Annotated in this window: 43 protein-coding genes and 1 pseudogene; 33 read left to right on the top strand and 11 right to left on the bottom strand. The window is 50.3% G+C overall.

Features of this window, described 5'->3' with window-relative positions:
- Positions 1-330: 330 nt before the first annotated feature.
- From AXA67_05700 to pmbA, 22 genes are all read left to right on the top strand, one after another.
- Entirely contained in the window at positions 331-1,353 is a 1,023-nt protein-coding gene (locus AXA67_05700) for an AAA family ATPase (protein ID KXJ41485.1), read from the top strand.
- A 10-nt stretch (positions 1,354-1,363) separates the two neighbouring features.
- Positions 1,364-2,200 carry a hypothetical protein gene (locus AXA67_05695; GenBank protein ID KXJ41484.1) on the top strand — a complete coding sequence of 279 codons (837 nt, stop codon included), beginning with the start codon at positions 1,364-1,366 and terminating at the stop codon, positions 2,198-2,200.
- Entirely contained in the window at positions 2,191-3,087 is an 897-nt protein-coding gene (locus AXA67_05690) for a hypothetical protein (GenBank protein KXJ41483.1), read from the top strand. The genes AXA67_05695 and AXA67_05690 overlap by 10 nt, the downstream gene beginning before the upstream one ends.
- The gene (locus AXA67_05685) at positions 3,075-4,061 is read left to right on the top strand and encodes an MxaC protein (protein ID KXJ41482.1); all 987 of its coding nucleotides are present in this window, start codon (positions 3,075-3,077) and stop codon (positions 4,059-4,061) included. Before AXA67_05690 ends, AXA67_05685 begins: the two co-directional genes overlap by 13 nt.
- Entirely contained in the window at positions 4,052-4,612 is a 561-nt protein-coding gene (locus AXA67_05680) for a hypothetical protein (GenBank protein KXJ41481.1), read from the top strand. The genes AXA67_05685 and AXA67_05680 overlap by 10 nt, the downstream gene beginning before the upstream one ends.
- Positions 4,609-5,484 (top strand): hypothetical protein, encoded by an 876-nt coding sequence (locus AXA67_05675; protein KXJ41480.1) that lies wholly within the window; start codon positions 4,609-4,611, stop codon positions 5,482-5,484. The genes AXA67_05680 and AXA67_05675 overlap by 4 nt, the downstream gene beginning before the upstream one ends.
- A gap of 65 nt (positions 5,485-5,549) precedes the next feature.
- Complete coding sequence (locus AXA67_05670) at positions 5,550-5,888, top strand: hypothetical protein (protein ID KXJ41479.1); 339 nt, start codon at positions 5,550-5,552, stop codon at positions 5,886-5,888.
- A gap of 77 nt (positions 5,889-5,965) precedes the next feature.
- Positions 5,966-6,433: a 23S rRNA (pseudouridine(1915)-N(3))-methyltransferase RlmH gene (locus AXA67_05665; GenBank protein KXJ41478.1), complete on the top strand. Its 468-nt coding sequence runs from the start codon at positions 5,966-5,968 to the stop codon at positions 6,431-6,433.
- A gap of 5 nt (positions 6,434-6,438) precedes the next feature.
- The gene (locus AXA67_05660) at positions 6,439-7,017 is read left to right on the top strand and encodes a septum formation protein Maf (protein ID KXJ41477.1); all 579 of its coding nucleotides are present in this window, start codon (positions 6,439-6,441) and stop codon (positions 7,015-7,017) included.
- Positions 7,014-8,468: a ribonuclease G gene (locus tag AXA67_05655; protein KXJ41476.1), complete on the top strand. Its 1,455-nt coding sequence runs from the start codon at positions 7,014-7,016 to the stop codon at positions 8,466-8,468. Before AXA67_05660 ends, AXA67_05655 begins: the two co-directional genes overlap by 4 nt.
- A 9-nt stretch (positions 8,469-8,477) precedes the next feature.
- Positions 8,478-12,323, top strand: coding sequence for a hypothetical protein (locus AXA67_05650; GenBank protein KXJ41475.1), 3,846 nt, complete (start codon positions 8,478-8,480; stop codon positions 12,321-12,323).
- Positions 12,320-13,135 carry an acyltransferase gene (locus tag AXA67_05645; GenBank protein ID KXJ41474.1) on the top strand — a complete coding sequence of 272 codons (816 nt, stop codon included), beginning with the start codon at positions 12,320-12,322 and terminating at the stop codon, positions 13,133-13,135. Before AXA67_05650 ends, AXA67_05645 begins: the two co-directional genes overlap by 4 nt.
- A gap of 292 nt (positions 13,136-13,427) precedes the next feature.
- On the top strand, positions 13,428-14,744 hold the full coding sequence (locus AXA67_05640) for a GDP-mannose dehydrogenase (protein ID KXJ41473.1): 1,317 nt from the start codon (positions 13,428-13,430) through the stop codon (positions 14,742-14,744).
- A 184-nt stretch (positions 14,745-14,928) separates the two neighbouring features.
- Positions 14,929-15,843 (top strand): hypothetical protein, encoded by a 915-nt coding sequence (locus AXA67_05635; GenBank protein KXJ41487.1) that lies wholly within the window; start codon positions 14,929-14,931, stop codon positions 15,841-15,843.
- Positions 15,844-15,887: 44 nt separating this feature from the next.
- Complete coding sequence (locus tag AXA67_05630) at positions 15,888-17,426, top strand: hypothetical protein (protein ID KXJ41472.1); 1,539 nt, start codon at positions 15,888-15,890, stop codon at positions 17,424-17,426.
- A 2-nt stretch (positions 17,427-17,428) separates the two neighbouring features.
- The gene (locus tag AXA67_05625; GenBank protein ID KXJ41471.1) at positions 17,429-18,619 is read left to right on the top strand and encodes a hypothetical protein; all 1,191 of its coding nucleotides are present in this window, start codon (positions 17,429-17,431) and stop codon (positions 18,617-18,619) included.
- Between the two features lie 9 nt (positions 18,620-18,628).
- Complete coding sequence (locus tag AXA67_05620) at positions 18,629-20,170, top strand: hypothetical protein (protein KXJ41470.1); 1,542 nt, start codon at positions 18,629-18,631, stop codon at positions 20,168-20,170.
- Positions 20,164-21,066, top strand: a complete 903-nt coding sequence (locus AXA67_05615; protein ID KXJ41469.1) for a hypothetical protein — start codon at positions 20,164-20,166, stop codon at positions 21,064-21,066. Before AXA67_05620 ends, AXA67_05615 begins: the two co-directional genes overlap by 7 nt.
- 2 nt (positions 21,067-21,068) lie before the next feature.
- On the top strand, positions 21,069-22,436 hold the full coding sequence (locus AXA67_05610) for a hypothetical protein (protein ID KXJ41468.1): 1,368 nt from the start codon (positions 21,069-21,071) through the stop codon (positions 22,434-22,436).
- Positions 22,437-22,446: 10 nt separating this feature from the next.
- On the top strand, positions 22,447-24,015 hold the full coding sequence (locus AXA67_05605; GenBank protein KXJ41467.1) for a hypothetical protein: 1,569 nt from the start codon (positions 22,447-22,449) through the stop codon (positions 24,013-24,015).
- 79 nt (positions 24,016-24,094) lie between these two features.
- A complete protein-coding gene (gene tldD / locus AXA67_05600; protein KXJ41466.1) occupies positions 24,095-25,546 on the top strand; it encodes a metalloprotease TldD in 1,452 nt (483 codons plus the stop codon).
- Positions 25,539-26,873 carry a metalloprotease PmbA gene (gene pmbA / locus AXA67_05595; GenBank protein KXJ41465.1) on the top strand — a complete coding sequence of 445 codons (1,335 nt, stop codon included), beginning with the start codon at positions 25,539-25,541 and terminating at the stop codon, positions 26,871-26,873. Before tldD ends, pmbA begins: the two co-directional genes overlap by 8 nt.
- Before the next feature lie 29 nt (positions 26,874-26,902).
- On the opposite strand, the gene AXA67_05590 is transcribed toward pmbA, so the two are convergent.
- Positions 26,903-27,403, bottom strand: coding sequence for a hypothetical protein (locus AXA67_05590; GenBank protein ID KXJ41464.1), 501 nt, complete (start codon positions 27,401-27,403; stop codon positions 26,903-26,905).
- Between the two features lie 196 nt (positions 27,404-27,599).
- Here AXA67_05590 and AXA67_05585 point away from each other — a divergent pair, with 196 nt between their 5' ends.
- Positions 27,600-28,490 (top strand): hypothetical protein, encoded by an 891-nt coding sequence (locus AXA67_05585; GenBank protein ID KXJ41463.1) that lies wholly within the window; start codon positions 27,600-27,602, stop codon positions 28,488-28,490.
- 42 nt (positions 28,491-28,532) lie between these two features.
- Positions 28,533-28,913: a hypothetical protein gene (locus AXA67_05580; GenBank protein KXJ41462.1), complete on the top strand. Its 381-nt coding sequence runs from the start codon at positions 28,533-28,535 to the stop codon at positions 28,911-28,913.
- Between the two features lie 8 nt (positions 28,914-28,921).
- Here the strand turns inward: AXA67_05580 and AXA67_05575 are convergent, their stop codons facing one another.
- The 10 genes from AXA67_05575 to AXA67_05530 form a co-directional block, all read right to left on the bottom strand.
- A complete protein-coding gene (locus tag AXA67_05575) occupies positions 28,922-29,839 on the bottom strand; it encodes a UDP-N-acetyl-D-glucosamine dehydrogenase (protein ID KXJ41461.1) in 918 nt (305 codons plus the stop codon).
- Positions 29,832-30,599 carry an acyl-[acyl-carrier-protein]--UDP-N-acetylglucosamine O-acyltransferase gene (locus AXA67_05570; GenBank protein KXJ41460.1) on the bottom strand — a complete coding sequence of 256 codons (768 nt, stop codon included), beginning with the start codon at positions 30,597-30,599 and terminating at the stop codon, positions 29,832-29,834. The genes AXA67_05575 and AXA67_05570 overlap by 8 nt, the downstream gene beginning before the upstream one ends.
- Positions 30,600-30,685: 86 nt before the next feature.
- Positions 30,686-31,573 carry a recombinase XerD gene (locus AXA67_05565; protein KXJ41459.1) on the bottom strand — a complete coding sequence of 296 codons (888 nt, stop codon included), beginning with the start codon at positions 31,571-31,573 and terminating at the stop codon, positions 30,686-30,688.
- Complete coding sequence (locus AXA67_05560) at positions 31,567-32,091, bottom strand: hypothetical protein (GenBank protein ID KXJ41458.1); 525 nt, start codon at positions 32,089-32,091, stop codon at positions 31,567-31,569. The genes AXA67_05565 and AXA67_05560 overlap by 7 nt, the downstream gene beginning before the upstream one ends.
- A gap of 29 nt (positions 32,092-32,120) precedes the next feature.
- Positions 32,121-32,471, bottom strand: a complete 351-nt coding sequence (locus AXA67_05555) for a 50S ribosomal protein L19 (protein KXJ41457.1) — start codon at positions 32,469-32,471, stop codon at positions 32,121-32,123.
- Complete coding sequence (locus AXA67_05550) at positions 32,468-33,223, bottom strand: tRNA (guanine-N1)-methyltransferase (GenBank protein KXJ41456.1); 756 nt, start codon at positions 33,221-33,223, stop codon at positions 32,468-32,470. The genes AXA67_05555 and AXA67_05550 overlap by 4 nt, the downstream gene beginning before the upstream one ends.
- A 27-nt stretch (positions 33,224-33,250) precedes the next feature.
- Positions 33,251-33,760 (bottom strand): ribosome maturation factor RimM, encoded by a 510-nt coding sequence (locus tag AXA67_05545; GenBank protein ID KXJ41455.1) that lies wholly within the window; start codon positions 33,758-33,760, stop codon positions 33,251-33,253.
- A gap of 4 nt (positions 33,761-33,764) precedes the next feature.
- Complete coding sequence (rpsP, locus tag AXA67_05540; GenBank protein ID KXJ41454.1) at positions 33,765-34,049, bottom strand: 30S ribosomal protein S16; 285 nt, start codon at positions 34,047-34,049, stop codon at positions 33,765-33,767.
- A 330-nt stretch (positions 34,050-34,379) separates the two neighbouring features.
- A complete protein-coding gene (locus AXA67_05535; protein ID KXJ41453.1) occupies positions 34,380-34,586 on the bottom strand; it encodes a hypothetical protein in 207 nt (68 codons plus the stop codon).
- 30 nt (positions 34,587-34,616) lie between these two features.
- The gene (locus AXA67_05530; protein ID KXJ41452.1) at positions 34,617-38,315 is read right to left on the bottom strand and encodes a pyridine nucleotide-disulfide oxidoreductase; all 3,699 of its coding nucleotides are present in this window, start codon (positions 38,313-38,315) and stop codon (positions 34,617-34,619) included.
- A gap of 248 nt (positions 38,316-38,563) precedes the next feature.
- Between AXA67_05530 and AXA67_05525 the strand changes: the two genes are divergently transcribed.
- The 9 genes and pseudogenes from AXA67_05525 (at position 38,564) to AXA67_05485 (ending at position 46,061) form a co-directional block, all read left to right on the top strand.
- Complete coding sequence (locus AXA67_05525; GenBank protein ID KXJ41451.1) at positions 38,564-38,803, top strand: antitoxin; 240 nt, start codon at positions 38,564-38,566, stop codon at positions 38,801-38,803.
- Positions 38,804-38,806: 3 nt separating this feature from the next.
- Complete coding sequence (locus tag AXA67_05520) at positions 38,807-39,100, top strand: plasmid stabilization protein ParE (GenBank protein KXJ41450.1); 294 nt, start codon at positions 38,807-38,809, stop codon at positions 39,098-39,100.
- Between the two features lie 364 nt (positions 39,101-39,464).
- Positions 39,465-39,899: a pilus assembly protein PilE gene (locus tag AXA67_05515; GenBank protein ID KXJ41486.1), complete on the top strand. Its 435-nt coding sequence runs from the start codon at positions 39,465-39,467 to the stop codon at positions 39,897-39,899.
- Between the two features lie 112 nt (positions 39,900-40,011).
- The gene (locus AXA67_05510) at positions 40,012-41,982 is read left to right on the top strand and encodes a hypothetical protein (protein ID KXJ41449.1); all 1,971 of its coding nucleotides are present in this window, start codon (positions 40,012-40,014) and stop codon (positions 41,980-41,982) included.
- The gene (locus AXA67_05505) at positions 41,972-43,858 is read left to right on the top strand and encodes a hypothetical protein (GenBank protein ID KXJ41448.1); all 1,887 of its coding nucleotides are present in this window, start codon (positions 41,972-41,974) and stop codon (positions 43,856-43,858) included. The genes AXA67_05510 and AXA67_05505 overlap by 11 nt, the downstream gene beginning before the upstream one ends.
- Before the next feature lie 28 nt (positions 43,859-43,886).
- On the top strand, positions 43,887-44,162 hold the full coding sequence (locus AXA67_05500) for a hypothetical protein (protein ID KXJ41447.1): 276 nt from the start codon (positions 43,887-43,889) through the stop codon (positions 44,160-44,162).
- 39 nt (positions 44,163-44,201) lie between these two features.
- On the top strand, positions 44,202-44,405 hold the full coding sequence (locus AXA67_05495) for a hypothetical protein (protein KXJ41446.1): 204 nt from the start codon (positions 44,202-44,204) through the stop codon (positions 44,403-44,405).
- Between the two features lie 163 nt (positions 44,406-44,568).
- Positions 44,569-44,835, top strand: a complete 267-nt coding sequence (locus AXA67_05490) for a hypothetical protein (protein ID KXJ41445.1) — start codon at positions 44,569-44,571, stop codon at positions 44,833-44,835.
- Positions 44,836-44,998: 163 nt separating this feature from the next.
- Positions 44,999-46,061, top strand: a pseudogene (locus tag AXA67_05485) (transposase).
- Positions 46,062-46,140 lie beyond the last annotated feature (79 nt).

Below are 46,140 nucleotides of genomic sequence, written 5' to 3'. Positions count from 1 at the left end.
CAAGAACCCACACGGATGATTCGATTTAACTTGTTAAAGAACTAAATCTCACTGCGTGAGTGAGAAGGGGAATTATAACCCACCATCTCCCTGTGTCAACACCCCCATGAAAAATTTCCAATCCCGGAAATCACAACCCCCTCCCTGAGGCGCAAAATCTAGGACAACTCACCACCCCCAAAAAGTTCCTATCACCTAGGAAAAAATTTTAACGAATGAGAGTGAGGCAAAGATGATATCAATCACTAGGATATGTGTCAAAATATAATGCTTAAAATTTAAGTTTCTATCAAATGCTACTTTATTGAATTTTTAGACTTTTATTTGAACATGCATTCACCTCACAACCTTTTATCCGACTGGCGGCAGCATGCCTTGGATCTTCAAAGCCAGATTAAATCCGCGGTCATCGGCTTGGATGAGGCCATCGAAAAAATTACTATCGCGCTTTTTGCACGGGGCCATGTCATGCTTGAAGGTGACGTGGGGGTCGGGAAGACCACATTGTTGCGTGCCGTGGCTAAATCCATTGGTGGCGCCTATGAGCGTATCGAAGGCACGATTGATTTAATGCCGAACGATTTGATTTATCACACCTATATTGATGAAAGCGGGAAACCCAAGGTGGATCCGGGCCCGCTTTTACGCCACGAGCAAAATCTTTCCGTCTTTTTCTTTAACGAGGTCAATCGAGCCAGGCCCCAAGTACACTCTTTGCTATTGCGTGTTATGGCGGAAAGAAGCGTTTCTGCATTCAATAAAGAGTACACGTTCCCTTATTTGCAGGTTTTCGCCGACCGTAACCGTGTTGAAAAAGAAGAAACGTTTGAAATTCCCTCCGCCGCAAGAGACCGTTTTTTGATGGAGCTTCATATTGAAGCACCGCAAGACAACACCCTGCGCAAACAATTGATGTTCGATCCCCAATTCCATGATGTGGATGGATTAATTGAGCGGCTGGAACCCGAGATCGTTCCCTTTCAAGAAATTGAACCCATCGCCAAGATCATTCAACAGCATATCCGCGCCAGTGAGACACTACAAAAATATGGTTTAAACCTGTGGCATGCCACCCAAACGCCACAAGACTATGGCGTGAAAATTGACGGCGCAGATATGGAGCAGCTGGTACTGGCTGGCGCAAGCCCCCGGGGCATGAGCATGCTGTTAAGAGCCGCTAAGGTAAAAGCTTGGCTTGAGAATCGCGACGCCCTTTATCCAGAAGATATCCGGCATGTATTTCATGATGTGATTGGGCATCGAATCTTCTTCACGCCGGTCCATGAAATGCGGCGCGAGTCCCTCGCGAAAGCCTTGACGCAAGGTATATTGGAACAGGTAGCCACGCCGTAAATACCGACTGATGGTAGAGGAATTTCACTACCGGGTCCCTTGGCGCGCAACTAGCGCTTATCCAGGGCATCATCACAGTACGGCGACAGGGGGCGGCCAGGAGTTCCATGGTCATGCCTCATTGATCAACCGCCCTGACCCCAGAAATCTGGATGTTCACGCAACCCTGCACGATCCTTTCGGGGAATATAAAGTGCGGGTATTTCGGCAAAACAGCATCATCCCGGTGTATGTTATTGCCGATCTTTCCGCTTCCATGGGTTTTGGATGCAAGCGCAAAATGCTGGCCCGGTGCGTGGCCGCTATCGCCTATTCTTGTTTCCGCACCGGCGACCCTTTTGGATTTTTCGCCATGACGGATAAAATCGAATGGCAACTTCATTGGCCATTGAGGCACTATAAAAGTTTGGCGTTTTCTCTGCCCAGGCAGTTGCATAATTTTCCGCCCCACGGCGCATTTCCGCCCGCCTGGGAAGATGTGGCTGCCAATCTCGGCAGAAAAAAAGCTTTGGTTTTTCTTTTATCGGATTTTCACTTTCCTGTGGAAAAATTAACCGAGGGGCTGGAAAGGTTGCAACCCCACGATGTAGTGCCGGTCATACTCTGGGAAAAGCGGGAATGGCAATTGCCAAAACGCGGAATAATCCGCTTACGCGATCCAGAGACAGGGTATGAACGCTTGTTATGGTTACGCCCCAAGCTGCAACAAAAAATTGCCCAACACTTTCAAAACAGGCGCAGGCAACTGACCCAACTCTGCCGCCGCTATGGACGCCCCCCTCTGTGGGTGATCGATCACTTTTCCCCGCAAGATTTCACCCGTTACTTTGTCGAAACATGCGCCTGAAATTAACTTTTTTGATACTTATGGCTTTAGCCATGCCAATCCAGGCAAAGGGGACCCAACCTTTTAAGTTCGAGCAAATCACGCCCTCGCCTTTGGGTTACCAGGTAGGCTCGATCATCTCCCACAAACTGTTAATTGCAACGCAACCTGGCTGGCGCTTGGTCACAGAACGCTTGCCTGGCCCGGGCGCAGTCAGTCAATGGCTGGAAATACGGCAAATAGACTGGCATCAAAAACAAACCCGCCAAGGGAAGCAATACCAGGTCAAAATTGACTATCAAATCTTCCCCTCTTTAAAGCAGCCTACCGATTTAACCCTACCAGACTTGCAACTTTTTTTTGAAGGCCCCCAAGGGGAAACCGTGAAGCACAGCGCGCCTCCCTGGCAATTTACCGTCTCCCCTATGATTCCTCCCCATTGGCGAGACGATCAGGTACCACTGCGCCCCCTTTGGCAACCTTCCCAACAGCCAGTCACCCCTTATCTTCGCCATTTGTCTTGGTTAGTCACGGGTATTTTTTTGTTGCTTATTTTTTATTGGTGGCAACGGCGGGGGTTTTCATTATTCACAACGCCCAATCCTTTCAGGAAGGCTTTACCGACCATCAGAAAAGCAGGCAAAAAAGGTCAAACAGAAATTGCGTTTAAAGCCTTTCACCATGCTTTGAACCAGGCCGCCAAACAGGCACTCCATCCGGATCAAATTCCTGATTTCATTCAAACCCATCCGGCATTTTCGGGTCTTGAGGCTCAGCTCCAGCGTTTTTTTCAATATTCAAGACGGTTTTTTTTCGAAGGATCATCCCAGGCAACATACTACTCCGTTTCCGAATTGGAGGAATTGTGCCGTCAATGCGCAGAAGCTGAAAAACAATGCCCTCGATAGACTTTCTCGCCCCTGCTTGGTTTGCCTTACTGCCATTCACCCTGCTTCCCTTTTGGCGCCGTGGGCAAAAGCGGTTTGCCTATCCTGCCACCGCTTGCTTGCCTGAAGATCGCAGGTCAAAGTCTCTCGACCTTTTTCGGCGTTTCTCCACTTTCATTTTATTGACCGCAATAGTCGTTGGCCTCGCCGGTCCCTTCATTACCGAACAAAAGATACAACGCACCGGCACAGGCGCTCATATCGTTTTAACCATCGACCGCAGCAGCAGCATGAATGAAAATTTTTCCGGCCGTTACATGGGAGGGGCGGCCAAGGAAACCAAGAGCGCCGCCGCCCGGCAATTGTTATTGGATTTTGTATCCAACCGACAAGAAGATTTGTTCGCCATGGTCTCCTTCAGTACCGCCCCCGCTCATGTTTTGTCCCTTACCCAAGACCGGGAAGCGATTAAAGCCGCCATTCGGGCCATTGGCCTGCGCGGCAGCGGCAATACCAATATTGCTCCGGGACTGGCCATGGCGCTCGAGCAGTTCCGCAATCAACCACTCACTGGCGCCCGGGTCATTCTGTTGGTTTCTGACGGCGCCGCCCGGATTGATGTCGATACCCAAGACCGCCTGCGCCAGGATTTTCAGGACCTGGATGTGCGCCTGTATTGGATTTATCTCCGCAACCCCAATGGCATCAGCCTTCTGAAACCGCCAAAGCGAAATGTGTCGGAGACAACAACACCAGAGTATTTTCTTCATCAATATTTCCAAACCCTGGGTGTTCCCTATCGCGCTTTTGAGGCAGAAAATCCTGAAAGCCTGGCCCAGGCAATAGCGGAAATTGACCGGCTGGAAAATCAACCCTTACAGTATGAAGAACTTCTGCCACGCCGTGATCTGTCCAATTTTGGCTATGGGCTTGCGTTATTGCTAGGCATTCCATTGCTGGCGTTAAAAGCCATGGAGATCTCATCATGGCCTTAATCAAGCTCTTGTTTTCCGTTTCCACCCTCACCCTGGCTGTCATCCTGGGACTGCTGGCTTACACGACTTGGGAAGGGTTCAAACTATGGGAAACAGCGCAATTCAACCAGGCTTTGGCACAAATTGATTCAATCACGGTTAAAGACCTGGCCGATCCAATCCTCATTGCCGCGAAGGCCAATTGGCACGACCGCCGAGGTAATACTATGGAAGCCTTGAGACTCTATAATCAAATCCTGCCCAGAACCCAGGGAAAACTCAGGGCAAATTTGGCTTATAACCTTGGCTCCCTGTATCTGCGCGAAGCGGCCAACTATTGGAACCAATCCGGGGTTTGGGCTTATTCCCGGGTTCAAACTTTACTGGGACTGGCCCGGCAGTATTTGCGGGAAGCCGTTCGCCTTGATCCCAGCAACCGGGATGCCTGTTACCATCTGGAATATGCCTTGCGTATCACCCTGCCACCCCGGGAGCGGGAAGCCTCCAAATGGCAAGGCACCAAAGCCAGTGTTTTTGCCACTATGCCCGGGATTCCCAAGGGGGGGCCATGATCCAAAGCTTAAATTGGCGCTTTTGGTTTTGGGCGCTGGCCGTATTACTGCTGGCAACAACCCTATTCCACCCGATTTGGGAAAGGGAACAGAAAATTAACCGGTTTGTATTTGTCTTCGACATCACCCAAAGCATGAATACCCGGGACTATCATGTGGAAGGATTACCCTCTGACCGGCTATCCTATGCCAAGACAGCCCTTAAACAAGCGATTCTGGCGCTGCCCTGCGGCTCTCAAGTGGGCCTGGGGATATTCACCCATAAAAATACCCAACTACTGCTACACCCCATCGAGGTGTGTCAACATATGCCCGCCATCGTTAATGCACTCTCCCAAATCGACTGGCGCAGTGCCTGGGCGGCGGACAGTTACATTGCTTACGGTTTGTTTAGCGGGCTGCGTCAGCTCAAAAAACTGGATGCCCAACTGGTTTTCTTTACCGATGGGCAGCAAGTGCCAGAGACTGCTCTAGAACCGCATTACCGGAGTTCCACCGGAAAAACATCAGGATTAATTGTCGGTGTTGGGAAGCTTCACCCCTCCCCCATTCCCAAACTGGATCTAAACAATCAAATGCTTGGGTTTTGGCAACAAAGCGATCTCCCTGAGACCGCGATTTCGGCCCGTTACCACCCCCATATCAAGCAATTGCAATCCAATCAATGGCTCACCTCTTCTTTAGAAGAAACCCACCTCAAATCTCTGGCGGTGATGACCGGCATGGACTATCACAGACTCCAAGCGCCAAAACAACTGGCTGAAAATCTCTTGCAATTGGAGCCTTCTGTTACCTCCATGATTAAGAAAGATCTGCGCCCCTACGCCGCGCTGGTGGCATTCCTGTTGCTGATTGCGGCATTTGTGGTTTGACGGTTTTTCATAACCCGGCCATACTCAATAGAGGGTTGTCCTATCCACCAAACTCATTCAAGACTATGAAAATACGAACATTCACCCATATTTTGATTCCATTGCTGGTCTGCTCCTGGGCTAATGCTCAGGCAGGAATTACCGATGCGCTATTCGGACCCGATAATTATTGGGAGTGTTTACTGGACTCCATGCCCGGCACCATGACCTATGGTGGCTCCATGGAAAATATCGCCCGATGCGAAAAAAAATTTCCTGACAAATCCGCCTACAAAACCAAGAATGCCGTTTTCGGGCCGAAAAACTATGGGCAATGCCTGCAGAAATACGCCAGCCAAACCCAGGAACCGTTGGCCCGGCAATCTATTCTGAATGCCTGTTACCGGCTTTACCCACCGCAATGATAGGTTTGGATAAGCGGCAAATACTTTGCCTTGCTTCAAAAGCAAATGACAAACACCTGCCGGCGTGAACTGATCTCGTGCGCATTCACCTTATCGCCATGGGTAACCGCATGCCGGAGTGGATTCAGGCAGGTTTTTTCGAATACGCCAAGCGAATGCCCAAAGAATGCCGCCTGGCGCTGAAGGAAATTCCGTTAAAAAAAAGGGACAAACATACCGATACTCAGCGCCTGATTGAACAGGAAGGCAAGCAAATGCTGGCAGCCATACCTCCCCGTAGCCGAATCATTGCCCTGGATAAAGACGGTCACCAATGGACAACAGAGCAATTATCCCAACAGCTTTCCTGCTGGCTGCAAAGCGGCCTTGACCTGGCTTTACTGATTGGCGGGCCGGAGGGGTTGGCACCCGCTTGCCTGCAACATGCCCAAGATAAGTGGAGCCTGTCCAAAATGACATTCCCCCACCCCCTGGTTCGCATCATTGTCGCGGAACAGCTTTACCGCGCCTGGAGTTTGCTGCAAGGTCATCCCTATCACCGTTAACCCTTATGACCAAGCCCAGTATCTTATTAGCCTCTGCCTCCCCCAGGCGCCGAGAACTCTTGGCCCAAATTGGCGTCTCTTTTAAAACTGTGGTAACGGATATCGACGAAACCCCATTGCCAAACGAAGACCCCCTGGATTTTGTGATTCGTTTGGCAAGAGAAAAAGCCAAAGCGGGGCAAGCGCACAATCCCGATCAAATCCCCGTGCTTGGAGCGGATACGATTGTGGTGGTGGACAACGAGATTCTTGGTAAACCCCGGGACCGGAAACACGCGATCACCATGCTGCAAAGGTTGTCCGGGAGAACCCATCGGGTATTGAGCGCCGTATGCCTGGATACCGATAAAAAACAACGCTGCCAATTGAGTGAAAGCCAAGTACACTTCCGGCCTATGTCAGAAGATGAAATAATAGCCTACTGGCAAACCGGAGAACCTGCCGATAAGGCAGGCGCGTATGCTATCCAGGGAAAGGGCGCGATATTTGTCAAACGCATCGAAGGCAGCTACTCAGGCGTGATGGGGCTGCCGCTTTTTGAAACCGCAAATTTACTACAACAAGCCGGCATCCAACTTTTATGAGCGATGAAATCCTGATTAATGTAACACCGCCCGAAACCCGGGTCGCGTTGGTGGAAAACGGGATACTTCAGGAAATTTTCATCGAAAGAACTTGCAAACGGGGGCTGGTGGGAAATATTTATAAGGGCCAGGTATGCCGGGTGCTACCGGGCATGCAGGCAGCCTTTGTGGATATCGGACTGGACCGCGCCGCTTTTCTCCATTATTCCGACCTGACCCAAAATCTCCAAAAAAACGAACAAAACGGGAACATTGAAGCGCTGCTCCACGAAGGCCAGGAAATCATGGTGCAGGTAAGCAAAGATCCTCTCGGGAGCAAGGGAGCGCGCTTGACCATGGAAGTCTCCGTTCCTTCCCGCTACCAGGTATATATGCCTTTTTCCCCGATTTCCGGCATTTCTCAACGCATCGAATGCGAGAACGAAAGGGAACGCCTCAAAGCCTGCATCGACGCATTCCGGGAAGAACACGAATGCGGCGGCTACATTGCCCGCACCGCCGCCGAAGGCGCCGATGAGTTCGTCCTGCGGGCGGACATGCTGTTTCTGCTCAAACTTTGGAATGCCATTCAGGAACGTTACACCGAAGCCCCCATCCGCAGCCTGGTGCATGAAGACCTGCCCCTGGCAATCCGCGCGCTACGGGATCTGTACCGGGGCAAGGTAGAAAAAATCCGTATCGACTCCCGCGAAGCCTATCATCACCTGGTGCGTTTCGCCGAAGAGTTCATCCCGGAAGTTGCTCCCTTGATTGAACTGTATACAGGCGAGCGGCCCTTGTTCGACATTTACAGTATCGAAGATGAAATCCAAAAAGCCCTCCAGCGCAAAGTTCAATTGAAGTCCGGCGGTCATTTAGTGTTTGACCAAACCGAGGCGATGACCACCATCGATGTCAATACCGGGGCGTTTGTCGGGGGACGCAATCTTGAAGAAACCATCTTCAAGACCAACATGGAGGCCGCCCAGACCATTGCCAGGCAACTGCGCCTGCGCAATCTGGGCGGCATCATTATCATTGACTTCATCGATATGCAGGACGAGGAGCACCGCAAGCAAGTGCTCAAGGCTCTGGAAAAAAGCCTGGAAAAAGATCACGCCAAAAACACCATCAGCGAAGTCTCCATTTTGGGACTGGTGGAAATGACCCGCAAGCGCACCCGGGAAAGCCTGGAACATATTCTCTGCGAGCCCTGTCCCAGTTGCGGCGGCCGGGGCGTTCTCAAAACCGCGGAAACCACGTGCCTGGAAATATTCCGGGAAATTATCCGCGAGGTTCGGCTGTATGAAGTCCAGTCCTTGCTGGTCTTGGCCTCCAATGAAGTTGTCGAAAGATTGCTGGATGAAGAAGCCACTACCCTGGCGGAACTGGAAAAGTTTTTAAAAATCCGCATCCGCTTCCGGGCGGAACCACAATATAATCAAGAGCAATACGACGTCGTCTTACTTTGACCTTGCCTTGTGCAACTCTTCCACCATACACTCCGCTTTACCCGGCTCACGCTATTCATCTTTCTGGTATTGCTCGCCTTAGCAATCACCCTGCTAAGAGCTTGGATTCTACCCAGCATTGACCGGACCCGACACCATTGGGAAAAGAAACTTTCCCAGGAACTGGGGATACCGCTTCAAATTCAAAAACTGCGGGCCCATCTCCACGGCTGGACGCCTGAACTGCGATTGATCGGAATTTCCATTGGCCCAACGGACAAGCAAACCCGCCTCTTTGATGAAGTCCAGGTTGCCATTGACCTGCCGGGCAGCGTATTAACAGGATCACTCACACCCTCGCTCATTCGCATTCTCGGCGCCCGTTTGGAAATCCAAAAAACAAAGGATGGTGACTTTCGTATCAAGGGTTTGGGGGAAACCCAGGGGAATTCCGATTTGACCTTTGGTGACGGGCGCTTTGAACTGCTCCATAGCGAGATCACTCTTTATAATCCGGGCAAAAATACACTATCCATTCCCTTTCGTGACGTCTCATTAAGGCTGGATAATCAAGGCCGTCATCACCGACTGCAGGTTTTCTTAATACCACCAGGCCAGAATACCGGGAAGATTCACCTGGATACCGAATTTGAAGGCAAACTAACGAATCCAGCCGCCTGGCGCGGCCATTTCTATCTGGATTTGCAAACCCTGCAACTCCACCCCATCCAACAATTTATCCGTAAAACAGATTTGATTTCCCAAGATGAGTACCCATGGCTGCCCTCTGTTCTAGAACATTTTTCCTGCCAAAGGGGTGAAGGCAATTTAAGCGTATGGGGCGATTGGGAACCCCGTCATCTCTCCCAATTACAGGGTCAGCTTCAACTTAACGGACTTGCCGTGGGACGGAGGAATCCACCAGTCACCCTTGCCAAAATTCAGACCTGGTTCCGCTGGCGGCACTCTGATCAACAATATTCTCTGGAACTGACCGATTTCACCATATATCCTGAATTGAACCACAAGGCGACGCACCTCAGCCTGTCATTGGACTATTCAAGTCCTGCGCATACCCTCAAACTAGCTATAAAAAATCTGGATTTGGATGAGCTTCAAGCCCCACTGCATCTTATTCTTTCGGCACCAGGGCTTTCAAATATGGCTCAGCTGCGCGGCTACACGCTCAGCGGCGGTCTGCGCAATTTTTCCTTGGAATGGCACCGTCAACCAAAGTCCACCCATCATTTGGCGGCGTGCGGAGAACTGCGCCAAATCAGTTTCATCGGCCCAAACCAATCATGGCCACAGGTAAAAAATGTCAGCGCCAACCTCTGCGGTAATCTAAAGGAAGGGCAGCTTCACTTGCAAACCCATCAAGCCACCCTTGCTTTTCCCGCCTTGCTGCGAAAGCCTGTTTCCCTCGACAAGGCGGTGGGCTTGATTACCTGGCAAAAAAACAAGCCAGGCTGGCGGTTTCATTCCCCTCACCTGCGTCTGGCAAACCCGGATCTGGATGCCACTTTGAAACTTGGCCTTGTTTGGGAGAGGCGGCAGCCTTTTAAGCCAACCGTGGAGGGAATGGCTATTATCTCCAGACTCCACATGAAAGCCATCAAGCATTATCTTCCCAAACAAATTCCACACGACTTGGCTGCCTGGTTTAACCGTTCCCCACTGCGCGGCGATGCCAGAGGTAAAGTACTAATACGAGGCAACCTTTCCCGGTTTCCATTCCGGGACAAAAGCGGAATAAACGAGGCGGTATTGACCACCCACAATTTAACCATTGACTTTCTCCGGGACTGGCCGGCAGTCACCCACGCCAACGGAGTATTATCGCTTAACAACGACCATTTGGTTATCCAACTCGACCAGAGTCAATTCGCCGGCGCAAAAATTGGAAGATTACGGGGGGAAATCCAAGCGATTGGTCTCAGCCCCACCTTCGACATCCATGGCACCACCTCTAACCAGGCTAAAGAAGTCTTTCATGTCTTGCGGCAGTCCCCGCTACAAGAACCCGTGAATACGTTATTGCAATGGTGCGATATCCAGGGTTCCGCATATCTGGATCTATCGCTTGCCATCCCATTAAAGAAGACAATCCCCTTTCATCTGAGCGGAAAAGCCACCATCAAAAAGGCCCGGATGGCAATGAAGCCTTATCCATTAAAGCTGGAAAAATTATCCGGCAACCTCAACTTCACCGAAAAGGATATGCGATCTTACCTCAAAGGCAGGTTTTCGGGACAACCCGCCAAGCTGACCATAGTGACTCAAGCAAGAAACACCCACGCCCAGTTCGATACCCGTATTGACTCACCGTGGCTATCCCGACAATTCTTCCCAAAAATTACTGAAATAGCCGAAGGTAGCACTGCCGTGACGGCCAGCCTGGATATCGACCACAATGATGCCATCCCGCCGCGTCTAGGCTTCCGCTCCAATCTGGAGGGGATGCAAATCAAACTCCCAGCCCCCCTGGCAAAACCGAAGGATCAATCCCGACTGCTACTTCTGACGAGTTGGCTCGATGCCGCTACCCCTCACCCCCTCAACCTGGATTATGGCAATATCCACGCTAATCTGATGCTCGATGAACATCTCACCCCCGTCAGTGGCCGGATCGGCATAGGGCAACCGCCGCCCACACCAAAGAATGGGGGTAAAGGTTTCACTATCGAAGGTTCTTTGCCGAAGCTTTCATTGGACGATTGGCAAAGCTTTTTTGGGTCCTGGACGCTTAACAATAAACAAGCGTCTTTTCTCTCCATTACCCTGGAAACCGACCACCTTTGGAACTGGCACCGGGATTGGGGAAAAGTCGCCTTTCAGGGACTCTCTCGGAACGGTATTTGGCAAGGTACCGTCGGAACCTCCTTTACCCAGGGGAAGTGGTCTTACTTCAGCAAACAAAACGCGCTGAATGGGCAATTGGATTTTCTCGACCTTACGCCGCTGGTATCGCTTTCCGCTTCATCGCCATCTGACAAATCCCGGTTTTCTTTGGAAAAACTGCCCAGGCTCAACCTTTATACTCACCGCCTTTTGTGGGAGAAGCGGGATCTTGGCCCATTGAATCTGGAAGCGGCTTCTGAACAAGGAAAAATCGACTTCACCCTGCACGCAGACGCCGATACCCATCAGCTCCATGCCGAAGGTTGGTGGTCTCTTATCCCTGAGCAAACCCATACTAAAGGACGATTACGCAGTAAAAATCTGGGTAAGTTTTTAAAACGAATCGGCCACACAACCCCCATTGCCGAAACCCCCGCCAAAATCGACTTTGATTTGCGCTGGCCTGGCGCGCCTTACCAATTCGCATTAAATGCGCTTGATGGTAAGGTCAAATTCAAATTGGGACGGGGGCGTTTACTGGATATTGAACCCGGCGCTGGCCGCCTGCTGGGCATTTTATATTTGGGCACGTTGCAGCGCAGACTAAGACTGGATTTTAGTGATCTTTTCCAATCGGGCCTGGCCTATGATCGTATAACCGGCGCCATGACCCTTGCCGATGGCCGCGCTGTTACGGACAATTTATTGATTGAATCGGTCCCGGCAAGAATCTTCGTGACAGGGGAAGTCGATCTGAGCAAGAAAGAAGTCAACGAATTCGTCACCGTAATTCCCAACACGCCCCTGACACTTGGGCTTTTCAAATACCGTCAAAACAGCGGTATTGGCAAGGCGGCCGGGATTGCCCAAAAAACCTTTAATGCGCCACTGGACAGCTTGACCCAAAGCCAATACGCTATCAATGGCACCTGGGACGACCCTGTGATTACCCGGGTCCGGCGAAGCCTGCCCGGCACGTTGCTGCATGGCATTTGGAAAGGACTGAGTGAAATCACTGGAAAAAATCGAAAATGAATGAATTTATCGCCGCTGCCATACAAATGACCTCAAGCGATGATTTGGCGGACAATTTGCGCACCGCCAACCGACTCATCTGCGAAGCCGCCAATAAGGGGGCAAAATTAGTGCTGTTACCGGAAAATTTCGCCTTTATGGGCCGTGAAGACCATGACAAACTCGCCTTGGCCGAGCCCGATGGTCTAGGGCCTATTCAGACTTTCCTCGCCGATTGCGCCCGTCACCACCAGCTTTGGCTGGTAGGCGGCAGCGTGCCCCTGCAAAGCCACAACCCTGAAAAAATCCGTGCCGCTTGTTTGATCTATGATACCCAAGGACGGCGAGTGGCCCGCTACGACAAAGTCCATTTGTTCGATGTGGATGTGCCAGGCAGCGATGAAAGTTACCGGGAATCCGATACTATTGAAGCAGGCGACAGGCCCGTGCTTTTAAATACGCCCTTCGGCAAATTGGGTCTGACTATTTGTTACGACCTGCGTTTTCCAGAATACATTCGATTGCTGGCGAAAAAAGGCCTGGAAATCCTGTTGGTCCCGGCCGCTTTCACCGCCCGAACCGGCGCCGCCCATTGGGAGGTTTTGCTGCGCGCTCGTGCTATTGAGAATCAATGTTATGTGATTGCCGCCAATCAGGGGGGCATCCATGCCAATGGCCGGGAAACCTATGGTCACAGCATGATCATCGACCCTTGGGGTAAAGTGCTGGCCCGGTTGGCACAGACTCCGGGCGTATGCACCGCCAACATCGATCTCCAGCACCTCGAGCGGGTACGAAACACCTTTCCCGCACTGCAACACTGCCGCTTCTAGCGATTATTTTAGCGGCGCTATTTGTCTCGCTAAAAAAAACGCCCCCGATTCTTCTCTATTTTCAGTTGGCTTCACTCTGCCAAACATCCCGGATCATAAGTTAATTCGTTTTGATTTCACGCCGTTTTTTAAACCCGCCATCCTTTCTGTCAGAACATCCAGTCATTTGTAATATTTCTCTCACACTTTTTTGTCAGAATATATTAATATAGCAAACCAAATTATCGTCACAGTCAGATGGGGAAACGAATGTGGTTTTAATTGTGGATTTTGCTCGCTGGAGGTTTATCTAATGGATATCAGTATCATAGGATTAGGTTATGTAGGTGCGGTATGTTCCGCCTGTATGGCCAAAAATGGCCATTCCGTCATTGGCGTGGATGTCAATCAAACCAAACTCGATTTAATCAACCAAGGCAAATCGCCTATTGTCGAAAAAGATCTGGAGGAATATATCCAGACGGCTGTCGAACAGGGCCGTTTGAAAGCCACGTCTGACATTAAAAGCGCCGTTCTCGAATCAGACATTTCCATCATTTGCGTTGGCACCCCCAGTTATTCTAACGGCAGCCTTGATCTGGATTATGTGCATAAAGTATGTGAAGAAGTTGGTAGCGCCATAGCGCAAAAAAATCAGCGCCATATTATAGTCATGCGCAGCACCGTTCTACCTGGCACAGCCTACGATCTAGCCATACCCACGCTGGAAAAAACTTCGGGCTTAAAGGTGGACGAGGGGTTTGGCTATGTTTCCAACCCGGAATTTCTCCGGGAAAGCACCGCGATTTATGATTTTTTCAACCCGCCCAAAACCGTCATTGGCGCTTCTTCACCACAAGATGGGGAGCAAATCGCATCCCTTTACAGGGATCTTCCTGCCCCCATTATCCAGGTCGACATACCTACGGCGGAGATGGTCAAATATACGGATAACGCATGGCATGCGGTAAAAATTACCTTTGCCAACGAAATCGGCAATCTGGCCAAGGAACAAGGTATTGACGGTCAAAAGGTCATGGAGATCTTTTGCATGGATCAAAAACTCAATTTGTCCCCCTATTATTTAAGGCCGGGATTTGCCTTTGGCGGTTCTTGCCTGCCCAAGGATGTGCGGGCCATCAATTATAAGGCCATGCATTTGGACCTGAAAACCCCTTTGCTCAACTCTCTGCTCTATAGCAATGCCGACCAAATCCGACGCGCTTACCAAATGATAAAAGCCACCCGACGCCGGAAAATTGGCCTATTGGGCCTCAGTTTTAAAGCTGGTACTGATGATCTGCGGGAAAGCCCTCTGGTGGAACTGGCGGAAATGCTGATCGGAAAAGGGTTCGACCTGCTTGTCTATGATCGTAATGTCCATCTCGCCTCCCTCACGGGTGCGAACCGGGATTACATTCTCAATCACATCCCCCATATTTCCAATTTGTTGCGGGAAAATATCGAAGAAGTCATTGGTCATGCCGATGTTTTAGTGGTAGGACACAACACGGATGAAATTAAAGATAAACTCGAGCCCTTGATTCGCCAAGATTCTCACCACATCATTGATTTGGCGAGAATCACAGACAAAACCAGCTCAGGAAAATATCAAGGCATCTGTTGGTAATATGTGGCTTGTGGCTCGATGGCAATGGCTGGTTCTAGTTGGCTTGGTGACTGCGACAGGCTGTGCCACTAGCGTCAGCCCGGATTCTACTATCTCTGGGAATTATTTTTTTGTGCACATCGATGGCAATGACCGGGCGGCAGGTTCCTCTCCCGCCCGGCCACTTAAAACCATTCAAAAAGCGTTGGAAAAAGCCTATCCTGGGGATACTGTCGTATTATTGCCGGGCATTTATTACCAGGATTTCCAGAGCGTCCGCGCAGGCACCCAATATGCTCCAATCCGGATTGTCGGCCGTCCAGGCACTATTGTCAAAGGCGCGGGCAAGACTTATGTGATTTCTCTGCGCCATTCGTTTATGGAGCTTCATAATTTTACGGTGGACGGTCTGATTGACAAGAATGGCAATGCCGGTTACCGAAAAAAACTTGTCTATATCAAAGGGCTTAAAAACATAGGCATACAAGGCGTGCGCTTGCTCGATATGGAATTGAAAAATGCCGAGGACGAATGCCTGCGATTGAAATATCAGGCCCATGACAACGAAATAGCCCACTCTTGGATTGCCAATTGTGGGCAACGGGATTTTCGAATGGGTGGCGGCGGCCATAATGGAGAAGCCATTTACATCGGCACGGCGCCTGAACAAATTGCAAAAGACGTCAATCCCGACAGGGAAATTGATCATTCCGACCGCAATTGGATACACCATAATGTCATCCACTCCCAAGGCAGCGAATGCGTTGATATCAAGGAAGGTAGCCGCTACAACCTCATTGAGTATAATTTATGCACTCAGCAAAAAGATACCAACGTGGCCGGTATCTCAGTACGGGGCAATGAAAACATCATTCGTTACAATCAGGTTTATAATAATCTCGGCGCTGGAATTCGCCTGGGGGGCGATACGCCGAGTGATGGCTTGGATAATGAAGTGTATGGCAACTATCTCTATAACAATGAAAGCGGCGGCTTCAAAATCGTGCGATTACCGCAGAGGAAAATTTGCGGGAACACTATTATTGTGAAAAGCAAGCAAAAAACCATCCGCCTTTCGGAAAAGGTTGACCCCCAACAATTTCTTCAACCCTGCCGCTAAAAACCGTTCTCTATGAATCGTAACGTCAATTTATCCCATTGGTCATGCTGCCCTTCCTGATTTATGCCTTGGCTCTGGTGGCCTGTGCCTTATATCTACCACCAGTTTACTTTCAACCTGGCGCCCGAGAGTTCGTGCTCCTTTTAGGGGGGCTATCATTATGGCGTTACAGTTGGAGCCTGACTCATTTCACACGCAGTCTCATTTATCGAAAGCATGTTTTCCCCCGCTGGCGAAAGCAAACCGAAGCAATGGGCGATAGCGGCAATCCGGAACACGTTTTTTTCTTATTGACTACTTTCAGAATCGGCACGGATGTCACCATTGAGGTTTACCGGGAAGCCATTCGTGAAGCGATCCGTTCTCCGGTACCCGCCACGATTATCGCTTCCGTTGTGGAAATTAGTGAAGAAAATATCGTCCGGGCGCTATTCAGGTCTCAGCAACCGCCCGATCACGTTCAGCTCAAAATCGTGCGCATTGCCGGCACTGGAAAAAGAGACGCCTTGGCGGCGGGATTCCGCGCGGTTGCCAGCACGCCAGTCAATCATCATCGCGCCGTGGTTTCTGTGATTGATGGCGACTCCATTCTTACCCCAGGCTCTACCGAAGCTTGCTTCCGGTTTTTTGCCCTCAACCCCCGCCTAGGGGCACTGACCACCGACGAAGACTGCAAACTGGAAGGCAATCAGAAATCAATCCACTGGTACCGGCGCTGGTATCAATTGCGCTTCGCCCAGCGCCATGTTTATATGTCTTCTTTTGGCCTGGCTCGGCGGGTATTGACTTTGACCGGCCGGATGTCCATGTTCCGGGCCAATCTGATTATCGAGCCCGAATTCATCGATACGGTTCAAAGGGATTTTATTGAACATTGGCGATTGGGCCGCTTCAATTTTTTGACCGGCGATGATAAATCCAGTTGGTATTATTTGTTAAAGAACGGTTGGGAAATGTGGTATATCCCTGACGTTCAAATTATCACCGTGGAAGAACCCCCTCACCCCAATTTCTTCACTGGCGCCACCGTGCTTATGCGGCGTTGGTTTGGCAATATGCTGCGGACCAACAGCCGGGCCCTGAAAGTGCAACGCAACAAAATGGGCTTTTTCACCTGGTGGTGCTTGATAGACCAGCGTCTTTCCATGTGGACTTCTTTGTTCGGCTTGGGTTCGGTCGCCATCGCCTCATTGAAATACGGACCCGGGTTATGGGCTGTATCCATTTGGTGGGTTGCCTTGATTCGTTACTTGCAAACCCTAATGCTGGCATCCACCGGCAGAAAACTGCACATCAGCTGGCCGCTGCTGATCTACTTCAATCAAATCTATGGTTCCATCGTCAAGGTTTACATTCTCAATCATCTCTACAAACAAAAATGGACCCGGCAAAAAACCACATTAAAGAGCCAGGGCAAACGCTGGGACGCCTGGTATAAAGCTGCAAGCTCGAATTTGTCGTTGGCATTTTATATCGTTTGTTTTATTACCTTTATTTTGTTCATGACTGGGGTTTATGACAGCCGCGACCTTTTTCGAACTTTGACCGATGCGCAACAGTGGATTAATTTTCCTTTTTTCTAGGGGTGAATATTGTGGAAAACCAAACCGTTCAACAACTCAGACACGAGGCCGAATACACCAGGCGCCATGCCCGTTATCAGATTCCCGCCAAATTCGTATACCATGGCATTTTGTTGAAAGTGTTTGACTGGTCGGTTTCCGGCCTTTCGCTCAGGCAGCCTTCGGACTTGCCAACCTCCCAGTCAGACATGAGCGTTGTGGAACATTTCATGAAAACCAAAGGCTATTCACTGCCCGAGGAGATCCGCGCCCAACGTCATTTAAGCGGCCGTTTGATTTTTGATTTCAACGGCATTGAAACCGCTATCGATGTCGAACTGGAGAAAGTCTATGAAATCGAAGGCGACAATAAAATCGGTTATCGCTTTGTCAATCTGGACCGCCCTCAGTTGGCGGTACTGCATCAGGTAATCAATGCCTATCTGAATGGCGATATTGTCGCTGTGGACGATGTGCTGGATGTCATCAAACGGGATGCTTTTAGCCCGAAACCTACGGCGATCGAGTCCACTTCCACCAGGTCGCCGTGGCAGCGTTTTATGTTCCAGGTCAGGCGCTTTTCGGGTTTGGCGGCCATGCTGTTGGTATTGGCAGGCTTATTGGCGCTCATTGGCAACGGGATATATCACCGCCTGTTTATTGTGGAAAGCATGGCGGCAGAAGTTGACGGGCCCATTACCGTACTCAGATCCCTCGGCAACGGGATAGCCAAGTTAACACCGATTCAACCCGGGCAAGAAGTCAAGCCCGGACAAGTCCTGGCCACTTTGAAATTGCGCAATGGCGGGGGGAATGTCATTGAAAGCCCCTGTCACTGCCGGATCGTCTCCTGGCATCTGCTCGACGGCAACTTTGTTGCCGAGGGGGAGCCCGTGGTAACGCTGCTACCTGTTGATCAGAATTTATACGTGGATGCAAAATTCGACGCCAAAACGGCTGAAAAATTGGTCATCGGGGCGCCGGCTGAAATCCGCCTTGCCTCCGGCCAAACCATCACTGGCACCTTGCACAGCCTGCGCAGCGGTGCCTCGCTGGAACTGGAGAGAGCCGCCCCGCTGCAAAGCGTGTCCACCCATCCGGTGATGTATTTAAATGCCGTCATCAAACCGGATCAGCCCCTCGATTGGCGCCTTTTGGGCAACGCCGCTTTTGTGGAGGTTGACCTTTTTTCCACCTGGCTGCGGAAACAATAAAAGACTCCGATGGGTTATTGCGCTCTTTTTCTAAAACGCCTGACAGGCGGACTCGGGTTGCTCCTGCCCATGATAGTGCAGGCAGAAAATCCAGCCCGCTTGAACAAGATGCTAGCCAGCTATCACAAAATCAACTGGCGGCAATACACCGTAAAAGCGGTGCGCCATAAAGTCCCGGAAAAATTCCATGGCAATGACGTTATTTTGATGCCAGCGGAAAATATCTATTTGCTTCCGGTCTCCAACCTGTTGGAGATGCGGGCCGCGTGGCGCAAAGCGGGCATTTTCAACCCACAGGCGATTGTGATCGCCAACGGTGTTTACGATCTGGCCAAGCTGGCCAGGCTTATTGACGACCCTAATGTTTTCAAACGAATTGATGCCCATACCTTCATCAGTTACCGGCCAATCGTGGTATTTCCCACCGCCTCCCTGGTCATTCGCAATCAGACCTTGCGCCTGTCGCTTCGCCACGGGACTTTTTTGGCCAGTTTTGGACGTCTTTTCATTGTCGATAGTACAGTGACCAGTTGGGACCACAAACGTGGCAACCCAGGTCCCCGCGAAAAATTGCCAGAAACCCAGCTGTTAAAAACCGGCGTGCAATTCCCCAGGCCCTATATCACTATTCGAGCGGGAGGAAAAATTTATGCCGCCAACTCGGCTTTTCAAGGGTTGGGCTATAAAGGCAAATCCAGTACTTTCGGGATGTCCATGGCTTCCCAGTTCGATAGAAAAGCCGCTTATATTTCCCCTCTATCAGGACTAAAACATTCCTTACATGCCAGCGCCCTGCCTACCGGCTGGCTGATTGGCAATCACTTCGAAGACAATTTCTTCGGTTTTTACAGCCGGCTGGCCTCGGACGCTGTCATTGTCGGTAACGCTTATCACAACAATGTGATCTACAACATTGACCCCCACGATGATTCCAGGCGCTTGCTCATTGCCAGAAACTACGTGGTTAATGCCGGTCATGCCCACGGGATTATTATTTCCCGGCGGGTTGATGACTCCGTCATTGGTGAGAACCTGACTCTGGGCAATGTTGGCAGCGGCATCATGACCGACCGCAGCAGTTTCCGCACCCTGATTACTGGCAACATTACCATGGCCAATCACGGCAACGGCATTGGCTTGAGCGAAAGCGATTATGCCATCGTTCAAGCCAATACAGCTGCCTATAACTGGGGAAACGGCATCTTTATCCGCAACAGCTGCAATATTTCCCTGCGGGACAACGCTTTTATCCACAACAGCAAGTATGGCGGAGAAGTGGCGACTATCAGCCTGGCCTATGACAAATCCCGCGATCTTATCGCCGACCCTTATCACCTGGCGGCGGAAGGGGCTTTTACTGCAAATACTTTCGATAATAATTATCTGGCCGCAGCCGCAGCCAAGGGCTCCCCTGAAGTATTTATGCAAAAAAACCGCTTCATCAACTCTGCCCCGAGGTATTTCTCGGGAGATCTCGAGCCTTTCACTCATCAGATCCTGCAGGAGAATCAAAGCGCCGGTTTTCACTTTAAAGGGGAGCATGGATGTTGAGTGCTGCCCGGGTTTCTTTCATCGTTATCTTTTCCTTGTTGGCAACTGCCAGTGTTTTGGCCAAAGCCACTTCCGATCTGTTGGACAAGCAAGAAGAAATTCTGCGCCAGTTGGCGGAAGAAGGTGTGGAAGAAGCCAATCATGTCCTGGGCCGCTTTTATGAAGCCAATCTGAAACACTTTCCTGACTTTCTAACCAAGGCACAGGCTTATTACCAAAAATCCGCAAGGCTAGGAAACAGCAAATCTTTATATTGGCTGGGACACCATCTACTTCGGCAAAAACGGCTGGAAGGGCTGACTCTCCTTTGTGAAAGCGCCATTCTGGGCGAAAGAAGAGCGCAGGTGGATTTGGTGATGATTCCCCGTTTTTACGGGGACCTCTCGACTAAAGACATAGCACAACAATGCACTATTGCCCGGCAGCGTTTGAAAACCGGATATCCCGTTGATTGTATAGTCGGGAACTGCGCCAACAAATCAGAGCAGAATACCCTCCCCCCTTGCCCCCAATGCGCGGAAAAGGCGGCCCGGTTTGAACTCGCCTGGAAAGAATCCAGTGCATCCAGTTTTGACAACTTTTTCCTTCAAAACATTCAAGGCTTTTCCTTAATCAGTCCGGAACAAATCCGTCGCTATCGCCAGGCCATTTATGCCGACAACCGCCGCATTGATTTTCTCAACCGGCTCAAAGCCGCCAAACATCCGACGGAAGCGCAACAAGCCCAACAACAAATCAAAAGACAACTGGTAAAAGAAGATTTAAATAAAGATCTCGCCCACCTCAAACCAAAAATCCAGCACTTATTGGATATAATCAACCAACACCGGACGCCACAGTCCCGGCTAACCCTTGAGCAAGTCATAGAAGAGCTAAAAAAACAACTCGCGCCATAATAATGATAAAAATTTTCCCTCTGCTATTGCTGGCATGTCTGGCAACATTGTCTTTCGCCAACGAACCTTCGCCCAATTACAAAGCCCGCTATTATTTGTCGCTCCGGGGTGTGCAAGGCCAGGGACTGGACCGGCTGGATCTTGGCCGCCCGGAAGAAAATGAAGGCAGGGTGAGGGCCGGGCTGCGCTATTGGCGAAAATTGGGACAGCGCTGGAAATTTAATACCGATCTGCGGGTAGTCTATCTCTATCAGAAATTAAAGAATCTGCGGAGCCTTCCCGGGCAAAACACCGCCAACGACATCTATTTCGAAGCCCGCCAATTGTATCTGGAGGCCCCTTACCTATGGGATGACCTGCCCCTGGGCATCTTGCTTGGCCGCAAGCAGTTCCGTGACCCTAGGAGCTGGTGGTATGACAACCAGCTCGACGTCCTCCAGTTGCAATTCAATACCACCCTGCTGACCGGAGAACTGGCTTTTGGCGGCCGGGTGGTGGAAGAACGCCAGGCCGGGAGCGCGGAAGAACAAACCGGCCTGAAAGACAGCATGTTTGTCATCGGCCATCTCGATCATCATTATTATTACGGTCATCACGTTGAAGGCTATTTGATCTACGAAAACAGCGACGTCAAAAAAAACCAGATCGGCCGGGTCGTCTCCATGAACGAAATCATCCGCCCCAAATCAGAGATGGTCTGGATCGGCGCCAGGGCCCACGGCACCTGGAAAATCGACCCTGCCAGTTCTATTCGTTATTGGCTGGATGCAGGCACGGTAGTAGGGCAAAGCCAAAATCTCTCTTTTGAACAAGAAAAACCCGGCAAACTGCGGGTCAACGGTTTTGAAACCTTTGACGTCAATGGTGGCATCGGCTTTGACATCGGCGCCGCCTGGTTTTTCCATAATGAAACCATTGGTCTGGCATTCGACTACGCTCTGGGCACCGGCAAGGGCAACGATAATCTGTATTTGCAGCCATCCATTGCCAATAACAAGGGCCGGTTATTCGGGACAATCCGCTACCGCTATTACGGGGAATTCCTCAACCCCAACCTGAGCAACCTGCAAATTATCAGCGGGTTTGCCGGAATAAAGCTGGCCGAGCAAATCTGGCTGGAAGCCGCATATCACCACTACCGCCAACTTAATCCAGAAAACCGGCTACGCGCGGCAAGATTATCCATCGCCCCCAATGGCCAAGACGAGCACATTGGCGATGCGGTAGATCTTGTCATTGGCGGCAGGTGGGGAGAACGGGCCAAACTGCAATTTGTCGCCAGCGGCTTCCGTGGCGGCAACGCCTATCGACATCAACTGTCTTCCCGCTACGCTTATCGTCTTACCACCACCCTGACATTTTATTGGTAACCTTCCGCCCATGACCAAAAACTGCCTGCTGCTCTCGTGCTTGTTATTCATTTACGGATGCGCAGACCTTCGAACCGCCAAACACGCCTATGAACAGGGCAACTATGAAACCGCCGAGCGGCATTGGCAAAAACTGGCCGAGCGGGGATTTCCCAGAGCCAAACACGGCATGGGACTGTTGGCGGAAAAAGTCAAACAAGCGCCGGAAGAAGCCATCGGTTTTTATCTGGAAGCCTACCACCAGGGTTACTTGCCCGCGGCAGCGGCCATCGGCCGTTATTATTTCAACCGTAGCGACTGGGACAAGGCCCGTCACTGGCTGGAAAAAGCCAGGGAGCAAGGCAACCAAAGCGCCGCGCTTTATTTGGCGGACATGCGGCTGCAGGGATTGGGCGTTCCCCGGGACCCCCAGGCCGCCCTTGCCACCTACCAAAAACTCTCCGATGCCGGTATTGCCGGTGCCAGCAAAAGGCTGGCGAAACTCTATGAACAAGGGCAAGTGGTGCCGCAAGATCCCGCCAAGGCATTTCAATACTATCAACGCGCTTTGACCCAAGGAGACCCCACTGCTGAATTGGCGCTGGCGCGCCTGCATGCTCTGGGCTTTGGCGTGGATAAAGACATCACCAAGGCGGAAAGCATTTACCGCCGTCACGCCAAGCAAGGCAACCTGAATGCCGCCTATGCCCTGGCCCGCTTGCTGGAACAAACCGCCCAGCCTGGCCCACCGCCTAAAGAAGCCATCCATTGGTATCAAATGGCAGCGGAGAAAGGTCATATTGGGGCCCAATTAAAATGGGCGGAGCTACGCCTGAATGGCAGCGGCGTTCCCCGTGCCCCCCAACAAGCCATTGATTTGCTAGAAAAACTGTCCCAACAAGGGGTGGCCAAGGCGAGCTATAAGCTGGGAGAGTTGTATCTCAGGGGCAATGGTGTGGAGATCGATTTCCAACAAGCACGCCGTTATTTTGAATTGGCCATGAAACAAGGGGATGCAGATGCGGCATTATCTTTGGCCAGCTTGTATGAAGAGGGACTCGGCGTTCCCCAAGACCTTCAAAAAGCTGAATCCTTGTATCTCGAACAAGCCAATGCCGGCTACCCCAAAGCATTCCTGGCCCTGGGACAATTCTACGAGCGCCGGTGGCAGGAAACCCAATCATCCTCGAATTTAGAAAAAGCTATCCACTGGTATCGGCAAGCCACCGCTGAGCAATTTCAAGAAGCCCCATTTCGCCTGGCCCTCTTGTTGGAGGCTGCAGGGAAAAAGGACGAAGCCCAACACTGGGCCGGGCAAGCCCTGGCCGCGGGTGACCGCAATGCATTGCTCTATTTTGGCAATTTAAAGTTCCAGCAGGCCAAACAACCCGCGGAAAAAATCCAGGCATTGTCCTGGATATTGACGGCAGCCCGGTTGAATGCGCCCGGCGCGGTCATGAGCGCCTGGCAAACAATGCGGCAACTCACCTCGCCCGGGCAGATTGAACAGGCCAATCAAACCTCAAGGCAATTGCTACAAGAACTGCAAAACGCAAACGCATCCAAAACACCAGCAACCCCCGAAATCACTGCAGAGTAATTTCACCTGAATTTTGCATTTGCAATTCCCACGCTGAATAGCGAAGATAAATCATTAATATTTACTATGAACCACTTCCATGTCAGAACAAGCGAACCACCTTTCCATTGCCACTAACACTTTACTGACTCAAGCGGGACTGGATACCCAAGACCTATCTAAAGTCTTGGCAACGATTTTGTCCGTTCCCGCCGATCTCGCCGATGTCTTTCTGCAATTCACCCGCCATGAATCCTGGGTGCTGGAAGATGGCATTGTCAAAGAAGGGGTACATAGTATTGAACAAGGCTTTGGCGTGCGCGCTGTCAGCGGAGACAAAACCGGCTTTGCCTACAGTGACGTCATCGCTCTGGACCCCCTCCTGGAAGCGGCTACCAATGTACGCGCCATCGTCCGCAGCCGGCATTCCTCCCAGCAAGCCATCGCCGCGCCGCAGCGGGAACATCGGTTGTATCCCGCTACCGACCCGCTCCACTCTCTTTCCACCGAGGACAAAATCGAGCTGCTCCGGCGCCTGGATAGCCTGGCCCGGCAAAGCGATTCCCGGGTGGAACAGGTAATCGCCAGCCTATCGGGAAGCTACGAAGTCATTTTAATCGCCACCCAGGATGGCGCGCTCCACGCCGATGTCCGCCCCCTGGTCCGGCTCAACATCAGCGTCATCATGCAGCAGGATGGCCGCCGGGAACAAGGCTCGGCGGGTGGCGGCGGGCGCGGCGACTATCATTTGTTTTTTCAGGAAAATCGGGCGGAAAGCTATGTCGAGGAAGCCATCCGCCAGGCTCAAATCAACCTGGAAGCCACCGAAGCTCCCGCCGGCACCATGACCGTGGTGTTGGGCTCGGGCTGGCCCGGCATTCTCCTCCACGAGGCCATCGGCCACGGGCTGGAAGGCGACTTCAACCGCAAGGGCACCTCCGCTTTCAGTGGCCGCATTGGCGAACAGGTCGCCTCCCCGCTTTGCACCGTGGTTGACGACGGCACCCTGCCCGGCCGGCGTGGTTCCTTGAATATCGATGATGAAGGCACGCCTACCCAATCCACTACCTTAATCGAAAAAGGCATCCTCAAAGGCTATATGCAGGATCAAATGAATGCCCGGCTGATGGGCATGCCCGTCACCGGCAATGGCCGCCGCGAATCCTACGCTCACACGCCTCTGCCGCGCATGACCAACACCTATATGCTCCCTGGCGATCACGATCCGGAGGAAATCATTGCTTCCGTGGAAAAAGGCCTCTATGCCAAAAACTTTGGCGGCGGCCAGGTGGATATCACCTCGGGCAAATTTGTCTTCTCCGCGTCGGAAGCCTATTTAATTGAAGATGGCCGGATTACCCGGCCAGTCAAAGGCGCTACCTTGATAGGCAACGGTCCCGAGGTCTTGACTCGGGTGAGTATGGTGGGGAATGACTTGAATCTGGATCCCGGCGTTGGTACCTGCGGCAAGGACGGACAAAGTGTTCCGGTAGGGGTTGGCCAGCCGACTTTACGGGTGGATGGACTCACCGTAGGAGGCACCCATGTCTAATATCGAATCCCAATTGAACATGCTCGAAGACAAAGTAGCCGCCGCCCTGGAGCACGCCAAAAAGCTGGGCGCCAGCGGCGCCGAAGCAGGCGTGGGCATGGATCAGGGCTTGTCTGTCAGCGCCCGCAATGGAGAAGTGGAAACCGTCGAGCACCACCGCGACCAAAGCCTTGGGATAACCGTCTATTTCGGCCATCGCAAGGGCTCGGCCAGCACCACTGATTTGAGTGACATTTCCCTGAAGGAAACCGTGGAAGCGGCGTGCACCATTGCCAAATATACCCAGGAAGATCCCTACTCCGGCCTGCCCAACCTGGAACTGCTGGCCAAGGAAATCCCGGATCTGGACCTTTTTCATCCCTGGGATATCAGCGTCGATCAAGCCATTGAACAAGTCATCACTTGTGAAAACACCGCCCGGGAATATCACCACGAAATTGTCAATTCCGAAGGCGCCAGCTTGAACACCCACCAAGGCATCCGGGTGCTAGGAAACACGCTTGGTTTCCTTCACGGTTATCCTGTTTCCCGCCACAGTATCAGTTGCGCCGTGGTGGGGAAACGAGATAACAGCATGCAGCGGGATTATTGGTACACCGTCGCCCGTGATCCATTGGAGCTCGAGTCTCCGGGACAAGTGGGACTGACCGCGGCAAAACGGACCCTAGCCCGCCTGGGCGCCCGTTCACTGCCCACCCAACAATGCCCGGTCGTCTATGACGCGGAAATCGCTTCCAGCCTCATCGGGCATTTCCTCGCCGCCATCCGTGGCGGGAATCTGTACCGCAAATCTTCATTTTTGACCGACAGCCTGGGGAAAAAGGTATTTCCGGATTTTGTCCATATCCTCGAACAACCCCATCTCAAAAAAGCCATTGGCAGCGCCCCCTATGACAACGAAGGCGTCGCCACTTATCCCCACGATTTGATCCGCGATGGCGTTGTCAAATCTTATATTTTAAGTTCTTATTCCGCCCGCAAGCTGGGCATGCAAACCACGGGCAACGCCGGCGGCGTGCACAATGTTTTGGTGGATTTCGGAGATCTGGACCGGGAGGCTTTGCTCAAGGAAATGGGAACAGGCTTGTTAGTCACCGAACTCATGGGACACGGCATCAATATCGTCACCGGCGACTATTCAAGAGGCGCGGCCGGATTTTGGGTGGAGAACGGGGAAATTCAGTACCCGGTGGAAGAAATTACTATTGCCGGCAACCTAAGGGACATCTTCCGAAACCTGGTTGCCATTGGCAGCGATGTGGACCGGCGCGGCAATATCCGCACCGGCTCTATTTGGGTGAAGGAGATGACGGTGGCAGGAGACTGAAAATAGGCGCGGGGAGAGGCTTCCAGACACTAAACCACTAATAAAAACAAGGTGCCAACATAAGTCTCCAACGCATAAGCGCAAGCCACGCCAAATCCATAAGAAGGCGGCTTGGCCAGTAATTGACGGAAAATATTTCCCACCGCCATCAGTCCCCACAAAAGGAATGCCAGCGTGGTATAAAATGCCGCCAATAACTCGCTGCCACTGGCCAGGCGTAGCCAGACCAAAATGGGGATGGATAACAAGCCAATCGTTGCCACGGTCCCCATCACCATGGTGGAAAGAGGAAAAAAAATTTCTGTTTTATCCTTGATTAAAAGAAAAACGCCAGTAAAAGCCAAGGTGAGAATCACTTCACAGGCGGCGGCAATCGAACCTTCGGCGGGATCGACGAGCAAGCCTTGAATCACCCAAAATACCAGCAGATAAAATACGGCCGTATATTCAAAAGCTCTGTCAGAAAAATGCCATTCTTGCGGAAGAGGACGAAAAAAACATTGGGAAAGGAAAAGCTTGGCCATTTCCATAATCGTTCTCCCCATAGGGTTTTGTTTGACTCTTTATCTATTAACGGCCTGTCTTTGAATCGCTTTACCAGCAATAGGGTTTTTTGAGACCTTGGTCACATTTAAATCAATGTCGGCGCTCATTTATCATTAACCTTAAATTCAGGTTTGCCTGCGACAATCGCCCAAGAATAAAATTTGTTAGGGAGGAATAGTGATGGGAAAAATATCTCTTTGGGGCTTAATCATCGGTCTAGCTCTGCTGGCTGGGTGCGCCAGCAATCCAAAAACCGACTTTTCCAAACAAAACAAGGAAGTGTGCAAAAGCTATGATCCCCAACTGGCTTTAACCATGGGGCAATTAAGTGCCGCTTCATACGAAAACAAACTGTCAAAGCGTAAAGATGCTGTTACAAAGATGGGTTTTACTTTCGACCGGGAAGTCCAGGACCCCGACCATGGCACCCAAGGATTTCTAGCCTATAGCGACGAAATCGCCGTGGTGGTGCTCACAGGAACGGAAGATGTCAAGGACTTGCTCAAAGATGCCCAGGTCTGGACCCAGGAAGGCAGAAAAGATCCCCAATGTGATAAAAAAGTCTCCATCCATAACGGCTTCTACCGGGCCCTGAGCAATATCAAGAAAGATGAAACCCTGTTTCAAAGGCTGACCCAGTTACAGCAGCAAGGCCGTAAAGTCTATTTTACCGGTCACTCCTTGGGGGGCGCCTTGGCTACGATTTTGGCCTATTTCACCTCCCTCGATCATCCTGACATCCAGGTTACAGCCGTTTATACCTTCGGCCAACCTCATACTGGCACCAGTAGCTTTCAAAAATGCTATGATGCGCGCTTGAAAAACCGAACCTTCCGTTTCGTCAACAGCGACGATGCCATTCCCCGCATCAAACCAACCGATAATTATGAACACGTGGGGATTCCGATTTACTTCGACAGCAAGGGAAATATCGTGGAAGAAGCGGATTTTTCCGCCTTAAACAGTGTGGGTTCATTTATTGACAGCCCGTTTATTAACGACCATGACATCCGCAACTATCTCTACCATCTGGAGAAAAACAAAAACAAGCACCCATTTTCCTGCCAGTAAACTTAATCTTGATATGAAAACAATAATTTACAGGGAGTTTTTATGAAAAAGTTAATTATTTTAATGACCTATGCCGGGTCTTTGGTTTTTACCGGGTTGCCTTCGGTTGCCTTGGCAGAAGAAACCGGTATCGCTGCCTATTACAGCAACGTCTTTCAGGGACGTAAAACCGCTTGCGGCGACCGTTATGACAAAGATGCCCTCACCGCCGCCCATAACACCTACCCCTGCGGTACCCAGGTACGGGTGACCAATCTGGAAAATAATCGCAGCGTGATAGTCACCGTCAATGACAGGGGCCCCTCCACGCCGGGGCGGATAATCGATCTCTCCCACCGCGCCGCCCAGGAATTGGGATATTTGAAAAAAGGCCTGGCCAGAGTCAAGGTCGAAGCGGTTTCTTCACCCGAAGAAAAACCCTGATTGCGTGATCAAGGCTGGTTTAGGGCGTTGGTAATCTCAATGGCGGTTGCCAAGGCCCGCCGGCCAGCCTGCCCGGATATCAAAGGCCGGCTTTTGTGACGGATGCAGTCAATAAAATGGCGGATCTCCGCCAGTAGCGCATCGGATTCCTGATATTGAATCCGGTTCTGTTGGATTTCCCCACCGCTGTTCCAGCAAACAGACAGGCTTCGCGTCTGGAAATCCAGCGACACATAGCGCTTTGCCAGAAACAGACGCATTTTTCTTTCATGCTTCAAGCTCACCCGGCTGGCAGTGACATTGGCCACACTGCCATTGGCAAACTGCAAGCGGGCGTTGGCTATGTCCACTTCGTCGGTCAAAACGGGAATGCCACTGGCATCCAGTTGCACAACTTCGCTACCCACCAACTCCAAAATAATATCGATGTCGTGGATCATCAGATCCAACACCACATCCACATCGGTGGCACGGGATTTAAAAGGCGCCAGACGGTGGGATTCGATAAACCGGGGCCTTTCCCGAACCCAATCCAGCGCCAACAGTACCGAATTGAAGCGTTCCAGATGGCCCACCAATAATATTCGATCCGCCCTGCGGGCAGCTTCAATCAAACCATCCGCCTGCTTCAGATTGGCAGCAATCGGTTTTTCCACCAGAACATGGAATCCCCGCGCAAGGCAATAGCTGGCCACTTCATAATGACCGCTGGTGGGTACCACCACACTGACCGCATCCACATCGGGCAAATCGCTTAGGGCAGACAATCCCAGACAATCAAAGCGCTGGGCAACTTCCTGCGCTCTTTGCGGCAAGGCATCGACCACCGCCACCAGCTCGCATTCATCCAGGCAGGCATATTTCTGCGCGTGATACTGGCCAAGATAACCCACGCCAATGACCGCGCAGCGGAGCTTTTCAGACAAAGCCGTGCATCCCCCTTTTGCTGGGTACCGCCAGCCAATTCCGAAGCTGTATTATTTCTTCGGTTTCCGGCAAATCCTCCAAGCCTTGTTGGTGCCTGAGACGGCGAAAGGCTATGGATAAAACCCGGTAACGCTCGCCGTTGATACCTGCCCGCCTCAAACCCACGGTATTGAGCCGGTAATGCTTGACCGGAAGGCCACCCACCAAGGTGAACGGAAGCACATCCTTACTGACCCCGCTGGTGCCCCGGATCATGGCCAGGCTACCAATCCGGCAAAATTGATGCACCATCGCCCCGCCACCGAAAAACACCCTGTCTCCCACCTCCACAAATCCCCCCAAGGCAACCCCGGAGGCCAGAATATTATTATCCCCCACCTGGCAATCATGGCCCACGTGACTGTGATTCATAAAATAATTATTATCGCCGATTTTGGTCACACCTTCCTCGGCACTGGCCCGGCTTACCGTAACGCCTTCCCGGAAGGTATTGCCACTGCCAACCTCAAGCCAGGATCGGGTTGACTCTTTGAAACCGAGATCCTGCGGCAATCCGCCCAAAACAACATGAGGATGAATACGATTATCCGCCCTCAGCTTGACCCCGCGGCGAATCACTGCATGGGCATCGATCACGCAACCGTCGCCGATAGTGACACCGGGCTCAACCACCACAAATGGGCCAATGACCACTCTCCGACCTAAATGCACGGTTTTGTCAATTTGAGAAGAGGGATGGATGAAGTTCCCGGCTGTCATAATCTTACAGAAAGAATCATTGGATAATGTACGCTAATAAACAGCATCAAGGAGTTGCCCATATCAATGGCTGGCATCTGACCTATTCAACCCCGCGGATGAAAACGGGCATGGATTTGTTTTAACCTTTCCTGTGCCACATGGGTATAAATTTGCGTTGTCGATAGACTACTGTGCCCAAGGAGCATTTGCACAACCCGAAGGTCAGCACCGTGATTGAGCAAATGGGTGGCAAAGGCGTGGCGCAAGGTATGGGGAGACAGGGGCCGGGTAATGCCTGCCCGTTTGGCATGACGCTTGATTAGATACCAGAAAGCCTGCCGGGTCATGGGCCCGCCCCGCTGGGTGACAAACAGAGAATCGGATTGCCGCGGTCCCAACAGCAACCCCCTTGCCTCCGCCAAATACCGGTCCAGCCATATCGATGCCTCCTCCCCCATGGGCACCAGTCTTTCCTTCCCCCCCTTTCCCATCAAGCGAACCAGGCCCCGGTGGCTGTCCACTTGATTTAATTGCAATTTCACCAGTTCGGACACCCGCAATCCGGTGGCGTACAGCAACTCCAGCATCGCCTTGTCCCGCAGCCCCAATGGTTGTTGTACCGACGGCGCTTCCAGCAGGCTTTCCACATCCCGCTCGCTCAGTGAATCGGGGATCGGACGTCCCAGGCGGGGGGAATCAATACCGGCACAGGGATCGGCCGTAATTAACCTTTCCCGCAATAGCCAGCCATAAAATTTGCGCAAGGAGGAAAGCAACCTGGCGCTGCTCCGGGCATTGGCGCCCGCCCGGAAACGATGGCCCAGATAGGCGGAAATATCTCCGCCACTCACTTCCACCAACGGTTTTTTCAACCAACTCAAAAACTGTTTCAGATCTGTGACGTAAGCTTGACGGGTATTGGCGCTCAATCCCTCTTCCAGCCACAAAGCCTCCGCGAAACGCTGGATCAGCTCAGGATCAGTTTCTAACATCCCCTCCAACCTTCGTGACGCAGCAACCAATGTTTGATGGCAGGAAATGTTCCGGAAGTCTCTCCACAATATCCGCCCAGCCCTCGCCTGCCGATTACCCGGTGACAAGGAATGACGATGGGATAAGGGTTTCTGCGGCAAGCCTGGGCAATGGCCCGGGGCGAGGAACCCAGCTGCCTGGCCAGCTCCCCATAGGCAACAGTCCTCCCTGGCGGAATCCCCGACATTGCTTGCCAGACCCGCTTTTGAAAGTCGGTGCCTTGAATCGCCAGATCCCAGTCAATCTGAGCATTGGGGTTGTTGAAGTAATCCAAGAATTTTTGCCGAAGGGGTTGACCGGCCTTGGTTGTGGGAGACGTCTGGCCTTCCGACCAGGCAATGTCGGTAATGATGCCTTTTTGAGTGGAAACGATCAACTGTCCACAAGGGGTTTGCAAACGCCATTGGTCAATCGTATTTGCATCCAATTCAATGGCATGCCAACGAATCGTCATCAATCCAAACAAAAATGGGCGCATGATGCGCCCATTTAAAGTTGAAGCTAAATTTAAATCTTCTCTTTAATCCGCGCCGCCTTACCGCGCCGGTCGCGCAGATAATACAGCTTGGCCCGCCGCACTTTACCCCGGCGCTTGACTTGAATATCCTGCACCATTGGACTATGGAGTGGAAAAACCCGCTCCACCCCTTCTCCGTGGGAGATTTTGCGCACGGTAAAGGCTGAATTCAGTCCTCTGCTGCGTTTGGCGATAACCACGCCCTCAAACGCTTGCAGGCGTTCGCGGTTGCCTTCCTTCACTTTCACCTGGACCACCACGGTATCTCCCGGCCCAAATTCAGGAAAGGATTTGCCCAACTTGGCCATCTGTTCCTTGTCGAGTTCTTCTATGATATTCATCGCTTAAAATCCCCTTGTTTCAGTTCACTTCTAAATTCATCCAATAATTGCTGCTGCTCCGCCGACAACGTCACTTTCGCCAATAAATCCGGTCGCCGCTGCCATGTCCTGCCCAGCGCCTGTTTCATCCGCCAGCGGGCAATGGCCTGGTGATTGCCGCTGAGCAGGATATCCGGCACCTTCATGCCTTCAATCACTTCCGGCCGGGTGTAGTGAGGATGATCCAACAGTCCCGCCACATAAGAATCCTGCTCGGCGGACTGCGGATCGTGCAACACCCCCGGCAACAACCGGATGATAGCGTCCATCATCACCAATGCCGGCAACTCGCCCCCGGAAAGCACATAATCACCGATGGACCATTCTTCCTCGATGACGGTTTCCAGGAGCCGCTCATCAATACCTTCATAGCGGCCCGCCACCAGTATCAGCCGGTTTTCCCCGGCAAGCCGGGCGATGTCTTTCTGTTCCAGTCTTTTTCCCTGGGGTGAAAGATAAAGAATCCGGCCGGGTATTTCAGAATCCACCTTTGCCGCTTGGATAGCGTCCCTGAGCGGCTTGACCTTCATCACCATGCCCGGTCCGCCGCCGAAAGGCCGGTCATCCACGGTGCGGTGGCGGTCTTCCGTGTAATCTCTGGGATTCCAAGTCTTGAGCGCCACCAACTTGCGTTCAATCGCGCGCCCGGTAACGCCAAAGCCGCTGGCGTGTTCAATCATCTCAGGAAACAGGGTAACGATATCAAAACGCATCAGTTATCTGTCTGAAGATGGTGGAATTCAATACTCAGGATCCCAATCTACCTGAACCTTGCCGGCTGCCAAATCCACCTTTTTGACTACCTGGTCCCGTATCCAGGGAATCAACATTTCCCTGCCTTCATCCCTGACAATCATCACATCATTGGCGCCGGTTTCCATCATTTCCGCAATCCGTCCCAAGGATCGATGGGACAGGTCTTCCACCTTCAGGCCAATCAAATCATGCCAGTAATATTCCCCAGGCTCCAAAGGCGGCAACTGGCTACGCTGGATTTTGATTTGCGCGCCGATCAGCGCTTCCGCCTGTTGTCGCGTTTCGATACCTTCAAGCCGCGCCACCAGACTTTTCCCTTGTTTACGGCTATCCAGCACCTGGATGGACTTCAGTCCTCCATCTTTTTTTGCCAGAAACCAAGGCGTATAATTAAAAATCTGCTCCCGCGGCTGGGTATAAGAAAAAACCTTGACCCAACCCTTGATTCCAAAAACGCTTGAGATTTTGCCTACCAGAATCTCGTCGGCCACTATCCTCTTAAGCTTCGGCTTCCGGCTCCGCTGCAGCTTTCTCTTCCTGCATTTTGCGCCATTCCTTGAACAAGCTTTTCACCCGAGTGCTCACTTGAGCGCCGTTGGCAATCCAGTATTCCGCGCGTTCCATATTCAAACGCAAGCGTTCTTCCTGACCGCTGGCGATAGGATTAAAAAAACCCAAACGCTCAATGTGACGGCCATCGCGCTTTGCCCGCTTATCCGCGGCAACAATGTGATAAAAAGGACGCTTCTTGGCACCACTGCGGGCCAGTCGAATCGTAACCATAAAAATGATCTCTCCCGTTAAACCTAAATTTCAATCAAGTCAATCGATATATTTTACTGGGTTTCCAACAGATGTTAAGTAAAAATTTATTCTCCCGCCAGAGCTACCTTATTTAAACACGTAAAGGATTGATTGAAGGGGTAGGTGGTCTGATTCGAAAGCCTCGCCGGCAGGGAGGCCGGCGTGGAGCCTACAGGGACGTATTTACGGCGTTTTTCGAAGCAGACCACCTACCCCCGGCTTGAATAGATGACGGAGTCCTGTTTCTCCCGCCCTCAATCCATCGATTAACCTACATTGAGGTTTTGCTGATCAGGCAAAGAACAGTTGTCAGGCGTACATCAGTCGCCCTTTTGGTTGCGGAATTGACCGACCCAGTTCTTTCGCTGTTTCAATCCACTCTCCAATGACCCTCTCGGCATTTTTTACGGCTTCCACATAGGTCTTTCCATCTACCATACAAACTGGCAACTCAGGCACTTCCACGACATATGACTGATCTTCATCGCTCCAATAAATTATCATTTCATACTTCATCTTTCTTTCAACAGCAGGAATTATCCTGCTTCACGCCCTGCTTTCCAGTATATAGTCCAACCACAAATTGGTAAGCTTTTCCTGCACCGTATTTTGCCGAAGCCGGCCGTGGAGGTGTTCGAAATCCACCCGGTCGAGATCCTGGTCCTGGTTGTAACAGGAATAAACAAAATACTCCTTGCCCGTCTCCGGATCCATGTGACGGCACAGGCACTGCCCGCAGACCCCTTTCATCATACACTGCATCGGCGAATTGATAGAACCGATGGCGGTGTGCTGTTTCTTCAGATAAGGCGCCAGGATGCCGTAACGGGCTTCCTTGACTGCCTTCATCATCCGGTCGGAGCCGATCACTATCAGATGTTCCACATCGTCAAAGTGAATCGGCGTCGGACCAAGTTTCCCTTCTGCATAAGCCACCATGGCTTCGACGATATTGCCGACAAAAGTTTTGTCCTGAGGCCGAGTGGGTTCGATGGGCTGGGCGCCTGGCGCGGGATCCACCGACCAGACAATCAAATCCGAAGCTTCCTCGATTTCCTTGACCTTGAAAACATCCTCGGATTTCCGGTAACCGGCGAAATACAATACTTGATTGCCCGCCGCCCGCAGCGCCTTGCCGATGGAAAACAGCACCGCGTTACCCAGACCGCCGCCAATCAGCAACACCGTCCGGCCCGAGGGAATTTCCGTGGGCGCCCCGGTCACCCCCATCACCACGATGGGATCGCCCGGTTTCCACAAAGCACACAAGCGGGAAGAACTGCCCATTTCCAGGACAATCAGGGAGACAATGCCCTTCTCCTTGTCCACCCATGCGCCGGTGAGCGCCAGACCCTCCGAAGCCAACACGGTGCCATGACTGATAGGCGCCAGTGCCTCGAAATTCTGGATCCTATAAAATTGGCCGGGCGTGAAATGCTTGGCCGCCATCGGCGCCTTGACCACAATCTCCACAATCGTCGGCGTCAGGCGGCTGACTTCGACAATATGGGCCAACAGCAAATGATCCAGTTGCTCGCTGAATTGACGCCAGCGCTGGTCCAGTTCCGCCTGATCCCGCTCTGAATCCGCCAATTCCTTCTCGAACAGACGGACAATGTAAGGATAGCAATCCTTGGCGCTGGCCATAGCCCGCACAACGTTACCCGCATAGACGGGATGGTTGTCGCCATAAAAGGTGATGTACTTGCCATATCTTTTATAAGAGGTAAACGGCGCGGGCTGGCCGATTTTGGGCCAGGGGACCTCTTCCTCTACCGGCTCCAAATCGGCAATGCCATCCAGCCAGTCGGGTTCATGGGGTTTATAGAACTTGCCCGCCATCTCGAAGGTGCCGGGGTGTTCTTCCTCGTAAATGGTGTTGGGGGAAGTTCCGGCCGCCACGAACAGACTGCGCAGGGGCACGTCAAGGGTTTCGCCGCTGCGCTTCCAGTTGCCGTCTTCTTCAATCATTTTCTCGAACTTGACGGCGCCTAGATGGCCATATTGATCCTGCAAAGCCTCCAGCGGACTCATCCCTTCCGCCAGGGCGATGCCTTCTTCCAATGCCTCGCGGATTTCCTCGTGATTCTGCCGGTATGCGGGGGAATTGCGCATGCCCCGGCGGTAGAACAAGGTCACCCCGCCCCATTGATTGAGCAGCGGCAGAAAGTTGGGCTTTTCTCCCGCGGCCTCGGCCCGTTCCCGTTCCGCGCGGATGGCGCGGCCGTGTTCCAGGGCCTCATCCAGAATCATCCGTTCTTCCTCGTCATAACGGGCACGGACGGTTTCTTCGCCGAACTGTTCGGTCAGCTTTTCATAACGGTGCAGAATCTTCTCCACTTGCACAGGATAATAGGCCAGCAGCTCCGTCGCCGTATCAATTGCGGTCAGCCCGCCGCCGATGACTCCCGCCGGTAAGCGGACTTGCAGATTGGCCAGGGACGATTCCTTGGCCGCGCCGGACAATTGCAGCGCCATCAAAAAATCCGACGCCTTGCGGATGCCCCGGATCAGATTATTCTTTAAAGGAATAATGGTAGGCTTGCCCGCGCCGGCGGCGATGGCGATGTGGTCAAACCCCAGATCCCAGGCTTCGTTAATGGTCAACGTACCGCCAAAGCGAATCCCGCCATAGCAACGGAAATTCCGGCGCCGCAGCAGGGTAAGATAAATCACTTTGAGAAAGTTCTTGTCCCAGCGCACAGTAATGCCGTATTCTGCCACCCCGCCAAAGCCGATCATCACCCTCTCGGCCAGATCTTCGTAGATTTCCTCCAAATTCTCGATGGGCTGGGGCGACGTGTTCTCATCCCCCACCAATGCCTTGGGCAGCGGCTCGATCTTGAGCCCGTCAATCCCCACCACGCCAAAACCTTCATTGGAAAGATAGTGCGCCAGGGTATAACCCGCTGGCCCCATACCCACCACCAACACATTCTTGCCGTTATAGGGCAGCGGATAAGGGCGTTTGACATTCAGCGGATTCCAGCGGGTCAGCAGGCTGTAGATTTCAAAACCATAGGGCAAATGCAGCACATCCGTTAACACATTGGTTTCGATTTCCGGAATATTGACCGGCTCGGTCTTTTGATAGATACACCCTTTCATGCAGTCGTTACAGATCCTATGGCCGGTGCCGGGGCACATGGGATTGTCCACGGTAATCAGCGCCAACGCGCCGATATCGTCCCCCTGGCGCTTGACCAGATGCATCTCGGAAATTTTCTCTTCCAGCGGGCAGCCGGTCACGGGATTACCGAAAGGGCCGGTCTTGAAGCCGCCTTTCTTCTTGTCCCGCATCCCCTTGGAACAGGAGTCGGTGTCCCGTTCGTGACAATAGATGCAGTGATCCACCTCGTAGAGCACGGGGCGCAAATGACGGTAACGATTATCGGTCAGATGGAAACCATCGCGGCGGCGAAGGTGCGCTTCTTCCCCTACCCACGCCCGGTAGCCGTGCCGCTCCAGCCACTCGTGCTCAACCAGATGATTGACGTCGGTCCGCGCCGGGGTTTTGAAGCTCACCCAGCCCGCGACTTCCGATTGCAAATCAGGGCACCGGGGAACCGCCCAACTCCAACGCAGGACGCATTCATACAGCGCCGTCACCAGTTCCGATGCCGGTTGCGCCAAAATTTTACCCCACACTTCCCGCGCCTGGGAGTGGGCTTGCAGTTTGGAACGGTATTCCTCAACTTCAGCTCCGAATTCGCCTTCCGCTTCACCGCTGTTTTCCAACGTCCGGAAATGCTCGTTTAGCCGTTGAAGCGCGACCGCCAAACCGGCCACAGACTTTTCCCGGTCGGACAAATTTTCCGCCAACGCTTCTAGCAAGCTATTGAACTGTCGCTTGAGCGCGACAATATCCCAATCCTCGAGTTTCTCCCGCTTGAATCGCTTGGCCGCTTCCTTGCCGACAATTTCATTGCGGAAGCGGAAAACCGTTTCCATCTCCGCCACAATCCTGCGCATCTGCGCGCTGCGGTATTCTTCCAGATTAAACAACCTGGCCACAAAAGAGCCCACAAACGGCGCCATCCGCACCAGCAATTCGGAAATCTTTTCCGGCGCCATGCCTTCGCCCCGGCAGGCGCGGTATTCATCAAACTCGGTCAATAATCCCGGGTCCCGCTCTTCGACAAAACGGTCGAAAGCGCCGGTTAACTCTTTTAACTTAAAGGGGTCGTACAAATCCCCGTAACTGAACCCGTCAATACCCAACTGCAAAGTGTCTTGTTGCGTCATTTCGCTCCTTACCTATTGACCGCTTGCCGGAAAAATCGTAGATCTAGCATTTTGGAATGAAAAATCTGTTTATTATAACCTTTTTCACCTACAGCTTTTGAATCAGGGAGAACCCCTGGCAGAACCACGTCATTTATAATTCGTTATGAATTGCGTTACAGCGCCCTGGCAGGTTAGTCAGCCGGGTTGACGCAGTCGTTATGCCTTACTATAGTACCAAATATTGGTACTCCTTCAGGAATTGTGAAATGAGCAAAAACACCAGCATTACCCTTGGCCCCCACTTTGAGGACTTTATTAATAGGCAACTGAAAACAGGGCGGTTTTCTTCCGCCAGCGAAGTGATTCGCGCCGCTCTGCGGTTATTGGAAGAGGAAGAAACCAAGCTTGCCACCCTTCGAAAATTGCTTGAAGAAGGCGAACAAAGTGGGATGTCAGACTACACGCTTACAGGGCTTATTGACGAACTGAACAGCGACATCCACTAGATATTGCCTCATTTCTCCCTCACCAACGCGGCCAAAAACGACCTGGTAGGTATTGCCAAATATACGCAACAACGCTGGGGAGTCGGTCAGCGCGATAAATACCTGGCTCAACTTGATGATATGTTTCATCAATTAGCCGATAATCCAGAGCTTGGCAAGCGCTGTGATTACATTAAGCGTGGCTATAGAAAATTTCCCATCGCCAGCCATGTAATTTATTACCGGACCGCTTCCAGCCAAATTGAAATTATTCGCGTGCTTCATAAGCGCATGGACGTTTCTGAATCAATTTTTTAGGCAACAGAACAATTAGCGGACATCAGCACTTACCTGGAAAGCCAGGGATAGCCCATTGGACGCAGTGACCTATTGATTGCCGCTCAGGCCCGTCACCTGGCTCTAGTCATGGTCACGCACAATAGCCGCCATGGCCATTCTCTGGCGGGTGAGGCCGAAATAAAACCTACCCCGATAACACGGTGACAAAAATTGTCACTTTTAGACCCGTCTTTCAACCCAAGCCCGTCACCTGCCAACCCGTTAAAAGTCTAACTCATTGATTAAAAAGCCCCGTAAAAGTTGGCAAGGCTTTTGCTTGATATTTTTGCGTAAAGCATTTTTACATTTTTTTTCAACCACTCTAACTAGGAGAGTATTCATGATGAAACGCACACAACAGGGTTTTACCTTGATCGAATTGATGATCGTGGTGGCGATCATCGGCATTTTGGCGGCGATTGCGATTCCTGCTTACCAAGATTACACCATTCGCGCTAAGGTTTCAGAAGGTATAGTAGCAGCTTCAGCTGCAAAAGCATCTGTATCTGAGTACTACACATCTCAAGGCGCAATGCCGGCAACCGGAACAGCAGCAGGTTTTGTTACAACTAGTACAGCAATTATTCAATCCCTCGGATATACACAAGTTAGTACTACTGCGGGAAATGTTACCGTTGCATTTAAGGCAATCGGCGGCGATGCAGCTGCTGGTGAAACAATCATATTCAGGGGAGTAGGTAGCTCGTCCGGAGTAACATGGACCTGCACCGGAGGCACCTTGGATGATAAATACCGTCCTGCAAATTGCCGCGGCTAACCCTTAACTCAGATTGACTCCTTATGACGCCCCGTTAATCGGGGCGTTTTTGTTTAAAAAAATAAATCTAACAGCAAAAACAACCATTATTTTATATAACATTGAGTGTTGCATGAAATCTTCCTCCGTTCTGATTCTTCTATTATTTGTATTGGCTAGCACCTTCCTAGTATACGCACAAGGCCTTACTGGCGGTTTTATCTTCGATGATATTCCAAACATCATAAATAACGATCATATAAAAATTGATAAACTTGGGAAACAGGAGTTATTACATGTACTGAATTCCGGATTCAGTGGTGTATTAAAACGACCAATTAGCATGTTAAGTTTTGGTTTAAATTATTATTTCACAGGATTTAGCCCTTACTATTTTAAGCTAGTAAATTTAATTATCCATCTTATTAATGGAATATTAGTATTCGTATTGACATTACTCTTATTAGAGAGTTACAGAAAGGTATGGAAATCATCAATAAGTAATAGCCAAATTCATTTGCTAGCTCTAATTGTTGCAGCAGGTTGGCTATTACATCCCATTCAGCTAACAAGCGTCTTATACATCGTACAACGAATGACCAGTCTCGCAGCACTGTTTACGCTTAGTGGCTTAGTGTTCTATGTTTGGGGTAGATTACGTATGCTGGAAGGAAAGCATGGAGCTGGAATAATATTATTTGGTATTATATTTTTTGGAATACTTGGTATATTCTCAAAAGAAAATGCTGCCTTGATGCCACTATATATACTCATAGTTGAATCCATTGTTTTCCGATTTACGACTTATAACAATAAAACGAAATATTATATTTATACGCTTTTATCACTTACCTTAGTTTTCCCAGCTATTTTAGTAATCACTCTCTTGATAATAGACCCAGAAGTATTAATTGGAGGTTATTCAAATCGAGAATTTACCCTACAGCAACGGTTACTAACAGAGCCAAGAATTATTTGGAGTTACCTTCATATGATTCTACTTCCAAACAATGCCAAACTGGGGTTATTTCATGATGATTTTGAAATATCACATGGATTTTTCAATCCGGCAACAACAATAGTTTCAATATTAGGATTAGCGGGACTATTTATTCTAACAGTCGTCATATCCAAACGAACTCCTATTGTGGCTCTTGGGATATTATTTTTCCTCTCAGGACATGCTCTTGAATCAACAATATTTCCTTTAGAATTATTTTATGAACACCGAAATTACCTTCCTTCATATGGTATCATTCTCTCTGCTTTTTACATACTAGCTCAATGTGGTTATAAAATAAATTCTAAAATTACACGTATTGCAGTCCTTGTACTAATATTACTATTCGCTTTTAATACTTCAATACGTGCAAAGCAGTGGAGTGATCCATTAAAATTCAGTCTGTTTGAAGTAGAACACCACCCAAATTCATTTAGAGCAAATTATGAAGCGGGACGCACCTTATCCATGCTTCTGGATAACCCTGTAATTAACAATAAAAAATATATTTTTTCGCAAGCAAATATATATTTCCAAAAAGCAATTGAGATAAAACCCGAACCAATCGGATTTATAAGTAAGATTTTACTAAACATTAATCATGGAAAAAAATTAAGCAAAAGCGATTTTCATCGCTTACTAGAAACTCTTTCAACAAAACCAATTAATTCATCTACTACAATTGCCATCAATAATTTGTTCCAATGCAAAATGGCAGGTAACTGCCTATTACCTGATGAACAGCTAACTGAAATTATCCAGGCAATCGGAAGCAATCCTTACTTAAAGGGACGATTTGGAGCCATAATTGCGACAAGTTTTTCAGAATATTTAGCCAATTACGTTAATGATTATAAAAGCGCTCTTTTCTTCAGCCAGCTTGCAACACAATTAGCGCCGGCGGAGATTCAACCTCGTCTAAACCTAGCCAATTTATTGATTGTTTTGCGAGATTATAATAACGCTGAAGAACAGCTTAAACTTATAGAACAGAAGGATTTTATTGGAGCCTATACTTCCATAATACAGTCAATGCGAAATGAATTAAATAAATTTAATGAAAAAAACATATTTGAAATTGATAGAAATCAATATGGCTTTTAAAAGCAAAAATCTAAAATTTTATTTACCCCATTTTTTATTTCTCATATTACTAGGGTGCACTCTCTCTATCTATTGGCAAGGCTTGTACGGTCCCCTGCTTCTTGATGATTATCCGCAGCTAATACCGATAATAGACAACATTTCAACAGAAAATATAAAATGGTGGAGGAGCCTTCTCAGTGATAGTGGCCCTCTGAAGCGTCCAATATCCATGGCCACGTTCCTACTCAACGCCATATATAATGGCAGAAATATATTTGCATGGAAATTTACAAATCTTATCATTCACCTAATTATTGCATTAATTTTATTCTTTCTTACAGCACACATTTATACCTATAACAAAAAAATAATTTCAAGACATTCATGGCGGTTGCCAACCATCCTCTCCTCTCTTTGGCTTTTGCACCCATTGCACGTAAGCACAGTGTTATACACTGTACAACGAATGGCCCAACTCTCTGCTTTATTTGTATTTTCAGGCTTATTAACTTATATCATAGGACGTAAACGGCAAATATTGCAAAATAATGGGTATTGGCTAATTGCCATTTCTTTTATCCTTTTCATTCCCCTATCAGCATTTAGCAAGGAAAACGGTCTTTTATTACCATTGTTTTTATTAATTACCGAATTATTTCTTTTTCGATTTCATGGAGAAAAACATACAAAACGTTACCTTACTATTTTTTTTATAATTTTTTTATTTATACCTTTACTAATTTGTCTCTATTATTTTATATTCCATATGAGTTTTTCCCTAAATTATGATGGAAGACCTTTTACTTTATATCAACGAGTTCTCACTGAATTTCGTGTACTTTGGCTGTACATTTTTCAACTAATCCTCCCTATCCAAAGAACCATGGGTTTTTTCCACGATGACTTCATCGTCTCCCATGGATGGTTAACGCCCCCTACGACAATAATATCTTTTTTTGGCATTTCAATACTGCTATTTATTACTTATTTCGTAAGAAATAGTATGCCTTTATTAGCATTTGGCATTATTTTTTTCTTTGTGGGACACTTGTTGGAGTCCACTGTTCTGCCATTAGAACTCATATATGAACATAGAAATTACTTGCCATCCTATGGTGTATTTTTAGCAATATTTAGTTTATTTTATTATTTGAATTCTAATATTAGTCCCACAACAAAAAAACTAATGGTTGTCGCTATTTTATTTTTCTTATCAACATTAACTTTTATTAGAGTGCAAACTTGGAGTTCATATACAAGTTTCTATAATTATGCCTACCAAATCCACCCCCAATCTTACAGAGTAACAGCAACCATCGCAGAAGAACTTACCCGGCAAGAACATTATAATGATGCTTTAAGTATCCTTGCTCCAGTTAATGGAAACGGGCCAATGTTGCAGCGGCTTTATATTCAATGTATGCGAGATCATACATTAGAACCGCAGGCAATAAATAATATCACCGACAGCTTGAGTTCTCCAATAGATGATCAATCGTTAACAGGCATTCTCGAGCTTGCCCGACTAGGATTGGAAAATACCTGCAATATTCCCCTAAACCAATATTCTTCGTTACTAACTAAAGCGGAAACACTGAATACTCGTAGCGCCAAAGATAAATACAAAATAGCCTTATACAATGCACAATATCAATGGAAGCTTGGGAAGAAGCTAAATGCCTTGTCAGCCCTAGAGCGAGCTCACTTACTCAAACAAGATACTCCTATTCCCTTATTTCTTAAAACAGAATGGCTAATAGAAATGAGAAACATTCAACAAGCAAAAATCTCTTTCTCTAGAGCCAAGGAAATTGCTGCAGCCTCAAAATTCTCCTATGATGAATTAATCTCTAAAATAAATAGTAAATTTCATTCTGTAACCATCCCACATTAGCTTCTCCATCCCTGGAAGAAAGGCTGGGATGTTCCTGATGGAATTCGAGTTCATGCCTGAACCTGTAGCGGATGAATCCCATGAAAACGCCGTGAAGCATGCCTTCGACCAACTGGAGACACGCTTGGACCAGGAACTGCTGAATGATCCAGATTTCGCTTTCACCAAGGCGCCGACCTTCACCGACAGCTCCTACAGTGTCTCTATCGGTTACGACTATGAAGGCCGATGGAGGAAAAAGGCCGCGGGATTCCTCCACGCCTTGGCAGGCCCTCTGTTATCGCTTTTCAAGGAAACCGAGTAACGTTTTCAGTATTTGAAGTGCAACCTGCAAGGGGAATATATGAAGCGGCCTGAGACGGCGAATCTAAACCTCGAACAACAGTTGCATCACCAGCGCAATACTCGAATCCTGGAGTGCGTCCTGACTTTGCCAGTGTTGAGTATATCTTCAAATGCCCAGGAGAAAATCAAAGCGCTTGAGCGGGTTTTGGCTGCTTATCGGGACGATCCAAACAAACTGCTGACCACTTGGAAAGGGAAGTGAAAAAGATGCGCCATAGGAAATCTTGCTAGTTCGGACGAATTTTCTTACACCTGCATTAAAGCAATTTTTCACTTTTCATTTCTGAGATCGGCTTCACAGTCGCAAGCTCACTGCTGAGCTAAATTTCCATCTGCAACTTTATTATCCACGAAAGGAGATCTTTATGAATAAATCGCTTTTCCAATCCCTTATCGGATTTTGCCTGCTGCTGGCCAGCCAGTTCGCACTGGCGGCGGTCAATGTCAACAAAGCCGATGCCAAAGCAATCGCCCAGGAACTGAGCGGCGTGGGCAAAGCGCGGGCCGCCGCCATCGTCAAGGAACGGGAAAGCAATGGACCGTTCAAAGACGGCAAGGATCTGGCCAAACGAGTCAAGGGCATTGGCTCCAAAGTCATCGCCAAAAACAAAGACAAATTGCGCTTCAAGTAACCATCATGCGGGGCGGAAATAGCCCGTCCCGCTTACCCCCTCCCTACACTTCACGCCGAGTTATGATCGAAAGTGGTGTATGAGCAAGGGTTGATAGAGGCGGCGTACCCTGTTGAAATTCGGTTTGACAAAGACTGAAGACCAACAGAGGAGGTACGCCACCATGAGCAAAGATAGCGTAGTTGAGTTTCGGACGCCAGAGGTGATTGAAGACCCGTTGACTGAACTGCTGAGACAGGGAGCGAAGCGATTGATCCAGCAGGCCATCGAGGCGGAATTGGAGGAAATGCTGGCGCACTATGCCCAGGTTCGTGATGCGCAGGGGCGGCGGGCGGTGGTCCGCAATGGCTATCATCCGGAGCGGGAGATACTGACGGGGATTGGCCCTGTGGAGGTGAAAATGCCCAAGGTGAGGAGCCGTCATGGGGAGTCGGTGGTTTTTCATTCCTCCCTGGTCCCGCCGTACATCCGCAAGGCCAGGCGGGTGGAAGCCGCCCTGCCTTGGTTGTATCTGAAAGGGATCTCCACAGGTCAGATGCAGGAGGCTCTGGAAGTGCTGCTGGAACCGGAGGCCAAGGGATTGTCGCCTGCGGTGATCGGCCGGTTGAAGCGCCAATGGGAGGAGGAATACGAAGCATGGTGCCGCCAGGATCTGAGCAAAGACAGGTGGGTGTATTGGTGGGCCGATGGCATTTACAGTGGTCTTCGGGCGGATGATCAGGCCTAGTGATCATTGGTGTCAATGATCGGGGGGAGAAACATTTTCTGGCCATTGAGGATGGGGTGCGGGAATCGACGCAGAGTTGGCGGGAAGTGCTGTTGGGATTGAAGGCACGCGGGCTGACGATTGCGCCGAAGCTGGCGGTGGGAGACGGCGCTTTGGGTTTTTGGGCGGCGCTGTCGGAAATCTATCCCGAGACCCGGCAGCAGCGCTGCTGGGTTCACAAGACCGCCAATGTCTTGAACTACCTGCCCAAGGGAACGCAACCCAAGGCCAAAGAAGCCCTGCGCGAGATCTGGAACGCCGAGGACCGGGCCGGTGCGGAAAAGCCTTCGATCACTTCATTCGCACCTATGGGGCCAAGTACCCGAAAGCGGTGGACTGCCTATACAAGGACCGGGGTGCCTTGCTGACCTTTTTTGATTTCCCAGCCGAACACTGGCAGCACATTCGGACCACCAACCCCATCGAATCAACCTTCGCCACCATCCGGCACCGGACGGACAGCCCCCTGCGTCAGACTAGTTGTCGCCTCTATAAAACAGAGGAATTAAACGATGTCCCAACGTTATAGTGACGCATTT

It is taken from the genome of Methylothermaceae bacteria B42, assembly GCA_001566965.1.
Lineage (GTDB): Bacteria > Pseudomonadota > Gammaproteobacteria > Methylococcales > Methylothermaceae > Methylohalobius.
This window is presented reverse-complemented; position numbering and strand designations above follow the sequence as displayed.

Bases quoted from the DNA above. Each gene is read 5' to 3' on its own strand.
- AXA67_05700 (KXJ41485.1), top strand. From the start codon at position 331: ATGCATTCACCTCACAACCTTTTATCCGACTGGCGGCAGCATGCCTTG.
- AXA67_05695 (KXJ41484.1), top strand. From the start codon at position 1,364: ATGGTAGAGGAATTTCACTACCGGGTCCCTTGGCGCGCAACTAGCGCT.
- AXA67_05690 (KXJ41483.1), top strand. From the start codon at position 2,191: ATGCGCCTGAAATTAACTTTTTTGATACTTATGGCTTTAGCCATGCCA.
- AXA67_05685 (KXJ41482.1), top strand. From the start codon at position 3,075: ATGCCCTCGATAGACTTTCTCGCCCCTGCTTGGTTTGCCTTACTGCCA.
- AXA67_05680 (KXJ41481.1), top strand. From the start codon at position 4,052: ATGGCCTTAATCAAGCTCTTGTTTTCCGTTTCCACCCTCACCCTGGCT.
- AXA67_05675 (KXJ41480.1), top strand. From the start codon at position 4,609: ATGATCCAAAGCTTAAATTGGCGCTTTTGGTTTTGGGCGCTGGCCGTA.
- AXA67_05670 (KXJ41479.1), top strand. From the start codon at position 5,550: ATGAAAATACGAACATTCACCCATATTTTGATTCCATTGCTGGTCTGC.
- AXA67_05660 (KXJ41477.1), top strand. From the start codon at position 6,439: ATGACCAAGCCCAGTATCTTATTAGCCTCTGCCTCCCCCAGGCGCCGA.
- AXA67_05655 (KXJ41476.1), top strand. From the start codon at position 7,014: ATGAGCGATGAAATCCTGATTAATGTAACACCGCCCGAAACCCGGGTC.
- AXA67_05645 (KXJ41474.1), top strand. From the start codon at position 12,320: ATGAATGAATTTATCGCCGCTGCCATACAAATGACCTCAAGCGATGAT.
- AXA67_05640 (KXJ41473.1), top strand. From the start codon at position 13,428: ATGGATATCAGTATCATAGGATTAGGTTATGTAGGTGCGGTATGTTCC.
- AXA67_05630 (KXJ41472.1), top strand. From the start codon at position 15,888: ATGCTGCCCTTCCTGATTTATGCCTTGGCTCTGGTGGCCTGTGCCTTA.
- AXA67_05620 (KXJ41470.1), top strand. From the start codon at position 18,629: ATGGGTTATTGCGCTCTTTTTCTAAAACGCCTGACAGGCGGACTCGGG.
- AXA67_05615 (KXJ41469.1), top strand. From the start codon at position 20,164: ATGTTGAGTGCTGCCCGGGTTTCTTTCATCGTTATCTTTTCCTTGTTG.
- AXA67_05610 (KXJ41468.1), top strand. From the start codon at position 21,069: ATGATAAAAATTTTCCCTCTGCTATTGCTGGCATGTCTGGCAACATTG.
- AXA67_05605 (KXJ41467.1), top strand. From the start codon at position 22,447: ATGACCAAAAACTGCCTGCTGCTCTCGTGCTTGTTATTCATTTACGGA.
- tldD (KXJ41466.1), top strand. From the start codon at position 24,095: ATGTCAGAACAAGCGAACCACCTTTCCATTGCCACTAACACTTTACTG.
- pmbA (KXJ41465.1), top strand. From the start codon at position 25,539: ATGTCTAATATCGAATCCCAATTGAACATGCTCGAAGACAAAGTAGCC.
- AXA67_05590 (KXJ41464.1), bottom strand. From the start codon at position 27,403: ATGGAAATGGCCAAGCTTTTCCTTTCCCAATGTTTTTTTCGTCCTCTT.
- AXA67_05585 (KXJ41463.1), top strand. From the start codon at position 27,600: ATGGGAAAAATATCTCTTTGGGGCTTAATCATCGGTCTAGCTCTGCTG.
- AXA67_05580 (KXJ41462.1), top strand. From the start codon at position 28,533: ATGAAAAAGTTAATTATTTTAATGACCTATGCCGGGTCTTTGGTTTTT.
- AXA67_05570 (KXJ41460.1), bottom strand. From the start codon at position 30,599: ATGACAGCCGGGAACTTCATCCATCCCTCTTCTCAAATTGACAAAACC.
- AXA67_05565 (KXJ41459.1), bottom strand. From the start codon at position 31,573: ATGTTAGAAACTGATCCTGAGCTGATCCAGCGTTTCGCGGAGGCTTTG.
- AXA67_05560 (KXJ41458.1), bottom strand. From the start codon at position 32,091: ATGCGCCCATTTTTGTTTGGATTGATGACGATTCGTTGGCATGCCATT.
- AXA67_05555 (KXJ41457.1), bottom strand. From the start codon at position 32,471: ATGAATATCATAGAAGAACTCGACAAGGAACAGATGGCCAAGTTGGGC.
- AXA67_05550 (KXJ41456.1), bottom strand. From the start codon at position 33,223: ATGCGTTTTGATATCGTTACCCTGTTTCCTGAGATGATTGAACACGCC.
- rpsP (KXJ41454.1), bottom strand. From the start codon at position 34,049: ATGGTTACGATTCGACTGGCCCGCAGTGGTGCCAAGAAGCGTCCTTTT.
- AXA67_05535 (KXJ41453.1), bottom strand. From the start codon at position 34,586: ATGAAGTATGAAATGATAATTTATTGGAGCGATGAAGATCAGTCATAT.
- AXA67_05530 (KXJ41452.1), bottom strand. From the start codon at position 38,315: ATGACGCAACAAGACACTTTGCAGTTGGGTATTGACGGGTTCAGTTAC.
- AXA67_05525 (KXJ41451.1), top strand. From the start codon at position 38,564: ATGAGCAAAAACACCAGCATTACCCTTGGCCCCCACTTTGAGGACTTT.
- AXA67_05515 (KXJ41486.1), top strand. From the start codon at position 39,465: ATGAAACGCACACAACAGGGTTTTACCTTGATCGAATTGATGATCGTG.
- AXA67_05510 (KXJ41449.1), top strand. From the start codon at position 40,012: ATGAAATCTTCCTCCGTTCTGATTCTTCTATTATTTGTATTGGCTAGC.
- AXA67_05505 (KXJ41448.1), top strand. From the start codon at position 41,972: ATGGCTTTTAAAAGCAAAAATCTAAAATTTTATTTACCCCATTTTTTA.
- AXA67_05500 (KXJ41447.1), top strand. From the start codon at position 43,887: ATGTTCCTGATGGAATTCGAGTTCATGCCTGAACCTGTAGCGGATGAA.
- AXA67_05495 (KXJ41446.1), top strand. From the start codon at position 44,202: ATGAAGCGGCCTGAGACGGCGAATCTAAACCTCGAACAACAGTTGCAT.
- AXA67_05490 (KXJ41445.1), top strand. From the start codon at position 44,569: ATGAATAAATCGCTTTTCCAATCCCTTATCGGATTTTGCCTGCTGCTG.